General features: G+C 45.2%; 49 protein-coding genes, 11 tRNA genes, 1 pseudogene and 1 other annotated feature (1 of these 62 only partly in view). Of the genes and pseudogenes, 45 read left to right on the forward strand and 16 right to left on the reverse strand.

Annotated elements, in window-relative coordinates; translation table 11 throughout:
• Window positions 1-922 carry the 3' portion of an L-cystine transporter gene (locus D3H55_RS12620; RefSeq protein ID WP_119547276.1) on the forward strand. 461 nt of this gene lie to the left of the window's left edge, so only the last 922 of its 1,383 coding nucleotides appear in the window; its start codon lies beyond the left edge, outside the window; it ends in the stop codon at window positions 920-922.
• A 359-nt stretch (window positions 923-1,281) separates the two neighbouring features.
• Here D3H55_RS12620 and D3H55_RS12630 read toward each other — a convergent pair whose 3' ends face one another.
• Window positions 1,282-2,484 (reverse strand): DUF819 family protein, encoded by a 1,203-nt coding sequence (locus D3H55_RS12630; RefSeq protein ID WP_119547278.1) that lies wholly within the window; start codon window positions 2,482-2,484, stop codon window positions 1,282-1,284.
• A 215-nt stretch (window positions 2,485-2,699) separates the two neighbouring features.
• On the opposite strand from D3H55_RS12630, the gene D3H55_RS12635 reads away from it, so the two are divergent.
• A complete protein-coding gene (locus D3H55_RS12635; protein WP_119547279.1) occupies window positions 2,700-3,287 on the forward strand; it encodes a histidine phosphatase family protein in 588 nt (195 codons plus the stop codon).
• Window positions 3,284-3,790, forward strand: a complete 507-nt coding sequence (locus tag D3H55_RS12640; RefSeq protein ID WP_119547280.1) for an NUDIX hydrolase — start codon at window positions 3,284-3,286, stop codon at window positions 3,788-3,790. Before D3H55_RS12635 ends, D3H55_RS12640 begins: the two co-directional genes overlap by 4 nt.
• Here the strand turns inward: D3H55_RS12640 and D3H55_RS24290 are convergent.
• The 4 genes and pseudogenes from D3H55_RS24290 to safA all read right to left on the reverse strand — a co-directional run bounded on the left by D3H55_RS24290 (window position 3,773) and on the right by safA (window position 5,800).
• Entirely contained in the window at window positions 3,773-3,931 is a 159-nt protein-coding gene (locus D3H55_RS24290) for a hypothetical protein (RefSeq protein WP_168413064.1), read from the reverse strand. The genes D3H55_RS12640 and D3H55_RS24290 overlap by 18 nt on opposite strands.
• 131 nt (window positions 3,932-4,062) lie before the next feature.
• On the reverse strand, window positions 4,063-4,482 hold the full coding sequence (locus D3H55_RS12645) for a CBS domain-containing protein (protein WP_168413065.1): 420 nt from the start codon (window positions 4,480-4,482) through the stop codon (window positions 4,063-4,065).
• Between the two features lie 96 nt (window positions 4,483-4,578).
• Window positions 4,579-5,106 carry a hypothetical protein gene (locus tag D3H55_RS12650; RefSeq protein WP_119547281.1) on the reverse strand — a complete coding sequence of 176 codons (528 nt, stop codon included), beginning with the start codon at window positions 5,104-5,106 and terminating at the stop codon, window positions 4,579-4,581.
• Between the two features lie 107 nt (window positions 5,107-5,213).
• Window positions 5,214-5,800: pseudogene (gene safA / locus D3H55_RS12655) on the reverse strand (SafA/ExsA family spore coat assembly protein).
• Window positions 5,801-6,251: 451 nt separating this feature from the next.
• On the opposite strand from safA, the gene D3H55_RS24295 reads away from it, so the two are divergent.
• The 4 genes from D3H55_RS24295 (at window position 6,252) to D3H55_RS12670 (ending at window position 9,191) form a co-directional block, all read left to right on the forward strand.
• Window positions 6,252-6,401 carry an Lmo0850 family protein gene (locus tag D3H55_RS24295; RefSeq protein ID WP_168413066.1) on the forward strand — a complete coding sequence of 50 codons (150 nt, stop codon included), beginning with the start codon at window positions 6,252-6,254 and terminating at the stop codon, window positions 6,399-6,401.
• Window positions 6,402-6,472: 71 nt separating this feature from the next.
• On the forward strand, window positions 6,473-6,757 hold the full coding sequence (locus D3H55_RS12660; protein ID WP_240628565.1) for a hypothetical protein: 285 nt from the start codon (window positions 6,473-6,475) through the stop codon (window positions 6,755-6,757).
• Window positions 6,758-6,846: 89 nt separating this feature from the next.
• The gene (locus D3H55_RS12665) at window positions 6,847-7,767 is read left to right on the forward strand and encodes a diacylglycerol/lipid kinase family protein (RefSeq protein ID WP_240628566.1); all 921 of its coding nucleotides are present in this window, start codon (window positions 6,847-6,849) and stop codon (window positions 7,765-7,767) included.
• Between the two features lie 608 nt (window positions 7,768-8,375).
• Window positions 8,376-9,191 carry a DUF368 domain-containing protein gene (locus tag D3H55_RS12670; protein ID WP_168413067.1) on the forward strand — a complete coding sequence of 272 codons (816 nt, stop codon included), beginning with the start codon at window positions 8,376-8,378 and terminating at the stop codon, window positions 9,189-9,191.
• 93 nt (window positions 9,192-9,284) lie between these two features.
• On the opposite strand, the gene argS is transcribed toward D3H55_RS12670, so the two are convergent.
• The 5 genes from argS to mgtE form a co-directional block, all read right to left on the reverse strand.
• Window positions 9,285-10,973: an arginine--tRNA ligase gene (gene argS, locus D3H55_RS12675; protein WP_119547282.1), complete on the reverse strand. Its 1,689-nt coding sequence runs from the start codon at window positions 10,971-10,973 to the stop codon at window positions 9,285-9,287.
• Between the two features lie 73 nt (window positions 10,974-11,046).
• Window positions 11,047-11,254: a binding site (T-box leader), on the reverse strand.
• A gap of 61 nt (window positions 11,255-11,315) precedes the next feature.
• Window positions 11,316-12,494, reverse strand: a complete 1,179-nt coding sequence (locus D3H55_RS12680) for an FtsW/RodA/SpoVE family cell cycle protein (RefSeq protein WP_168413068.1) — start codon at window positions 12,492-12,494, stop codon at window positions 11,316-11,318.
• A gap of 621 nt (window positions 12,495-13,115) precedes the next feature.
• Window positions 13,116-14,417: a hemolysin family protein gene (locus tag D3H55_RS12685; RefSeq protein ID WP_119547284.1), complete on the reverse strand. Its 1,302-nt coding sequence runs from the start codon at window positions 14,415-14,417 to the stop codon at window positions 13,116-13,118.
• Window positions 14,414-14,686: a hypothetical protein gene (locus D3H55_RS12690; protein WP_119547285.1), complete on the reverse strand. Its 273-nt coding sequence runs from the start codon at window positions 14,684-14,686 to the stop codon at window positions 14,414-14,416. Before D3H55_RS12690 ends, D3H55_RS12685 begins: the two co-directional genes overlap by 4 nt.
• A gap of 143 nt (window positions 14,687-14,829) precedes the next feature.
• Window positions 14,830-16,188, reverse strand: a complete 1,359-nt coding sequence (gene mgtE, locus D3H55_RS12695) for a magnesium transporter (protein ID WP_119547286.1) — start codon at window positions 16,186-16,188, stop codon at window positions 14,830-14,832.
• Window positions 16,189-16,328: 140 nt separating this feature from the next.
• Here mgtE and D3H55_RS12700 point away from each other — a divergent pair, with 140 nt between their 5' ends.
• The gene (locus tag D3H55_RS12700; RefSeq protein WP_338067941.1) at window positions 16,329-17,120 is read left to right on the forward strand and encodes a hypothetical protein; all 792 of its coding nucleotides are present in this window, start codon (window positions 16,329-16,331) and stop codon (window positions 17,118-17,120) included.
• Between the two features lie 138 nt (window positions 17,121-17,258).
• Here the strand turns inward: D3H55_RS12700 and D3H55_RS12705 are convergent, their stop codons facing one another.
• The gene (locus tag D3H55_RS12705) at window positions 17,259-17,828 is read right to left on the reverse strand and encodes a GNAT family N-acetyltransferase (protein WP_119547288.1); all 570 of its coding nucleotides are present in this window, start codon (window positions 17,826-17,828) and stop codon (window positions 17,259-17,261) included.
• 295 nt (window positions 17,829-18,123) lie between these two features.
• Between D3H55_RS12705 and D3H55_RS12710 the strand changes: the two genes are divergently transcribed.
• Both D3H55_RS12710 and D3H55_RS12715 read left to right on the forward strand, forming a co-directional pair.
• The gene (locus D3H55_RS12710) at window positions 18,124-18,969 is read left to right on the forward strand and encodes a protein-glutamine gamma-glutamyltransferase (protein ID WP_240628567.1); all 846 of its coding nucleotides are present in this window, start codon (window positions 18,124-18,126) and stop codon (window positions 18,967-18,969) included.
• Between the two features lie 191 nt (window positions 18,970-19,160).
• Window positions 19,161-19,256, forward strand: a complete 96-nt coding sequence (locus tag D3H55_RS12715; RefSeq protein ID WP_113927699.1) for a YjcZ family sporulation protein — start codon at window positions 19,161-19,163, stop codon at window positions 19,254-19,256.
• A gap of 85 nt (window positions 19,257-19,341) precedes the next feature.
• Here the strand turns inward: D3H55_RS12715 and D3H55_RS12720 are convergent, their stop codons facing one another.
• Window positions 19,342-20,595 (reverse strand): MFS transporter, encoded by a 1,254-nt coding sequence (locus D3H55_RS12720; RefSeq protein ID WP_119547290.1) that lies wholly within the window; start codon window positions 20,593-20,595, stop codon window positions 19,342-19,344.
• Window positions 20,596-20,882: 287 nt separating this feature from the next.
• On the opposite strand from D3H55_RS12720, the gene D3H55_RS12725 reads away from it, so the two are divergent.
• The 4 genes from D3H55_RS12725 to D3H55_RS12740 all read left to right on the forward strand — a co-directional run bounded on the left by D3H55_RS12725 (window position 20,883) and on the right by D3H55_RS12740 (window position 26,312).
• Window positions 20,883-22,352: a SulP family inorganic anion transporter gene (locus D3H55_RS12725; protein WP_119547291.1), complete on the forward strand. Its 1,470-nt coding sequence runs from the start codon at window positions 20,883-20,885 to the stop codon at window positions 22,350-22,352.
• A gap of 562 nt (window positions 22,353-22,914) precedes the next feature.
• Window positions 22,915-23,331 carry a universal stress protein gene (locus tag D3H55_RS12730; RefSeq protein ID WP_168413069.1) on the forward strand — a complete coding sequence of 139 codons (417 nt, stop codon included), beginning with the start codon at window positions 22,915-22,917 and terminating at the stop codon, window positions 23,329-23,331.
• Window positions 23,332-23,737: 406 nt separating this feature from the next.
• Window positions 23,738-24,814 (forward strand): D-alanine--D-alanine ligase, encoded by a 1,077-nt coding sequence (locus D3H55_RS12735; RefSeq protein ID WP_119547293.1) that lies wholly within the window; start codon window positions 23,738-23,740, stop codon window positions 24,812-24,814.
• A gap of 124 nt (window positions 24,815-24,938) precedes the next feature.
• On the forward strand, window positions 24,939-26,312 hold the full coding sequence (locus tag D3H55_RS12740; protein ID WP_119547294.1) for a UDP-N-acetylmuramoyl-tripeptide--D-alanyl-D-alanine ligase: 1,374 nt from the start codon (window positions 24,939-24,941) through the stop codon (window positions 26,310-26,312).
• A gap of 82 nt (window positions 26,313-26,394) precedes the next feature.
• On the opposite strand, the gene D3H55_RS12745 is transcribed toward D3H55_RS12740, so the two are convergent.
• Complete coding sequence (locus D3H55_RS12745; protein ID WP_119547295.1) at window positions 26,395-27,039, reverse strand: HAD family hydrolase; 645 nt, start codon at window positions 27,037-27,039, stop codon at window positions 26,395-26,397.
• An 84-nt stretch (window positions 27,040-27,123) separates the two neighbouring features.
• On the opposite strand from D3H55_RS12745, the gene D3H55_RS12750 reads away from it, so the two are divergent.
• Both D3H55_RS12750 and cshA read left to right on the forward strand, forming a co-directional pair.
• A complete protein-coding gene (locus D3H55_RS12750) occupies window positions 27,124-27,816 on the forward strand; it encodes an alpha/beta hydrolase (protein ID WP_119547296.1) in 693 nt (230 codons plus the stop codon).
• Window positions 27,817-28,117: 301 nt separating this feature from the next.
• Window positions 28,118-29,590 carry a degradosome RNA helicase CshA gene (cshA, locus tag D3H55_RS12755; protein WP_276310236.1) on the forward strand — a complete coding sequence of 491 codons (1,473 nt, stop codon included), beginning with the start codon at window positions 28,118-28,120 and terminating at the stop codon, window positions 29,588-29,590.
• 8 nt (window positions 29,591-29,598) lie between these two features.
• Here the strand turns inward: cshA and D3H55_RS24300 are convergent, their stop codons facing one another.
• Complete coding sequence (locus D3H55_RS24300) at window positions 29,599-29,856, reverse strand: hypothetical protein (protein ID WP_168413070.1); 258 nt, start codon at window positions 29,854-29,856, stop codon at window positions 29,599-29,601.
• 62 nt (window positions 29,857-29,918) lie between these two features.
• Here D3H55_RS24300 and uvsE point away from each other — a divergent pair, with 62 nt between their 5' ends.
• The 3 genes from uvsE (at window position 29,919) to D3H55_RS12770 (ending at window position 32,882) form a co-directional block, all read left to right on the forward strand.
• Window positions 29,919-30,881, forward strand: coding sequence for a UV DNA damage repair endonuclease UvsE (uvsE, locus tag D3H55_RS12760; protein WP_119547297.1), 963 nt, complete (start codon window positions 29,919-29,921; stop codon window positions 30,879-30,881).
• A 65-nt stretch (window positions 30,882-30,946) separates the two neighbouring features.
• On the forward strand, window positions 30,947-31,426 hold the full coding sequence (locus D3H55_RS12765) for a PH domain-containing protein (protein WP_119547298.1): 480 nt from the start codon (window positions 30,947-30,949) through the stop codon (window positions 31,424-31,426).
• Window positions 31,419-32,882, forward strand: coding sequence for a PH domain-containing protein (locus D3H55_RS12770; RefSeq protein ID WP_119547323.1), 1,464 nt, complete (start codon window positions 31,419-31,421; stop codon window positions 32,880-32,882). Before D3H55_RS12765 ends, D3H55_RS12770 begins: the two co-directional genes overlap by 8 nt.
• 210 nt (window positions 32,883-33,092) lie before the next feature.
• Here D3H55_RS12770 and D3H55_RS12775 read toward each other — a convergent pair whose 3' ends face one another.
• A complete protein-coding gene (locus D3H55_RS12775) occupies window positions 33,093-33,698 on the reverse strand; it encodes a rhomboid family intramembrane serine protease (RefSeq protein ID WP_119547299.1) in 606 nt (201 codons plus the stop codon).
• Window positions 33,699-33,872: 174 nt separating this feature from the next.
• On the opposite strand from D3H55_RS12775, the gene acpS reads away from it, so the two are divergent.
• The 14 genes from acpS (at window position 33,873) to D3H55_RS12850 (ending at window position 45,947) form a co-directional block, all read left to right on the forward strand.
• Complete coding sequence (gene acpS, locus D3H55_RS12780; protein ID WP_119547300.1) at window positions 33,873-34,229, forward strand: holo-ACP synthase; 357 nt, start codon at window positions 33,873-33,875, stop codon at window positions 34,227-34,229.
• Window positions 34,230-34,703: 474 nt separating this feature from the next.
• Entirely contained in the window at window positions 34,704-35,720 is a 1,017-nt protein-coding gene (locus D3H55_RS12785; protein WP_119547301.1) for a LolA family protein, read from the forward strand.
• 621 nt (window positions 35,721-36,341) lie between these two features.
• Window positions 36,342-37,526, forward strand: a complete 1,185-nt coding sequence (gene alr / locus D3H55_RS12795) for an alanine racemase (protein WP_119547303.1) — start codon at window positions 36,342-36,344, stop codon at window positions 37,524-37,526.
• Between the two features lie 212 nt (window positions 37,527-37,738).
• Complete coding sequence (locus D3H55_RS12800) at window positions 37,739-38,020, forward strand: CopG family ribbon-helix-helix protein (protein ID WP_006838213.1); 282 nt, start codon at window positions 37,739-37,741, stop codon at window positions 38,018-38,020.
• Window positions 38,021-38,024: 4 nt separating this feature from the next.
• On the forward strand, window positions 38,025-38,375 hold the full coding sequence (ndoA, locus tag D3H55_RS12805) for a type II toxin-antitoxin system endoribonuclease NdoA (protein ID WP_006838214.1): 351 nt from the start codon (window positions 38,025-38,027) through the stop codon (window positions 38,373-38,375).
• A 390-nt stretch (window positions 38,376-38,765) separates the two neighbouring features.
• Window positions 38,766-39,596, forward strand: coding sequence for an RsbT co-antagonist protein RsbRA (gene rsbRA / locus D3H55_RS12810; protein WP_119547304.1), 831 nt, complete (start codon window positions 38,766-38,768; stop codon window positions 39,594-39,596).
• Complete coding sequence (locus D3H55_RS12815; RefSeq protein ID WP_119547305.1) at window positions 39,593-39,949, forward strand: STAS domain-containing protein; 357 nt, start codon at window positions 39,593-39,595, stop codon at window positions 39,947-39,949. The genes rsbRA and D3H55_RS12815 overlap by 4 nt, the downstream gene beginning before the upstream one ends.
• 3 nt (window positions 39,950-39,952) lie before the next feature.
• Entirely contained in the window at window positions 39,953-40,354 is a 402-nt protein-coding gene (locus D3H55_RS12820; RefSeq protein WP_119547306.1) for an anti-sigma regulatory factor, read from the forward strand.
• A gap of 10 nt (window positions 40,355-40,364) precedes the next feature.
• Window positions 40,365-41,375: a PP2C family protein-serine/threonine phosphatase gene (locus D3H55_RS12825; protein WP_119547307.1), complete on the forward strand. Its 1,011-nt coding sequence runs from the start codon at window positions 40,365-40,367 to the stop codon at window positions 41,373-41,375.
• 68 nt (window positions 41,376-41,443) lie between these two features.
• The gene (locus tag D3H55_RS12830) at window positions 41,444-41,776 is read left to right on the forward strand and encodes an anti-sigma factor antagonist (protein WP_119547308.1); all 333 of its coding nucleotides are present in this window, start codon (window positions 41,444-41,446) and stop codon (window positions 41,774-41,776) included.
• Entirely contained in the window at window positions 41,776-42,243 is a 468-nt protein-coding gene (gene rsbW, locus D3H55_RS12835; protein ID WP_276310237.1) for an anti-sigma B factor RsbW, read from the forward strand. The genes D3H55_RS12830 and rsbW overlap by 1 nt, the downstream gene beginning before the upstream one ends.
• Window positions 42,221-43,015 (forward strand): RNA polymerase sigma factor SigB, encoded by a 795-nt coding sequence (gene sigB / locus D3H55_RS12840; RefSeq protein WP_119547310.1) that lies wholly within the window; start codon window positions 42,221-42,223, stop codon window positions 43,013-43,015. Before rsbW ends, sigB begins: the two co-directional genes overlap by 23 nt.
• On the forward strand, window positions 43,012-43,608 hold the full coding sequence (locus D3H55_RS12845) for a PP2C family serine/threonine-protein phosphatase (RefSeq protein WP_119547311.1): 597 nt from the start codon (window positions 43,012-43,014) through the stop codon (window positions 43,606-43,608). The genes sigB and D3H55_RS12845 overlap by 4 nt, the downstream gene beginning before the upstream one ends.
• A gap of 152 nt (window positions 43,609-43,760) precedes the next feature.
• A complete protein-coding gene (locus tag D3H55_RS12850; RefSeq protein WP_205685480.1) occupies window positions 43,761-45,947 on the forward strand; it encodes a Tex family protein in 2,187 nt (728 codons plus the stop codon).
• A gap of 21 nt (window positions 45,948-45,968) precedes the next feature.
• Here D3H55_RS12850 and cmpA read toward each other — a convergent pair whose 3' ends face one another.
• Window positions 45,969-46,082 carry a cortex morphogenetic protein CmpA gene (gene cmpA / locus D3H55_RS12855; RefSeq protein ID WP_006838640.1) on the reverse strand — a complete coding sequence of 38 codons (114 nt, stop codon included), beginning with the start codon at window positions 46,080-46,082 and terminating at the stop codon, window positions 45,969-45,971.
• A gap of 422 nt (window positions 46,083-46,504) precedes the next feature.
• On the opposite strand from cmpA, the gene D3H55_RS12860 reads away from it, so the two are divergent.
• From D3H55_RS12860 to D3H55_RS12915, 12 genes are all read left to right on the forward strand, one after another.
• The gene (locus D3H55_RS12860; RefSeq protein WP_119547312.1) at window positions 46,505-46,969 is read left to right on the forward strand and encodes a SprT family protein; all 465 of its coding nucleotides are present in this window, start codon (window positions 46,505-46,507) and stop codon (window positions 46,967-46,969) included.
• A 79-nt stretch (window positions 46,970-47,048) separates the two neighbouring features.
• Window positions 47,049-47,123, forward strand: a tRNA-Asn gene (locus D3H55_RS12865).
• A gap of 15 nt (window positions 47,124-47,138) precedes the next feature.
• Window positions 47,139-47,229: transfer RNA gene (locus tag D3H55_RS12870), tRNA-Ser, on the forward strand.
• Window positions 47,230-47,238: 9 nt separating this feature from the next.
• Window positions 47,239-47,313 (forward strand) — tRNA-Glu (locus D3H55_RS12875).
• Window positions 47,314-47,453: 140 nt separating this feature from the next.
• A tRNA-Asp gene (locus D3H55_RS12880) sits at window positions 47,454-47,530 on the forward strand.
• Window positions 47,531-47,617: 87 nt separating this feature from the next.
• Window positions 47,618-47,692: transfer RNA gene (locus tag D3H55_RS12885), tRNA-Gln, on the forward strand.
• A 4-nt stretch (window positions 47,693-47,696) separates the two neighbouring features.
• A tRNA-Lys gene (locus D3H55_RS12890) sits at window positions 47,697-47,772 on the forward strand.
• 26 nt (window positions 47,773-47,798) lie between these two features.
• Window positions 47,799-47,880: transfer RNA gene (locus tag D3H55_RS12895), tRNA-Leu, on the forward strand.
• A 71-nt stretch (window positions 47,881-47,951) separates the two neighbouring features.
• A tRNA-Leu gene (locus tag D3H55_RS12900) sits at window positions 47,952-48,037 on the forward strand.
• 12 nt (window positions 48,038-48,049) lie between these two features.
• Window positions 48,050-48,126, forward strand: a tRNA-Arg gene (locus D3H55_RS12905).
• Between the two features lie 38 nt (window positions 48,127-48,164).
• Window positions 48,165-48,241 (forward strand) — tRNA-Pro (locus tag D3H55_RS12910).
• A 16-nt stretch (window positions 48,242-48,257) separates the two neighbouring features.
• Window positions 48,258-48,331: transfer RNA gene (locus D3H55_RS12915), tRNA-Gly, on the forward strand.
• Window positions 48,332-48,338 lie beyond the last annotated feature (7 nt).

The following is a 48,338-nucleotide window of genomic DNA, read 5'->3' on the forward strand; positions in this document are numbered from 1 at the left end:
TTCAGCCGCGATGGAGGACCAAAGTTATCCGCAGCGGATCCTCGAGCTCCTGCCAGCCAATCCATTTCTTGACTTTACAGGGGAGCGCGCCACTTCCACAATTGCCGTAGTGATATTTGCTGCTTTCTTGGGTGTCGCCTATCTGGGGGTCTACCGTAAAGAACAGGAAACAGCGGAGTTCTTTAAGAAAATCATCGATGCTGTATATGCTGTTATCATGCGCGTGGTGAAATTGGTGCTCCGTCTTACGCCATATGGTGTCTTTGCCATTATGGCGAAAACGGTCGCGACAAGTGACTTTGACGCGATATTGAAGCTCGGGAAATTTGTGGCTGCATCATATGCCGCATTGATTGTTATGCTGGCCATTCACTTGATTCTGCTTACACGGGCCGGATTGAATCCGATCACTTATTTGAAAAAAGCATTCCCGGTCCTCACCTTTGCTTTTACTTCCCGTTCAAGTGCCGGTACCTTGCCTTTAACGATTAATGCTCAAACAAAACATATGGGAGTGTCCGAAGGGATTGCCAATTTCTCCGGTTCATTTGGATTATCCATCGGGCAAAATGGCTGTGCAGGTGTCTACCCGGCGATGCTGGCCGTCATGATTGCACCGACAGTGGGCATCAACCCGATGACGCCATCGTTTATTTTTACCCTCATCGTTATTGTCGCCATCAGTTCGTTTGGGGTTGCCGGTGTCGGTGGCGGGGCAACCTTTGCCGCAATCCTTGTGCTCTCAGCCATGGATTTGCCGATTGCGCTTGCGGGTCTGCTGATATCGATCGAGCCGCTGATCGACATGGGGCGGACAGCTGTCAATGTCAGCGGTGCCATGACCTCAGGGTTGATTACAAGTAAAGTGACCAAAGAGTTAGATACTGCTGTGTATGATGATCCGAATGCAGTAGAGGGATGAGGTATCAATGAAGACCTGCCCGGGGCTGCCGGGCGGGTCTTTGCTGCGTTTGAGGGCTTGGCTCCTGTTTATAAAGGCCGGGATGACCAATAGAGGTTCTTATAATACAAAAATCAGAGAGATGGCTCAGGTGTTCTCATGGCTGCTTCATAAGGCTGAAACCGGAGAGAACCTCAGTGCATGGTGCCTCGTAACACACCCATACAACTGACAATACAAATAAAATCACCCCAGCCCCACTCATAATATTGAGTAAGAAAAACCATCTTTCAAGAAGCCGGATTATTGGCATTCACCCCCCCAAAAAAATAAAAAAACGAAACCCCAAAAGGAGTTTCGTTCATGAAAAGCCAGCATTACTAAAAATAAAAACTGCTGACCCACTCAGCGAGCATGGCACAGGCGACGGCGGCATATGTTCCGACGACATTGCCCATGATACCCATCAGCAATCCTACAGGCGCAAGGGAAGGCTGGAATACAGAGGCGACGACCGGTGCTGAGCTTGTACCGCCGATATTTCCTTGAGAACCAACCGCCACAAAGAACAAAGGAGCGCGAAGCAACCTTGCAGCAAGGAAAATAATAAAGACGTGAATCGCAAGCCATACGATGCCCATCAATACATATTGAGGAGCTTCAACAACATAGGCAAGGTCTGCCTTTGCCCCGATGGTAGCCAGCAGGATATAAATCCCCGCGTAACCAACTTTGCTGGCTCCGTAGTTTTCCAATTTGCTTACTTTGGTGAAGGAAAGCAGGATTCCGACAGCCGAGATGATCATGATGGTCCAGGTGCCGGCAGAAAGGACTGAAGTTTCAGGCAGTGTTTCTGCGAAAATCCGGACTACGTATGCCACACCGAATCCAAGACCGAGAATGGCCGCCAGCTGCGGCACATCGATTGGACGGGAGTTTTTACGCTGCAGCTCGCCCATATCTTCGTTCACTTTTTGGATGATGGAATTGTCCGCTTTATTCCATTTGTTGAATTTATGCTGGAAGCTCGCAAGGAAAATCATGATACCCATCCAGCCGTAACCGACTACCGTGTCTACGACAATGATCGGAGACAGGACAAAATCCGGTGTGCCTGTCGCTTCTATAAGGGCCGCCATGTTGGCACTTCCGCCGATCCAGCTTCCGGCAAGTGCAGCGACTCCGGTCCATGCTTCCTCAGGAAGGAAGGGCTGGAAAATGGCCAGGGCAATAGGTCCGCCGATGATGACGCCGACTGTCCCGGCCAGGAACATCATAATTGCTTTGGGCCCCAGCTTGAGCGTTGCCGGCACATTTGCCGAAAGCAGCAGCAAAAGCAGTCCCACTGGCAATATGTAAGTGGACACAAAGCTGTATAAGTCAGAGCTGTCCGGAATAATGCCGACCGTAGTCGAAAGCATTGGGATGAAATACGTCCATATCAAAGGAGGAGCATAATGAAAAAACTTTTGCAGAAAAGGATTTTTCGATTCTCCTAAGACGAAAATCAGGCCGACCACGGCTGCCAGATATGCAAAGATGGCCATGGGGTCCTGAATCAATGGTGTAGAGAAAAATACCATTCTTGTTACCTCCTATTCTTTAAGTACGATGCCATCATAACATGGAAGCGCTTAAACCAATTGAATTTTAAAAAGGAGAAATAATCCGAAGATTGTTTTATTTGAAAAGCTTTAAAGCAGCCAAGTTCCGAATGACATAAAATTGACATGAAAAAAGAGCAGGATTCTTTTGGGTAATGCCGAATTCAGATTGGTAAAGGATAGGTGATTAGGAAATGACGGTAATATATATGGTCAGGCATGCACATTCCGTCTTTAACCTGGAAGAGGAAGAGACAAGAAGTTTATCGGTCCGGGGAATGGCTGATGCAGAACGGGTGAAGGAAGTCCTTATGAAAGAGAAAATCGATGCGATTTACTCCAGTTCATATACACGGGCCATCCAAACCGTTCAGCCCCTGGCAGATGGTCTCCGCCTGAATATCCAGGCAGATGAGCGTTTCCGGGAAAGGGACCTGGCAGCAAAGGATTTTGTTCTGGAAGATCCCGAGCACGCCATGCAGAGAGTGTTTGCCGAACCGGATCACACTTTTCCAGGCGGCGAAAGCAACAATGAGGTGAAGGCAAGAGGGACTGCTGCTTTGAAGGAGATACTGATGAAGCATAAGGGTAAGAATGTTGCTGTCGGTATCCATGGACACGCCATGACCATTATCATGGGTGCATTTGATCCTGCTTATGGTTCTCTTGAGTTTTGGCGGGGAACGACGAAACCGGACATATATAAGCTGAACTTTGAAGGGGAAAAGCTTGTGGATGTCAGCCGGTTGTGGGAAGCCTCCCTTTTGGAAGAAAGGGTATGAGCAGGACAGTGAAGGTACAGTGGGGAAGCGGCCGCGTGGAATTGACTTGGAGTGATGCCGCGCAACTCCCTCCGCTTGAAAAGATCACCAGTGTGCATGGCTGCTGTTTTCATCAGGGCAAAGTCCTGCTTGTGAATATTAAGGGCAGGGGATTTAACTTTCCAGGTGGTCATGTTGAAGGAGGGGAGACCCCGGAGCAAGCGTTTCACCGGGAAGTGCTTGAAGAAGGATGGGTTAAAGGGAGGGTCCGCCATGTTGGCATGATCAAGGTCAGCCACAGGAACAACCCTCAATTTGATCCCAAAGGAAAGTACCCATTGATTGGGTACCAGGTTTTTTACCGGATGGATATTGAAGAGATGCTGCCATTTCAAAGGAACAATGAGTCGTCATGCCGGATTTGGGCAGAACCTTCCGAGGTCCCGTATGTAATCAATGACCATGAATTAGCGTTGGAAGCGTTGAATGAAGCGGTAAAAGGTGGTTTAAATACCGTAATTTAATACAAGCAGCAAGACACAAGTGATCATTGTTATTCCAATCATCATGTATAGGAAATCGACCAAGTTATCAAGCATGGCTGTCTTTTGTTTCTCGCGCCGGTAGCCTTTTGGTGCGCGGCGGGAAGGTTTTGCAGAGCGCATTGGTATTCCCCCTTAATGTCTTCTTTTATTATTACACAAGGTTCGACAAAAAGGCGCAAAATCCTTCCTGATCATGAAAAAATAACCATAATTATAAAGAAAAACGCCCGTATAAACGGACGTTTCCCTGATTATTGAAGGTGATTTCGTTCGGAAATCTGGGTTAGTGCAGCCCCTGCCTTCTCATCAGACTGCTGCTGTACTGCCAAGTCACCAAGTGCAAGCATACCGACCAGGTTTCCATTTTCGACAACCGGAAGGCGGCGTACTTGGTGCTGGGACATTAAAGCTGCGGCTTCTTCGACCGAAGCTTCAGGAGAAACGGTGACGACACGGCCTGACATAACACTTTGAATTGTACCAGCTTGGTTGTTATGGGATAGCCCTCTGACAACAAGGTCACGGTCCGTTACCATGCCAACCACTTGTCCATTCTGCATGACCGGTAAAGCCCCTACACCTAAAGAACTCATTTTGCCTGCAGCAGATTGGTAAGTATCCTGTGCTGAACACGCCTCAACATCAGCTGTCATAACGTCACGTACTCTCATTCTGATTCCCCCTTGTAAGTAGTGGACAGTACATAGATAGTATGGGAAATCGATGCTGCTTTATTCTGCCTTTCGCCTTCTAATTCCATCCAGCAGTTATACTTGATAAGGATAGGATTCGTCAGAAGGAGCATTTTTTTGAAGGATGAGAACAACCAATGGAAATACCAGAATCGCGGAAAAGATGAAAGTAAGGATCAATGCTAAAGACAAGGGAGTGATTTGTTTCCGGTAATCATCCTGATGGTCATTGATGAACGCTTTGGATTGCTCATTCCCAATAACCATATCGTTTTCCAGCAGGGCATCCTGGTCAAGGCTGTAGTAGAAAATTTCCTGCTTATTGAAATGAAAAATGGTGTCGCGGTCGATTTGATACCTAACAAAGACCACTTTTACTTTCTGCTCTTCGATATCTTCTTCATTAATGGCAACATCCATTGTAAGGTCCGCAAAGTCTTTTACGTGGACAGATCCCTTCTGATAGTAGGGGTCGATTGCTTCAAGTTTTTCATTGATGCTGTCAATGATAGGATCTTTTGCAGAAGCCGGGGCAAAAGTAAAAGCCAGAGAAAATGCAAGTAAGGGTAGTGTAAAACACACAAAGACCAAAATTTTTTTCAAGAAACCGCCTCCCTAAGCGTTTGTACATGTATATGCCCGGGAGGAAAGAGTTAGGACAAAAACAGCAGAGCCGTCGTGATGACAGCTCTGCAGTGGAATCCATCTCCTTATTTTTGGATGAACATCTGTGTCCAGTAGGCCCCATAGGAGCCGCCTTTGACATATCCCACTCCGATATGGGTGTAATTCGGAGTCAGGATGTTCTTTCGGTGGCCAGGGCTGTCCATCCAGGCCTGAACGACAGCCTGTGCGCTTGGCTGTCCTGCTGCGATGTTTTCAGCAGCGGAACGGTAGTTGATGTTAAAGTTTTTCATATGGTAAAGGGAGATCCATACGTTGGGCTCGTATGTGAAAAGTATCCTTTATCTCTCATGTCTGCTGACTTGTATCGTGCTACTCTTGAAAGCTGCCAATCGGCACGAAGAGGAGACAGGCCTTTTTTGGCACGTTCCTGATTCGTCAGCCTGATGACTTCACCTTCGACCCCTTTTACAACGTCTTTATTAGGGATTGAGATTTTTTGCCCTGGATAAATCAGGTCTGGGTTCGGAATCTGTGTATTGGCATTGATGATTTCAGAAAGCCCGATTTGATACCTTTTGGAAATTTTCCAAAGCGTATCTCCTTTTTTGACATAGTACACATCAGCGGCGTGAGTAAGAGTCGGAAGAAATAACCCAAAAGCTAAGGACAACGTGACAACAATTGAAAGGATTTTTCATGGTACTTAGGATGTCTTATACATGATTTTTTATGTAAGTTTTTTTGTAAAAAAATGTTTCTGTTTGACAGAAAAATGATATGGATGAGTTAGCAGCGGATTAGGAAGTGCCAACGGGTATAAAGATGAGAGGACGGAAAAGCCGTTAAGTACATTAAGTAATGAAGACTGCTGGAACGCTGGAACGGAACTCCGGCCAGGCGGCTAACCGAGTGTCCCCCCGGCTCGGCCAGGGGAATATCTGGAGCGGAAAGCATCGGGCACTTGCGGAACATATCAAAAAGTTAAAAAATTTTCAAAATAAGGTTAAAAGGAAAATTAAGTGGTAATATAAAATGGACTTATGAAATTCGGAAAAAAGTGAAACCATATGTGGATTCATTCGTATTACGGGAAGAGACAATTTTATGAGAGGGTGTGCACAGTGACAAATGAGAATGAACGGTTGAAGAAAGTCGTTACCAAGCTCTCGAAAGTCGGCGTCAATATTACAAAGACCAAATCCAGGATGGAAGTTTTTCAAGCGCTGAAGACCCTGCAGCCTTTACCGAAAACATTGTCACATGATTCATAAAAATGAAATATGGGACAGACATAATCATTCCTTTCCTTCGATATAATTTAGTAGAAAGGGGAGGGGATAGTATGCCTGAATCCATGTTCGACGTAGAAACGCTTATAGCGATCAGACGCAGGGCCGATGAACTTTCCTATCAATGCATGAACAGGAAGCTGGCCAATGATCCGCAGGAGCTGAAGATGGCTTTGGATAACATATGCCGGGCACTTGGAACCTTTGCAGAAGTGGAAATCCACAGGATTAGAAATGAAAACATCGCTTATGACCCGCAGTCTTATATTAAAGGAAGGCTGGCTTTCGCTTACAAGGCGATGAAAACGGTTCCCCGAGATGACTCGCATACAGCCTGACCCGCATCTAACATCTTGTTAGGTGTTTTTTTTCGGCGTGGAAGTGGTATGAATAAGAGTAGCAGTAGTGAAAAGTTAGGGGTTGAAGGATGATGAACCGATATAGCAATGCTCTACTTATTTATAATGGAAAAGCAGGCCAGGAGGATATGGATTCCACACTGGGGGACTGCATAGGTGAACTGACATCATGCTGTGATGAATTGACATTGTACGGAACAAAAAGCAAGTCAGATGCAGAGCGGATATGCAGGGAAAAAGGCGGAAACTATGAGCTCGTCATCATCCTTGGCGGTGATGGGACCGTCCATGAATGTGTGAATGGTTTAGCCGGACTCCCGGTGAGGCCGAAGACGGCGATCCTGCCGGCTGGGACCTGTAATGACTTCAGCCGTTCCTTAATGATTCCGCAGAATATTAAACAGGCAGCAAGGCTGATTAAATATGGGAGGACCGAAGAAATCGATATCGTGAGGGAAAATGATCGTTATTTCTCAAATTTCTGGGGAATCGGGATCATTGCTGACGCATCCCAAAATGTCAATGAAGCGGTTAAAGGGGTATTCGGAAAGATAAGCTATTATCTCAGTGCATTCCAGACATTGCAGGAAGCTGAAACCTTTACCTTCAAAGCTGATATAGATGGCAAGTCGGTAGAGGAAAAAGCCGTCATGGTATTCGTAGCGAATGGCAGGTTCATCGGCACAAGCGAACTGCCACTCCCTCCGCAGAAATATAACGATGGTGTAGTGGATATCTTCATCATAAAAGAAGCTGGATTCAAGCTTTTAAAAGAAGTGCTTGCTGCCAAAGGGACGGGCAAGCTTAATGAAAAAAGCGGGGAAATCCTTCACTTTCAGGCTAAGAATGCTTCAATTGAGACAACTCCCGTCCAGAGCACCGACATGGATGGAGAAGTATATACAGATACCCCGGTACAAATGGATGTGCTTAACCGCCATATCCCGTTTATCGTCGGTGAGGAAGAAAGAAAAGAAGCAGCAGAGTAGCTTTGCCAATAGCAGTTCGATTCAGTGGCGGACAAACTGGTTTCAAGCCCTGGATCAAGCTGCTTTTTTTGTTTGGTACATTCTCTGGATAAAATTCTCATTGTGTAAACTATGCTGCTTTACTTATGATATCCGGGTGTTTTCTGTAATAACCCGGTTAATTACAGCAGAAAAGAGGTGCTCTTTCATTTCGGGATTATACTTTGGAATAGAGGAGGAAATCCGGCACTTAAGATTTTCCCGAGAGCAACAATTATTGTGCAAGCACTTTGTTAAGTAAAATATGCTGCACTTTAATCAACTCAAATACTGATTCTGAAAATCTTAGAAACATTCAAAGAAGGGCTGATAGATTTCCTCGTCGAAGGAACAGGCTCCGTTATGCAGGGGTCTGATAGGTATGATAGCAGCAGTTTGAGCATGGCCGGCCATTATAAAGAAGCAGCAGGCAGATTGCCCTTTCAGGCATGATAATCTATAGCAAATATTGTCTGATGATGGTAAACTGATGTAGCGGTTAATTCGTAGTACATAGGAGAAGAAGAGATCGCAGAAATTATCCAATACACTAATGAAGAATGCTAGAATAAGTAAAAGGAGATCATCAAATGTGGGAATGGAAAAATATATATAGAGGTATGATTATGGGCGCAAGTGATGTGATTCCAGGAGTAAGCGGCGGAACGATCGCTGTCATGCTCGGAATTTACGATCGGTTGATTGCAGCCATCAATGGAATTTTCAGCAAAGAGTGGAAAAAGCACTTAAGGTTTCTAATCCCGCTTGGGATCGGAGTGGTCACATCCATCCTGATATTGGCCAGGCTGATTGAGTGGCTTTTTGAACACTATCCTGAGCCGACACAGTTTTTGTTCATGGGCTTGATCATCGGCATCATTCCGTACCTGGCCAAAAAATCAGAAATGAAGTCAACGTTCAAGGCTAATCATTATCTGTTGCTTCTGATAGGTGCTGTCATCGTTGCTTCCATGATCTTCTTCAAATCTGAAGAGTCGGCAGTGATAGAGAACATTACTGCAGGAACATATGTATTATTGTTTTTTTCTGGTTTCATCGCGAGTGCAGCCATGATTCTCCCTGGTATCAGCGGATCTTTCATCCTGCTGATCATCGGTATCTATTCAACTGTCATCAGCAGTATTTCCAACTTTCAGCTTGATGTCATTTTCGTTGTGGGAATCGGAATCATACTCGGTATTATCGTGATGAGTAAGCTGATTAAATTCTTTCTCGAGAACTATTCATCAGGAACATATGCCCTGATTATAGGACTTGTTATAGGTTCGATTGTGGTTATATATCCAGGAATACCGGAAAGCACGTCCCTTATTATTGCGAGTATCATTACATTCCTGGCCGGCCTCTTTTTTGCGAGAGTGCTGGGACGAATTGAATATTCTTAAAGAAGAAAAACAGTCCAGGATTTGGACTGTTTTTTATTGGATCCGAAATTGTACCAGGTGCCGAAATAAAATTTCTCGGGAAATATCGACACTCTACATTTGTTTCGGTGCCTGGATTCCGAGAAGCCCCAACCCGTCACTAAGAGTATTTGTGACGGTTTTTACTAATAACAGGCGTGATGGTAATTCTTCATTTTCCTCCAATATTCTTGTTTTTCCATAGTATTTATTAAACGCTTTGCTCACCGCAAGTAAATATTTCGCAATGATAGATGGAGAATAATTCAAATAAGCATCTTGAACCGCTTCAGGATATTTGTTCAAAATCTTAATCAATTCCCAGCTTTCGGGGTCCTTCAGGCCGGAAAACTCAGTCTGTTGCGATGATGCGGCTTTTCTCAGGATGGAATGGGCCCTTGCATGAGTATATTGGACATACGGACCGGTTTCACCTTCGAAAGTGAGCATGTCATGAAGGGAAAACTCAATGTCATTCATTCTGTCATTTTTTAAATCATGGAATATGACAGCTCCCGTTCCTACCCAGCGTGCGGTTTCTTCCGCATTTTCGAGGTTCGGATTTTTCTGTTTGATATTCGTATGCGCAATGGCGATTGCTTCCTTCAATACTTCCTCAAGCAGGACGACCCTGCCTTTCCGTGTCGACATTTTCTTGCCGTGCTGAAGGAAAAGCCCAAATGGGATATGGATCATTTGGCCAGCCCAGCTCATCCCCAGTTTTTCCAATACCCCGATGACCTGGCGGAAGTGAATGGTCTGCTCCTGGCCGACGACATAGAGGGCTTGCGAGAAATCGTACGTCTTTTTTCTGTAAAGGGCAGCAGCGATATCCCGGGTTGCATAAAGCGTTGCTCCATCCGATTTTTTGATGAGGGAAGGAGGAAGGCCTTTGTCATCGAGCCAGACCACCTCTGCTCCATCCGACGTTTCAAGAAGGCCTTTTTCTTTGATCAGCTCTACGGCAGCTTCCATTTTGTCGTTATAGAAAGATTCGCCATGGTAAGAGTCAAAAGAAACACCAAGCAGTTCATAAATCTCCTCGAAGGCTGAAAGGGATTCTTTCTTAAACCAGGTCCAGAGTTCAACCATTTCCGGATCACCGTCTTCCAGAAGCTTAAATGCTCTTCTGCCTTCATCATTCAGGGCTGGGCTTGACTCAGCTTCTTCATGGAATTTCTTATACAGGCTGAAGAGCTCAGGAATCGGATTGGCTTTCACCTTCTCTTCATCTCCCCACTTTTTGTAGGCAGTGATAAGTTTTCCAAACTGAGTTCCCCAGTCCCCGATATAATTGATTTTGACGGTTTCAAAACCGCACTTCTCTGCCAGGAGGGCGATGGAATTCCCGATCACAGTAGAGCGGAGATGTCCCATTGAAAAAGGTTTGGCGATATTAGGGGAAGACATGTCGATAGTGATGACTTTTCCGTCCCCGAAAGAGTGTGTTCCAAATTCATCTCCTTTTGACAAGATATCCGCCATGATTTCTTTTCCGGTTTCGTTTCCTTTAAAGAAGATATTAACATAGGGACCTGCGGCTTCTGCCTTCAGCAAGTAAGGGCTGTCAAGTGAGCCGGCTAATTCATTTGCAATGGCAGCAGGTGACTGTTTCTTCTTTTTCGCTAACTGAAAACAGGGAAAGGAAAGGTCCCCCTGGTGGGAAAACTTCGGTGTTTCAATGGTCCTCAATATTTCTTCTTTGCTCATAAGGATATTGAGCGGGCCATCAAGCAGATCTGCATAAAGTTCATGTAAATTCATGGTTCCACCTCCAAAATAATTTAGTGTTGAATGACAAAGAGCTGTTTTTTGGATACAAAAAAACCCGCCTCAAAATAGAGACGGGTTTCCCGCGGTACCACTCTTCTTCCCCAAACAGGGCAGCTCATCAGATAACGGGATGGACCCGGCATATCCTACTGCATGGTTTCGGATATGCTTCTCCAAAGTGCGGTTCATTTCAAGGGGAACACCGGGCTTCCACCATCCCCGGCTCTCTATTGTCCTGGCCTTGAAACTACTCTCTTTGTCATCGAACTTGATATTATTAGAAAGTATTATACACACATCCCATATAAATGGATACCTTTTTTGTGGAAAAATTTACGAATCGTCCGACGAAAACATGTAATTTTTATGGTAAAACCTCATGCTGAAGACCAATCCCAGTGCGAGCATATTCCCCATCAGTGCACTTCCCCCGTAGCTGATAAATGGAAGGGGGATGCCGGTGATCGGCAGAAGCTGGATTGTCATGCCGATATTCTGAAATACGTGGAAGGTGATCATACTGATGACCCCAGCACACACATAGGCACTGAAAGGCTCTTTAATATCAAGAGCGGTCTTGGTCAAATGATAGATAAGCAGGAAGAACAAACTGATCACAATACTGGCGCCGATGAATCCAAATTCTTCACCGATGACACTGAAGATGAAATCAGTATGGTTTTCCGGGATATAAACCTGTTTGTCTTGATAACCTTTCCCTATTACCTGTCCGGATCCGATGGCCTTCAGGGAGTTGACCAAGTGATAGCCTTCCTCTTTTTGATAGTTGTAAGGATCAAGCCATGAATAAATACGGCCGAACTGATACTGCTTGACACCCAAATATTTTTCCAAAAGCTGAGGAGCGTACACGACCAATGCAAGGATTGAAGTGCCGATGGCAGCCACCCCGGTAAAAATAGGGACGATCAATTTCCAGGTGATCCCTGAAACAAGGATCAACCCGGAGACGATTGCTATGATGACAAGTGATGTACCAAGGTCTGGCTGCAGCATGATCAATCCCAGAGGAATCATTGTGACGACACCGATCTTCACAAGCAGCATGAAATCGGTCTTAAGAGTCTTCTTTGGGTTGTTCTCATGGTGACTGCTGATGACCCTGGCGATGGCGAGGATCAAAAACGTCTTCATAAATTCTGATGGCTGTATCGACCCGATGCCGGGCAGTTCAAACCAGCTCTTCGCCCCATTCCGCTCTGGTGCAATGCTTGCAGGTGCAACAGCCAACACTCCGAGCAGAAATATCCCAAAGCCATATGCATACCAGGCAAGTCTTTTATATTGATCAGGATCGAACAAAAGAGCGAATCCGATCAGAATAAATCCCACAACATACCAGAAAGCCTGCCTCAATACGAAGTTATATCCGGCATATTGCCCTGTCTGCTGGGCGCTGCTGATGGCAATTGTGCTGACAATGAAGAAGAGGAACAGTAAAAATATTAATCCCCAATCGATTTTATCTGAAAAACGCTGGCGAGTTTCCATTTGCATTCACCTTAATTTCTAATTGAATTCTATAGTACAGTTTAATGGAAGTCCGTGAAATATGAAAATGTTTTTATTAGTAAATTTTTGGCTGAAGAGCGCAAGGGCTGTTCAGCGACGTACGGATGGGCGGGCTCTCGCACGAGACATAGAAAACATGGCAAGTGCAACAGCCGATCAAGTTCATAAAAATGAGATATGTATGTAATTGTGATTAAATTTCTGAGATCACATACAAAATAAACTGTGATTGGTATTTAACCAGATGAAAGCAACGAGATTCACATACGAAAATCGATTTAATTGGTGTGTAAATCAGGCTAATCACTGAGGTCGACTGCCAAAGTACGAAAGAATAGTACGTGACCAGGCTGAAATTCAAACTTCAGATACAAAAAGTGCTGTTCACCGATAAACCAACCAAACCAATGACCTGGGGTGCAACTAACGGATTATAGCGGCAGTATGGGGCCAAACCGAACAAACAAGTACACTCCAAATCCAGGACCAATCATCTTTAACTCTATCAAAGAAAGGATTCTTGGACAATCATTCTATTACCCCAAAAATGACAAATTAATGCTTCCAGGAAAACAAGAAGGACTGCCCGGTGCACCCAGGTCAGTCCTCATCCACTTTCTTTACTTCAATATAAAAGATATGATGTCCTTCCATTTCTTTTGCGGTGATTCGATATCCGCCTTCCATCAGGGAGTCCCCTTGTTTCAGGTCATATTTCTGAGTGAGCATCCAGCCCCCGATTGTATCGACCTCTTCATCCGAAAGGGTGGTGCCGAGCAGGTCGTTGAATTCATGAATCAAAAATTTTGCATCGAAGAGGTAGTGTGTGTCCCCCAGCTTTTGTACAAGCGGCCGTTCGTCGATATCGAACTCATCCTGTATTTCCCCGACGATTTCTTCTATAATATCTTCCGCTGTTACCAGTCCCGCCGTTCCTCCATATTCATCGATAAGGATGGCCATATGTGACCGCTCCTTTTGCATTTTCAACAAAAGATCATGGATCGGAATGGTTTCAATGACCCGTATGATTGGTTTAATGTAATTCGGGACCGGCTGATCCTTAGGACAGTCATTGGTCAGGCAGTCGGTAAGGATTTCTTTGATATTGATGAGGCCGAGAATGGAATCCTTATCTCCCTCGGTAACCGGATAACGGGTATAGCCTTCTTCCTTAACGATTCGGACGATTTCCTTTAGCGGGGTATCTTTTTCAAGGCTGACGATTTCCGTTCTGGGTACCATCACTTCTTTAGCTACACGGTTATCAAATTCGAAAATTTTATTTACATACTCCAGCTCGGACTTATTTATCTCGCCGCTTTCATAGCTTTCAGACAGAATGATCCGAAGTTCCTCTTCAGAGTGTGCCACTTCATGTTCTGAGGCTGCACCCAGGCCGAACAATCTGGTGATGAAGCGGGCAGATCCATTGAGAGTGAAGATGAACGGATACATGACCTTATAGAACAGGATTAACGGTTTTGCTGTCAGAAGGCTCAGTTGTTCGGCTTTTTGAATCGCCCATGTCTTTGGGGCCAGTTCCCCTATGACGACATGCAGGAACGTAATCACGCTGAAAGCTATAATGAAGGAAACGATATGAGCCGCAGATTCAGGAATGGCGAAGCTTTCAAATAAAGGATTCAGCAAGACGACAATTGTCGGTTCGCCGAGCCACCCAAGACCTAACGCTGTGATCGTAATACCGAGCTGGCAGGCTGACAGGTAACTGTCCAGATTGGAAATCACTTTCTTCGCGGCCTCAGCTTTTGTACTCCCTTCAGCCACAAGCTGGTCGATGCGGCTTGACCTCACCTTGACGATTGCGAATTCCGAAGCAACGAAAAATGCTGTCAACCCAATCAAGACAGCTACCAGAAACAGATTTAAAGCAATCATATTATAGGGCATCCCCTTTGTGTAAAGCTCTTTTCGTAAACTTTGTTGCTTTTCAATATGAAATTTAAATAATATCCAGGTAAATCGCCGTAAAAACCCTGGTGAGCAGGAAAGAAAAGGGCTGCTCGTTCTTTTTCGAGAGTAAAACCTTTGAATACAGGGGGAAAATCCGGCACCTGGGATTTTACCGAAAGCAACAATATATGCGAAAACAGCCTTGTGTTAAGAGGAATGGCCACTGCACCTCCCGAAAAAAAGACTATTACCATTACATTTCCCCATTCGGATGTAAATAGTCTTAATATATAGGGCTGTTTTGGAATCCATTGCTGGTTTCAGGATTCTGGCATTCAGCTTTTTTGTTTCTATTGGAAAAACCGGGAATCTTATCAATTGGGGACAGAGGTCCCACTTATATAATTGAATGAATGAAAAATGAAGCAATCCCGAAATAGATGAGCAGCGACAGGATGTCATTGATGGTTGTGATCAATGGGCCGGATGCTACAGCCGGATCGATGTTCAGCTTATACAGAATCAACGGAATCACAGTTCCGGCCATTGTGCCGATAATCAACGTAAGCAGCAGGGAAGCGCCAACGACAAACCCAAGTATTAAACTGCCCTGCCAGACATAGGCAATCATCGCAATCAGGATGGCGCATGTAATTCCGATGATTAATGCAACGCCGAATTCGCGCGCTATCAATCTCAGGACCGTTTTCATATCAATGTCACGGGAAGCCAGTCCGCGGACAACAACGGCTAGGGATTGTGTCCCTGTATTCCCGGTCATCCCCGCAATCATCGGCATGAAAAAGGCAAGTGCCACCGCTTGGGATAATGTTTCTTCAAAGGAAGCGATGATGCTCCCCGAAACAAGTCCAATGAAGAGAAGCAGAATCAGCCAAGGCAGCCTTCTGTAAGCAGCGACATGGGATTTCGTATCAAAATCGATCGCTTTACCGGAAGCGGATAACTTCTCAATATCTTCATTGGCTTCCTGGATGACAACGTCGATGATGTCATCGAATGTGATGATGCCTTTCAGAATACCTTCATCATCAACGACGGGGATGGCCAGGAAATCATATCGTTCAATCAGCCTTGCCGCTTCCTCCTGGTCTGTTTCCACTCCTATGGAGATGACGCGGGTATACATGATGTCCTTGATCATTTGATTCATATCGGCAAGAAGGAGGTCCCGATAAGAGACGACTCCAGCCACCTTGCGCTTATCATCCACTACATATAAGTAATTGATGGTTTCGGCAAATTCAGCAAATGTTTTCAGTTTGTCGACTGCTTCCCTGACAGAATAGGAATCCCTGATCCACACAAAGCGGTTGGTCATCAGCCGCCCTGCCGTTTCCGGAGGGTAATTCATCATGTCCTGGACAATGGAAGACTCTTCTTTTGTCATTCCGGACAGGAACTGTTGAATCCTTTCATGCGACATGTTTTCCAGCAGTGAAGCGATATCATCATTATCCATATCGTCCAGGACCTTGCCGGACCGCTCTTTCCCTATCTTTTGCAGGGTGGAAATTTGATCTTCCTGGTCAAGCTCCTGAATCATATCGGCCAGAACGGGTATAGTTAATTGAAGGAGAAATCGGGATTGGTGCTTCTCCGGCAAATCCTTATAAATCAACGCCATATCATATGGCTGCAATTCTTCCATGATCTGCTGCAGTTCTTTTTTCTTTCCTTCTTTTAGTGCTTTGATGGTAAGCAGTGTCAGTTGGTCTTGCGGCAATGTCTTGTACATGCTCCGACCTCCTTTGGTGGAGATTTCTTCTTTTATTATAAACACAATCGGAATTAAAAAAATGTAATCATAATAAAATATTATTTTCGTCAAAATTTGATAAAATTAACGTTATGAATTCGGATTCCAGAATAAGGGATGTGGTACAACTGAAACAGAACGGCAATTTCAAGGACGTCATCTATGTACATCAAAACGAGACACAGAAATACGTGATGTCTTACGGATTGGAGTTCCGTGATTTCTCACAAAACCTGCCGCAGCCTCTCAATCATCTGTTGATGATCAAGCATCAATTCGATCATGGCTCCTTCAATATGAACACCATGATGGAGTATACCAGCAAGAAAGAGGTCAGCAAATTAGCAGGGGATAATATACACAGTTATGGAGACTTCTGCTGGATTGATTTCGAAGAAGTGGACGGCCTCGACCAGCTGAGCGGACAGGAGCTGGCTGAAATCCTCTATCTTGGCCATACCAAGCAAAGCCTGAACTCTCCTTTTTATTCTAAATTGAACAACAGGTTCGTTTACCTTTCCCATGATGACGGTTGGTTCAACAAAACTTATTACCGCTATCAAGATGACTTCTACAGCATGCTGGGCAGTGCAATTTCTGCGAAGCTGCTGCAGCAAAAAGGGGACAAGCCCTTAAAGCGCCTCATTCCGGGCCAAAGAGTTTCCAGCCTTCCGCCGATTCCCAAAAATGTCATGTACTCTTTGAAGGAGAAGATCAAAGAAGGTGCAGCCATTTCAATCGAAAAGGCAGTGAGAGGCAGAGGGAATATCAAGATTCCGATCTGGGTCATGGGTGATTACATGCATATGGACACCATGTACGAAGACTACAGGCGCCGTTCCGCCAATCAGCCATACGCCCACCTCGTCTTCGACCGGAAGACAAGAGAATGGGGACTTTATATCAACTAAAAGAACCAGACCAAGCCCGGTGCTTAGTCTGGTTCTTTTTTGCTGTAACGCTTTAAAGCAACGGGGGACAGTCCCCGGCTGCTTTAAAGCGTTAAAGGATTCGGACGAAGAAAAACAGGATAAGCGGCGCTCATCCTGTCATAGTACAAATTCCGGTTTCTTCTCTTCCCATTCTTCACGCAGGATCCCCATCCGGATGGAATCATAATATTCGCCGTTATAATAACGGCACTTCCTCATCCGTCCTTCAAGGATCATTCCGATTTTCTCCGCGGCCTTCATCATGCGCTCATTCCCTGACCACGTGGTGATGCCGACACGCGGGATATCCAGTGTTCTAAACAAATGCTCAACCCACAAAGCCAAAGCCTCTGTCCCATAACCGCCATTCCAATACTCCGGGCGGTAGATTCCGATTCCCGCTTCCAGCCACTTGGTGTCCTGGTTTTCCCAGTAATAAGTAACAGTACCGATGAGGATGCCATCTGCTACAATCGCCAGCCTTTGATTGTCCCGGCCCTCTTTTATTTTTTTCTCGGTCCCTTTTATGTAGGCTTTATAGTTTGGTTTAGGGTGCGGAAAGTATGGGGCGTCCCAGTTCTTCCATTCCGGAAGAGTGTCGTCTTCTCCATAAATGAGATTGAATAGCTCCGGAACGTCTTTCGCTTCGACCGCCCTCAGCTGCACTTTCGGTCCTTTGATTGTCATGATATCTCTCCTATGTCTAATTCAGAAAATTACATCTTTATTTTATTTAAACATACTTCGCTGTTTCTCAAAAGGAAAATACTTACTGGTTCTTTCTTACTGCACCGCTTTAAAGCGGCGGGGGACAGTCCCCGGTTGCTTTAAAGCGTTAAAGGATCAATCCCTAAGAAAACCAGGATAAGCGGCGCTCATATGAAAATATATCAGATTCCTGTTTTTTGTCCATATTCACATTTTCACTCCCTGTATCGAATAGGAATGGTAGTAACAATTATCCAAGGGGATGGGAAATGAAATGATACAAATAGCCGGAAGACCTTATCAAAATCTGAATTCACTGAACCTGGACAATCTTGAGAACGGCATTGCAAACAAAATGGCTGATGCCAATACTGTCTATTCATATCCATCGCAAAAAGATTTTCTCTTTGAGTTGAGATACAGGAAACATATGATTGAAAGTTCAAAGCAAATGAGTGAAGGGAAAGCGGTGTTTACAACCTTTGCTTATGCTGCATGCAATCCTGCCTGCTGGAACTTGACAGGTGCGGGAGGATTCATGCTGAAAGACGGGGTAAACCCGTCAGATGCAATCACAGATATTTTCACCAATAGTCAGCAGTATGCCTTTGAATGTGCAACAGCCTGCGTCATCCTTTTTTATCATGCTGTCCTGAAGACCATTTCCCGGCCTGACTTCAACAGGCTCTTTCAAAATCTTTATTTATACAGCTGGCATACCGATCCGGATCTAGGGCTACACACTTTTTATGGAGATCATATCCTTCCTGGCGATGTTGTTTACTTTAGTAACCCTGACTACAGCCAGGAAAACCCTTGGTATAGGGGAGAGAACGCAGTCTTGATGGAAGACGGGCGGTATTTTGGACATGGGCTTGGCATCATGACGGGGGACGAGATCATTGATTTCCTTAATGAAATGAGGAGGGAAGGGAGCTCACAGCCTGCGTACCTGACCAACTTGATAACCAGGCTTTCATTTAACAGCACAGCAGGTTACGGTGTTTCACAATGGAGCAGGCAGAAGAAACACCATTGGGTTGCACACCATAATAAGGATTCGATCTCCCGCATGAGGTACCAGCGCTATCTGTACAAGGGCCATAGTTCCCAAAGGTAGACTTTTACCCAATTTCAGGGTTGACGGGCTCACATCACGCATATCCGGAGTACTATAGTTAGTGATAAATATGCCCTAAAAGGAAGTGACTAGAAATGTATGGAAATGTAAATGCAGCCCCTAATGTGAACATGGCACCAACTGCCGTGTCTCCTGCTTACACTGCGCCAGCTTATGGATATTGTGCTCCGATGGCTCCTGCCCGCGGTTACGGAGACTTTGTATTGATCGTCGTGTTGTTCATCTTGCTGATTATCGTCGGAGCTTCTTTCATCCCTAAGTGTTAATATACAATTCCGTAAAAAAATCCTGTGCAGCACAGCCTGCACAGGATTTTCTCTATTAGCGGGCCTCACATTGCATCATGGAGTGTCATGCAGTTCCTCTAGAAGGCTTTGTGGCCAGGAGTGAAGCCGCGATGCCCAAAGCAGGAAGGATCAAAGTCAGCAGCAGAATTTCTGTATAGCCATCGAAGGTATCGTAAGCAAAACCAAATGGCAGGGGCCCGAATGCAGAGCCCAAAACCATTACGGTAGTGGCGGTCCCTTTGATCCGTCCAAGGGATGCCCGCCCGAAATAACTTGGCCAGATATAGGTCAGGGCAATCCTTTCAAATCCTCCACTGATGCCCCAAAGGAGTCCGAATACGATTGCCAGCCACGGTGATTTGGTGACGAACAAAAATAAGAGAAAAATAATTTCGCCGAGAAAAATTCCGGCTAGTACATAGTTGACCTTCACCTTGTCCAGCACCCTTCCTGCAAGAAGGGTCACAGGAAACCCGACAAGCGCCATCAGACTCAATACCAGAGCGGCAGACCCCGCGGACAAGTCATTCCATTTAAAAATCGAGATGAGGTGGAATGTAATGCCTGTGTTGACCAATGCAGGAATGCTGACACAGAACAGGAGCAGCCAAAAGGCCTTGGTCCTCACGGCTTCCTTGAAAGTCCAGTTATCCTCGAATTCGATTTCCTCCTCTTCAGGGAGGTCAGGTCTTACCTGCCGGCCGTCGGGAAGCAGGCCGATGTCTTCAGGCTTGTTGCGGACAAATAAGAGAGCGAGTGGTGTGAAAATCACGAGAAGAAGCACAGCCCATACCTGCCATGTGAAACTCCACCCGTATTGAGCGACGAGCCATGCATTGACCGGCGGAAGTGCCGCAGAGCTGGCGAATCCTCCGATCGCCATAAAACTCAATGCTTTGCCCCGTTTCAAGATGAACCATTGAGGTACAAGCGTATTCGGGATAAGGGTAAGTGAACCTTGACCGAACAAACGGATAAGGAAAAAGCCGATAAAGAGCATGGCTATGTTTGCAACCATGCTGTTCAGAAAGCAGGCAAAAGCAAGGCCGATGGAAACAAAAACGAACATGCGCCTCTGTCCGAACCGGTCGATGAACCAGCCGACGAAGAACATACATAAACCGGAAAGAAGAGTTGCGGCAGAATAAATCGAAGAAACCTGAGAGCGGCTCCACCCGAACTCTTCGATGTATCTGTCGATGAATACCGAAACTGAATACGTTTGGCCGGGGCCTGAAAAAAACACAGCCAGTGCTGCAACAGCAACCACTACCCAGCCGTAATAAAATTTCGTATGTATAGGTGCATTTGAATGCATTGTCAAAACCTCCTTTTTCTAGGATAGCAAAAAGCCAGCCAGGAATTGTAAAGATATGACTTACAAAAAAGATTTTTTCAGAATAGTTAAACTTTAGAGGGGCGAAATTTTTATAACTGATGAAGGTAGGATTAGAAAGACAAAGTATTTAGGAGAAAACATAGGAAATCAGCGCTTACATACCCTCTTGTTAAGTTTATCTATAGAAGGTATGATTACTGATGTTTTAGTCGGAGTCTTTTCTATGGGAAAAGAAATACTATTTTACTAGAAAGAGGTGCACGTTTTTGTTCAAAAACTATAAAACTGAATGGTTTCACAATGTACGCGGGGATATCCTCTCAGGCATCGTGGTTGCCTTGGCTTTGATTCCAGAAGCGATTGCGTTTTCCATCATTGCGGGTGTCGACCCGATGGTTGGGTTATATGCTTCTTTTTGTATCGCGGTTGTGATTGCGTTTGTGGGTGGACGTCCTGCAATGATTTCTGCCGCTACAGGTGCAATGGCACTTGTCATGGTCACATTGGTGAAGGATCACGGACTTCAATATTTGTTTGCTGCCACGATTTTGACAGGTGTCCTGCAGATATTATTCGGAGTGTTCAAGTTGTCCAGGTTCATGAAATTCATTCCCCGCTCAGTTATGGTGGGATTCGTAAACGCTTTGGCCATCTTGATATTCATGGCACAGGTTCCTCATTTCCTTGGTGAAGGCATGATGGTTTATGCCTTGATTGCCGGTGCACTTGCTATCATTTATATTCTTCCAAGGTTTACGAAAGCTGTACCATCCCCATTGATTGCTATCATAGTCATTTCCATGATTGTTATTTTTGGCGGACTGGGTGTCAAAACGGTTGGAGACATGGGTGAACTGACACGATCACTTCCGATGTTCCTGGTGCCGGAAATCCCATTTAACATGGAAACCCTGGCTATCATCTTCCCTTATTCCATCGCCCTCGCTATGGTGGGGCTGCTGGAGTCTTTATTAACAGCATCCATAGTCGATGATATGACAGATACGGCAAGTGACAAGAACCAGGAAAGCAAAGGACAAGGGATTGCAAACATTGTTGCCGGGTTCTTCGGCGGAATGGCAGGCTGTGCGATGATCGGCCAATCGGTCATCAACGTCAAGTCTGGCGGGCGCGGACGCTTGTCTGCTTTCGTCGCTGGTGTATTCCTGATGTTCCTTATCCTTGTGCTTGGTGATCTGGTTGTCCAAATTCCGATGGCGGCGCTTGTGGGCGTCATGATAATGGTCTCTATTGGTACATTTGACTGGGGTTCTTTAAAATCGCTGAAAAAAGCGCCTATTACAGATTCACTGGTTATGGTAGTGACGGTGGCAGTGGTCGTCTATACCCATGATCTCTCAAAAGGAGTATTTGCGGGTATCATATTAAGTGCCCTTTTCTTTGCTGCAAAAATTTCTGAAGTGCATGTCCGCTCTTTCGTTGAGGAGCAGACAGGGAAACGGATTTATCAGGTTACAGGCCAGATCTTCTTCGCGTCTGTTACTGACTTCATTGCAGCGTTTGATTATAACGAAAATGCAGATAAAGTGGAGATTGATCTATCCAAAGCCCATATTTGGGATGACTCAGGTGTCAATGCCATCGACCGTATTGTCCTGAAGCTCAGGGAATCCGGTGCCTCGGTGACACTTATAGGCATGAATGACGCAAGCTCAAACTTAATAGATAAATTGGCCGTGCACGATAAAGAAGGCGCCAAGCTTTCAGGCCATTAAGATTAAGAGACTGTTCTTCTACGGAAGAGCAGTTTTTTTGTTTTGAAGGATCTTTTCGGAGTGAGAATTTCAAATAATATTGCTGGAATTGACTGGGGAATTCCCGTTAAGTTACTCTCCCTTTTCGAGAGAAAAGCGTTGAGATGAAGGAGGGAAACCAGCATTTGTGATTTTTCCAAAAGAAGTGGTTTTCGTGAGGTTGTAGGGTCCATTTCCATGGCAGAAGGGAGAGAAAAGGCTTCTAGAGAGGTTATAGAGTCCATTTCCGTGGCGGATGAGAGAAGAAAAGGTCCCAACAGAGTTCCTGGAGCCTTTTTGCAAAGCGGAAGAGAAGAAAAAAAGCCGCAAGATGTTTCACAATCCTCAACAAGGGAAATAGTAAATAAAAGACGTCGAGGCAGCTCCCGGGGATTACGTTGATTGATCCACCCTCCTCTTGGGACTCCTTCAGGACCAAAGTCATGCTCTTCAACAAATTCTCCGGCAATTAGACAAATGGTTCAAAAGAAGGCTTCAATACAAGGGGGCATTTGATAAAATAAAATCAAAAGAGGTGTAAATGATGAGATCAATACTATTGGCGTCTGATGGATCACCGCATTCAAGCAAAGCGGCTGAACATGTAGTGACCCTGCTGAAGGGTGATGAAGAATACAGATTGATGGTGGTGCATGTGATTGATCATGAAGCCTCCAAGCATGATGCCTGGCTTGGAATGAACCCCGGGGCAAGGCATAGGGAGCGGGAGGAAAAACTGAAGCCGATCTCAACCGTGCTTGAACAAGCGTGCCTCTCTTATTCAGTCAACTTGACAAAAGGAGATCCTGCAGAAGAAATCATTGAATGTGCACAAAAAGAAAATATGGATATGATCGTAATCGGAAGCAGAGGCTTAAACGCCATACAAGAGCTTATGCTCGGCAGTGTCAGCCATAAAGTCGTACAAAAATCGGACAGGCCGGTGCTGGTAGTGAAATGACCGGTGACAGGCACCACCCGGAATTTGTCTGGTTATGTCGAGTGAAAGATCAAAGCTTTAACGCATGAACGCACTGAGAGGGACAGTCCCTCTCGGTGCGTTCATTGCGTTCAAGGGAATAGCTTCAGCACCGTTCCTTCATAAATAAGCATGTTTGATAATGGCGTGGCTGAGGGTATATTTTACAGCGAAAGAAAAAGCGGAGGTACATAGACTTTTTTGTTGCTTTACATCAGTGTCTGCATAGGCTGATAACATAGGTTAAGGATACTCATATGTTTAGCCCGCTCAGCACAACTTATGATAGTAAGATATAATTTATTTTTCCTGCATAATCCTTCTTCCGCTTTTAGGCGAAAGTGATAAAATAGAAACATCTATTCACATTTTTGGAGGCTATATATTTATGAAAACGAAAATCTGTTTACTATACGGCGGCAAATCAGCGGAGCATCAGGTCTCTTTGCAGACGGCAAAAGCTGTTATCGGCGCACTTGATAATGATAAATATGATATACACCCGATTTACATCTCAGAAGAAGGGCAGTGGATCAAGGGGCCGCAGTTGGAAGGTCCTGTCGAAAATGCGAAGCAGCTGGCATACTCGGAAGGGGAAGCCATTGCGCCGAATGCATTGAGCACGACGTTGGATGCATCCGATTCAGAAGAAGGCACATTCGATGTGATTCTCCCGCTGCTTCATGGACCGAACGGTGAAGACGGAACGGTGCAGGGGATGCTGGAACTCCTGAATCTTCCTTATGTCGGTAACGGTGTCCTTGCCTCAGCGGCCGGAATGGATAAAGTCATCATGAAAAACCTATATGCGCAGGCGGGAATACCGCAGGTGGATTATGTATGGTTCCTGAAGAAAACATGGGAAAGCGACCATGAAGCGGCATATTTGAAAGTGGAAAAAGAATTGGGCTATCCATGTTTCGTCAAACCAGCCAACCTGGGATCCTCTGTAGGGATCAGCAAAGCGACTTCCCGTGAAGAGCTTGTCCTCGCGTTTAAGGAAGCATTTCAATTCGACCGCAAGATCATCATCGAGCAGGGTGTCAAGGCGCGTGAAATCGAGCTTGGTGTCCTTGGAAATGACGAACCGGAGTGCTCTGTAGCAGGAGAAATTTTACCGAAAAAAGATTTCTATGATTATAAAGCGAAATACGAAGATGGAGATACGGCCCTGATCATCCCGGCTGAAATTCCGGAAGACGTGTATGAAGAGATGAAACGTATCGCAGTCGATTCTTTCAAAGCTTTGGATTGTTCAGGGCTTGTGCGTGCCGATTTCTTTTTGACTGAGGACGGCAGCATCTATATGAATGAAGTGAATACGATGCCTGGATTCACTCCTTTCAGTATGTTCCCGCTCCTTTGGAAGCATACAGGGGTCGAGTATCCTGAATTGATCGAACGCCTTGTCCAATTGGCACAAGAACGCCATGCCGAAAAGCAGAATATCAAACATACTATGTAAGACTCTGAGGGGCTGACGGAAGAAACTGGTCAGCTCTCTTCTTTTATACATACTAGAGAGTAACAAAGTTAGAAAAAGAGCCTATAATAAAAGGAAATGGGCGAACTGAGAGGGAGCTGTCGGAATGATAAAGAAGACGTTAGGCGAAATAGCCAGGATGATACAGGTAGAAAATGATTTATCGGCATTTCAGGATGTCACCATCCAAGGAGTCTCCATTGATTCCAGAAAGATTGAGAAAGGCAATTTGTTCATTCCTTTCAAAGGGGAAAATGTCGACGGCCATAAGTATGTGGAAGGGGCAATCGAAAGCGGGGCGGCTGCGTCCCTGTGGGAAAAAGATGTTCCCAACCCTCCTGAAGGCCTGCCGATCATTATAGTGAAGGATAGTCTGAAGGCCTTGCAGAACCTGTCCACTGCCTACCGCCATGAACTCGGCATCAAAGTTGTCGGAATTACAGGGAGCAATGGGAAGACAACCACAAAGGATATGGCTGCAAACCTGTTGAGCCTGAAATATAAAGTTCAGAAGACGCAAGGAAACTATAACAGCCATATCGGACTGCCGCTGACCATCCTTGATTTAGAAAAAGATACAGAAGTCGCTGTGCTGGAAATGGGTATGAGCGGTTTCGGCGAAATTGAACAGTTATCAAATATTGCCCGTCCGGATGCAGCCATCATCACCAATATCGGGGAATCCCATCTTCAAGACCTGGGTTCACGAGAAGGCATCGCAAAAGCAAAGCTGGAGATCATCAGCGGGTTAAAGGAAGACGGCTTGTTTGTGTATTACGGAGATGAACCTTTGCTGCAAGAAAGAATCGGAAAAGAGTGGCCGTTCAAAGTGGAAACCTTCGGAAATGGCGAGGGCAGCACATTGTATCCGTTAGAGGTGAAAACCACGGAATCCGGGAGCTTGTTCAGGGTGAACGCAGCGGAGGATACAGAAATTGAACTGCCGGTCCTTGGCGGCCATAACGTCATGAACGCTCTCGCTTCCATGCTTATTGCCAAAGAAATGGGTATAGATTATAAAGAAATGCCGCAAGCGTTCCAACAGTTGAAGCTGACGCAGATGAGGATGGAGATGCTGGAAGGGAAGCGCGGAGAAAAACTCCTCAATGATGCCTATAATGCCAGTCCGACTTCCATGAGAGCAGCCATCAATCTGTTGTCAGAGCTTCGGGGCTACAGCAAAAAAATCCTTGTAGCGGGCGATATGCTCGAATTGGGGCCGAATGAAGAGGCTTACCATTATGAAGTCGGCCAGGAAGTGAAAAAAGGGAAGATAGATCTTGTCTTCACTTATGGAACTCTTGCCAAGCAGACAGCTAAAGGCGCTGCAGAAAATATCGGCGAAGAGAATGTCTTCAGCTTCGATGACAAACAGGTACTGGGCAAAAAGCTCGAAAGTATCCTTGAAGGTGATGAAATCCTTCTTTTCAAAGCTTCCCGGGGAATGAAGCTGGAAGAAGTCATCGAGCAGCTGAGATAACTGGTTAGGGATGGGCGCCTTCATGGCCGGTGCCGGCTCCAAATCCACTTGGACCCGGCACCAATCTAAGGGCCAACTCTGATCAGAGATGCTTCCGCAGTTCAGCCAAAGAGCCGACCTTTATATCTGCTTTGGTTTCAGGGGAATCTCCATCTGCCAGCCAGGCGGCTTTCATTCCGGCACTCATGGCCGCGGCAGCATCGTTCTCATAATGGTCGCCAACATAAAGACATTCCGAAGGCGAAACATTGAGCGCTTCCGCAGCCATTTCAAAGATTTTCACATCAGGCTTTTTCACCCCGGCTTCTTCGGAAATCAAGATCATATCAAAATAGTCACGAAGCCCGAGGGCGTCGATGGTTCCGTTTTGCACATCTGTCCTGCCATTTGTGATCATTCCCAATTTATATCCCTTTGCCTTGATTAAGTGCAGGGTCTCGGCAGCTCCGTCCATCTCCAGGCAGTGCGAGTGAAAATTGGTCCGGTAATCATGGAGCAGGTCTTCAGCGGACAGGGGAAGGCTGTACTCCTCTGCCAATGAGCTGTACACCTTATCCTTCCAAACATACCCCTTGCATTCGAGTTCGATGAACCGGTCGATATATGCCCGGGGAATGGATGTGTGATGAAGGGCGTTCAATTTCTGATGCTGCATCTCCAAAAATGCCAGAACCGAAGCATCCCTGTCATGCAGAGTCCTGTCCAAATCAAATAAAATGGCTTTCATGATAAGACCTCCTTAAGAAAAATTCAAGAATCATTAAAAAATAGGATCCACAGTAAATATAATACCTCGAAAACGGTGATAATGATGAATGGATGTTTGCTTATACATGGTTTTACAGGCGGCCCTTACGAAGTAGATCCTCTCGCCCGCTATCTCCGACAGCATACAGACTGGAAAATCGTTGTCCCCACCTTGCCGGGACATGGGGAAACCCTTGATTTGAAAGGGAAAAAGGCAGATGAATGGGTGAAACACGCAGAGGAAGAATTGAAGGCTTTGCTGGAAGAATGTGAAGAAGTATATGTTATAGGCTTTTCCATGGGGGGCTTGATAGCGAGTTATCTTTCTGTGGAATACCCAGTAGGAAAACTTGTGTTATTGAGTGCGGCAGCTTACTATGTCAATCCAAAGCAGCTCCTGGTCGACATCAGGGAAGTTTTCAGGGATGTGTTCAAAGGGGAACTCGCCAATAATGAACTGTATCTGAGGTACAAGAAAAAAATCAAGGATACGCCCATCTCGGCCACCTATCAGTTCAGGAAAGTGGTGATGATGGCCAAGCCCCTGCTGAAGGATATCAAGATCCCTGTGTTTATCGCTCAAGGGAAAAAGGATGGAATCGTTCCCCCGAAAAGCGCAGATTTCTTATATGAGGAAATTACGTATGAAGAAAAGGTAAGGCATTTTTCGGAAGAAGCAAAACATCTGATCTGCCACAGCGATGACAGTGAAGAGCTGTTCCAGAAGGTAAAAGATTTCCTTGTGAAAGAAAAGTGAATAGCAAGATATTTTTACTTTAATTGAAATCTTTTTCTATTAGTGGTAACATAGCCATAACATTGTTCACATTTTTTTGTGCAAACTCTTCTTTAAGAAGAGTAATTTTTTTTGTAGGGTAGAAATTGTCCCAAACACGTTGCCGATAAGGAAAACACGGCTTTCTTAATAAATATATTCTCGGTAAATTCCATCCCCCCTTACTTTGAGGGGTGCTTAGACTATGGCCGGGTTCTCTTTAGGAAAATGTAGACCATGTCAATAAAATAAAAGTATCACAAACAAAAAGGAGAATGAGAAATTGACGAATTTTTCAGATTTAAATTTAAGCTCTAGTACATTAAAAGCGGTCAATCGCATGGGCTTTGAAGAAGCTACACCGATCCAGGCAGGTGCGATTCCGCTTGCGCTTGAAGGCAAGGACGTTATCGGCCAGGCACAGACAGGTACTGGTAAAACTACTGCTTTCGGTATCCCGATGGTGGAAAAGATCGACGTGAAAAACCCGAACGTTCAAGGGCTTATCATTGCCCCGACACGTGAATTGGCCATCCAGGTCTCAGAAGAATTATACAAGATCGGCCAGGACAAAAGAGTCAACGTATTGGCTGTATACGGCGGGCAGGATATCCAGCGCCAGATCCGCGCGATGAAGAAGAACCCTCATATCATCGTCGGTACGCCTGGACGTATGCTTGACCATATCAACCGCAGAACGTTGAAGCTTGGCAACGTAAGCACGCTTGTATTGGATGAAGCGGATGAAATGCTGAACATGGGATTCATCGAAGATATCGAATCCATCTTGAAGAATGTACCGGATGAGCGCCAAACATTATTGTTCTCAGCAACAATGCCTGGACCGATCCGCAAGATTGCGAATAACTTCATGACGGACCCTGAAACAGTAAGTGTAAAATCAAAAGAAATGACGGTTCCCCACATTGAGCAGTATTTCGTAAAAGCTCATGAAAAAGAAAAATTCGATGTGCTTTCCCGTCTTCTTGATGTTCAATCACCTGAACTTGCCATCATCTTTGGACGCACAAAGCGCCGTGTAGATGAACTTGCCCGTGCATTGACACTTAGAGGCTACTCTGCAGAAGGAATCCATGGTGACCTGAGCCAGGCGAAACGTATGACCGTTCTCCGCCAGTTCAAGGAAGGCCGTATCGATGTCCTTGTTGCTACTGACGTAGCAGCTCGCGGACTGGATATCTCAGGCGTTACTCACGTATATAACTTCGATATCCCTCAGGATCCTGAAAGCTACGTCCACCGTATCGGACGTACAGGACGTGCAGGTAAAGAAGGTATGGCGATGACGTTTGTCACACCAAGAGAAATGGGTTACCTCCGCATCGTTGAGAAAACAACGAAGAAGAGCATGACTCAAATGAAGCCGCCAAGTTCTGTCGAGGCGCTTGAAGGACAGCAGCGCCTGGCAATGGAGAAGCTTGTTGAAACTGTGAAGTCCAACGAACTTCAAAATTACCGCGGAATGGCTAAAGAGCTTCTTGATGAAAATGACAGTGTTGATATCGTAGCCGCAGCTATCCGTCTCATGACAAAAGAGCCGGATGATACTCCAGTTCAAATCTCGGAAGAAAGGCCTCTTCCAAACAAAGGCAACGGAGGACGCGGTGGCGGAAAGCGCGACTTCAAAAAAGGATCTAACCGCGGAGGCAAAGGCGGAGGAAGACAAGGTTACTCTTCTTCACGAGGCCGTTCTTCTTCAAGGAACCCTCGCCGCAAACAGCAGCGCGAATCTTAATAAATGACTCAAAGCCATTCCCTCAGCCGGGAATGGCTTTTTTTACAGGGAAACCACCCGCGAGAGTGGATCAGTTTGCGAGTGGAACCGCACAATGGAAAATTATTAGAAAAGGCAAGGCTGAAATTCGACACGCAGCGATCGTTATTAGACACGGATTGGCTGATATTCGACATGCAACCATTGATATCGAACACAAATTGACTGATATCCGGCACGCAGTTCTCGTCATTCGCCTCAGCAGCAGGCAGCAATAACCAATCCAAGAAGCTTTCCTGATAGAACCCTCTCCAATCGCAGATACTACTACAAAAAAGGCGGGAAAGATATGACGATAGTTCGATTGGGATATGTGGCGATGAGTGTACATTTAGAGAATGCCTCGCCGTCCCAGACAATGACGTATAAGCAGTTTTTTCAGCTGAAAGACAGGGAGGCGGGACTGCGCAAACTGGAACGGATTGCGGTGTCGAACCTGCAAAACTGCCTCAGGCTCCTCAAACATAATCTGGCAAATGATATCCGTTTCTTCCGCTTCAGCTCAAAGCTGGTTCCCCTTGCCAACCATCCCGAGTTGAAGGATTGGAAATTCATGAGGGCACTCAAAGAACCTTTACGTGAGATAGGGGATTTCATCGAAAGCCATCCCCAGAGGATCGGTTTTCATCCGGATCACTTTGTTCTTCTCAATACAACTAATAAAGATACTTTAAAGAACACTTTGCAAACATTGAAGATTCACGAGGCTATGCTGAAAGGAATGGCAGTGGATCCGAAACACCGCTGTGTCCTTCATGTCGGGGGAGCTTATGAGGATAAAGAAAAGGCCCTGGAACAGTTTATCCATAACTGGGGCCTGACCCCTGTCTCATTGCAGGATCTGATCATCCTTGAGAATGATGATACGGTTTTCACCATGCATGATACGCTGTATCTGTGTGAAAAACTTGGAGTCCCGATGGTATTCGACTACCATCATCACCTTGCAAATCATGAAAAAGATTGGGAAGAGGATTGGGGGAGGGTGGCTGGAACATGGACGAATTCACCACTTCCTGTGAAAATGCATATCTCCAGTCCACGTTCTGATAAAGAATATAAAGCTCACGCTGAATACATTGATCCAAATATGTTCATGGACTTCCTAAATGAAATAAAAGGATCGGTAAAGCAGATCGACTGCATGATTGAAGCGAAGAAAAAGGACGACGCCTTGTTCCGGTTAGTGGAGGAGCTTGGAGAAAATAAACAGCTTCGCTGGGTGGACAAGGCATCTTTTGAAATATTATAGGGAAATGAAACTAAAAAGTGCCTGCAATCGTATACAATGGAAAGGGAAGGATTGGAGGCAGAATAATGGTGAACGAACCCAACACGAGAATATCGGAGAAAGCGCTCCCGGTTTGGAGATGGACAGGGCTGATTCATTCAGCCGGCGTAATCATCCTCGCTGCCGCTGCGCTGGTTTTGGCAATTATTTTTGAATGGCCGTTGTGGATACCAGTGGCGGCGGTTGCCCTGGCGGCTATCTATACATACTTTTTTGCAGTGCTGTTTCCGGTTATACGATGGAAGAGATGGCGGTATGAAGTGAGGGAACAGGAAATCGAGCTTCAACGCGGCGTGTTTTTTGTGAAAAGGACTCTTGTGCCCATGGTCAGGGTGCAGCACGTTGATACCGTGCAAGGGCCGCTGCTCCGAAAATATGATTTAGCCACAATAACGATATCGACGGCAGCGACGACTCACGATATCCCTGCACTTGATATGCACGAAGCCGATGAGCTGCGCAATTCAATTTCTGCTCTGGCAAGGGTGGCTGAAGATGATGTCTGAGAAAAAGAAGCTTCACCCCATCTCGGCAGTTGCCAATTTTTTAAAGCAATTAAAGGAACTTATTATCCCATTTGTCTTTTTAGTTTTCTTGAACAGAGGAGAGAAAGTCGAGGGATTCCTGGAATGGCTTCCGTTTATTATCGGTGGTGCCATCATGATCTTTCTCCTTGCTTCGGGGATCATCAAGTGGCTGCGATTCTCATATTGGCTCGAAGATGGCGAACTCAGAATTGAATACGGCCTTTTCGTTAAGAAGAAAAGATATATCCCTTTCGACCGAATTCAAAGCCTGAATCTCACGGAAGGCATCCTGCAGCGTCCATTCGGCCTTGTCAGGGTGAAAGTGGAAACAGCGGGCTCTTCTGATTCCAAGCAGGCGGAGGCGGAACTGACTGCCATCAGCAAAGAGGAAGCCCGTGAACTTCAGAGGATCATCAATGAAGCGAAAACGGCAAAGCGAAATAAGGTTGCAGAAGAGGAGCAGGCTGTCTCCGGGGAAAATGGGGACGTCGTGTTCAAAATGAACTTTAAAGACTTGCTGCTGATGGCTACAACTTCCGGAGGCGCCGGCGTCGTCATCTCAGGAGTGTTGTTCTTTCTATCTCAGTTTGATGAACTCATACCGTATGAAGCTGTCTTCAATGAATTGGAGCAAATTGTGCGGAGCGGCGTTGTTTTTGTGACAGTGGTAGTCATACTGGGCCTCCTGGCAGCATGGATATTAGCGATCATCGGAACATTGCTGGTTTACGCAGATTTCACTGTCAGAAAACAGGGAGATGATTTGGTCATCACCCGGGGGCTTCTGGAAAAGAAGCAAATGACCGTGCCGTTGAATCGAATCCAGGGAGTCAGGATCTCAGAAAACATCCTTCGGCAGCCTTTGGGTTTTGCTGCAGTCCAGATTGAAAGTGCGGGAGGTTCTGTGCTGGAGAAGGAAAGCAGCACGATTAAAATCCTTCCGATGATCAAAAAACAAAAAATTGCTGCAATCATCAAGGATATCCTGCCTGAATACAAGGTTTCCGTCGACTTCAAACCTGTTCCCAAAAGGTCACTGAGGCGTTATTTATTCAGGGAAAGCCTGCTTGTCACAGCAATTGCTGCCGGCTTGTCCATTACCTTTTGGCCGTTGGGATTGTGGTCGCTGCTTCTCTATATCCCCTTTTGGCTTTTGGGCTATTCAAAGTTCCGGAGTGCAGGATGGAGTATCGAAGGCAGCCAGCTGGGACTGAAATACCGAATGCTGCAGAAACATACATTATTGATGAAAAAACACAGGATTCAATCACTTGAGACAGAGCAGAACTTCTTTCAGCTTAAAAGAGAACTGGCTAACCTGAGGGCGACGGTTAAATCAGGGGAAACCGGGGCAGCTGGCAGGATCATCGACCTCGATGATCAAAGTGTAAAAAGCATATATGAATGGTATTATCCTGAGAAACAGGGTGTCTAAGCGTATAAGCATGGATTGTGTAAGCAGCGGTTGGAGCGGTAACAATAAGAAGGAAGATTACTGGAAGTAATGCAGGCTTTCTGAGGAGTAAGAAACATCAATTATGAGAAGTTAACCTGATGTCCCTGTATAACAGGAAAGTTGTGAAAAAATGTAAAAACGAAACGGCGTGCAATGGGGTGTGAAGCCCCCTTGCATGCCGTTGTTTGTTTAATAACGCGTTTTTTTAACCATAATGGGAAGCAGCAGCCACGAAATGACGATGCCGGACAGCAGCCCGAAAAGGTGGGCGGTGATATTGATATTGGATTGAAAGAATGTCATGACCAAACCTATCACCACTATAGGGATGATCACTTGCTTATTTTGAGTGGAAATCAGATGTTTATGAAACAGGGCCATGCCGACATAAATTCCAAACAGACCGAAAATGGCACCCGACGCACCTACATGATTGTAGGTGAGCGGCTTCAAAAAGTATGTTGCGATATTGGCAATGATGCCGCAGCTGAGATAAACAGCTGTAAATGTAAACTTGCCCAGCATCCTTTCGAGCGGCGGTGCAAAAAGAATGAGAGAAAACGAATTGAACAGAAGGTGGGAAAATCCCAAATGAACAAAAATAGGAGTGACAAGCCTCCACCACTCACCGTTGAATATATATAGGTTGATTCCGGCAAAATGTTCATAGACCCAGATTTCGGGAAGGAACGGAATCCACGTGACGCTGAATAACAGCAGATGAATGAATACGATAATTGATACTACTGGATAGAGTCGCAGAAATTGAGAAAAACTTTCAGTTCGGACGAACATTATTTGCATAACCTCCTATAATAGCGGTATGTCCGGATAAGCGGCGATCCATACTTCTAATATTCTACCTGTATACACGCCAAGTGGACAGCGGGAAGTATGGTAATATCAGATTGGGATATCTTGTACTAATACTATGTAAACATAGATAGAAATAGAATGAGGAGGATTTAAATGATCAGAGGAATCGGCCTGGACATTGTAGAGATCGAAAGAATAGACAAGCTTGCGGAAAGGCAGCCAAAATTCATCAAGAGAGTACTGACTGCAGCGGAAGCAGATCATTACTTATCTTTAAGCGGCACCCGCCGTAGCGAATTCCTTGCAGGCAGGTTTGCTGCGAAGGAGGCATTTGCCAAAGCCTGCGGAACGGGAATCGGGGCTGAGCTCTCTTTTAATGATATTGAAATCAGAAAAGATCCATCCGGAAAGCCTTATGTTGCTGCTCCGGTTGAAAAAGGTGTTCACCTTTCCATCACGCACAGCCGGGATTTTGCTGCTGCACAGGTGATTATAGAAGAGCTGGATTAGTTTGAGGGTTGGGGGCTATGGGTGGGGACCTTTCAAGGACAAGAAACAAAAGAAATAGGTCGGGAACTGTCTTGAAGAAGAGTTTCAAATACACCAAGCCGGTAAAAGGCCCTCAAAACGGCCTGGAAGTGGCGTAGTGATCCGTCTTGAATAGAGAGGCTAGTACACCGAATATCACCTTAAAGAAACCTCAAGAACATTCACAAAAAAACTATGGGTCCCGTCCCTTTTAACCAGCCATATCATCAATTAATTTTTTCCGGCTTGTCATCTTTCCTAGCATAAACCTTGAGGTTGTCTCATATATTCGTAGTGCAATAGGAGAGACAAGACCAGCCGGCAGCAGGATTGCTGTTTTTCCATAGGATTGCGGACGGCAGATGTTGAGCGGGCTTGATTGGATGACAGTTCATTCGTGCTGGCTGGTTTTCCCCTCTCTCTAATACGTTAACTGAGATAAAAGGGGTTGAAAGGATGAAGAAGAAGTTAGTGGTGTTGGCTGCGGCAATGTTGGCGATAGTAATGCTTGCTGCCTGCGGAGCGAAATCCCAAGAGGATGTTCTGAAGGATTTGAGTGCAAAAGCGGAAGATATGAAGGGATATAAAGCGAAAGCAAAGATGACTCTTCAGGTGGGTGATGAACCGCAGACGTATGATGTGGATATTTGGCATAATGACCCCAATTACTACCGGGTGAACTTATCAAATCCTGCAAAAGAGCAAAGCCAGATGATTTTGCGGAATGACGAGGGAGTTTTTGTTTTGACACCTGCGTTGAACAAGAGCTTCAAGTTTGAAAGTGACTGGCCGAACAACAGCAGCCAGGCGTATCTTTTTGAGTCGCTCGTAGAAGATATTAAAGCCGACAAGGATGCCAAATTCACGGCGACGGATAAGCACTATGTCTTTGAAACAGCAACCAGATACCAAAACAGCCAAATGCTCCCTTCCCAGGAAATCAGTTTCAACAAGAAGGATTTGACACCGGCCTCTGTCAAAGTGATGGATGCTGACCGGAACGCGCTTGTGACCGTTGAGTTTTCCAAGATGGATACAAAAGCGGCATTCGATAAGAACGATTTTGATATGAAGAAGAACATGACTGGTGCCCAGCTTGAAATGCCTGTGACCGCAGCTGTTGATGATGGAGAGTTCACTGTGAATTATCCTTTGGCGGCAGCTGAAAACGGAGCTGAACTGGTAGAGGAAAAAGAAGTGAAGACAGATGATGGAAAACGTGTTGTCCTTACTTACGATGGAGAGAAGTCGTTCACGCTAGTTCAGGAAAAATCAACTGACGTACCTGCCGTAACGGTATCCACATCCGTAAACGGTGAGATTCAGGACCTTGGCTTTACGATTGCGGCAATGACCGACCGTACGATTGCATGGACGTATGATGGGGTCGATTATATGCTTGCCTCCAATGACCTGACTCCTGATGAAATGACAGAAATCGCCCGGTCAGTCCAGGGATCGATGGTGAAATAAAGACTTTACCGACGGAGCTGCTCTATATAGGGCAGCTCCTATTTTAGCTTCTGTTAGATAAACAAGGAGAAGATTTGGTATAATTCTTAAACAGGCATCATACACTCCGGAAAGTGCCAGCTTTTTGAAAAGGTTTGAAGATCTGGCGGTTTTCGGAGTAAATAGGAAATATAGGGTTTGACAGCGGGAGGCCCTAAGAGAATAATCGATTTTATCAAGTTTTCATCGGTTCATAATGCTCTATTTAGGAGAGTATTGAATAACCGGAAAGAAAAGAGCGGCTCTGGAGAGAAAAACCTGGATCATGGGAGGAACCGGCTTTTGGAATTATTACGAAAGCGGTGATTTATTTGAAAAGGCTGTTTTCGCATATATGGGTGCTTTCGGAAAAATCCCAGATGCCGGATTTTTCCCCTGTATTCAGAGGTTCTTCTCTCGAAAAAGAACGAGCAGCTCTTTTCTTTCCTGCTCACAGGGGTTTTTCCGGTGATTTACCAGGATATTGTTTGAAATTTATATTGAATAGCAACAAAGTTTACGAAAAGAGCCTTTGGAAAACTCTAATGCGGCGGGGTTTGCCGCCTATATATCAGCTGCTCAGAAAGAGGAAGTGAATTCATTTTGATTACTCAAACCCGATTTTTCAGGGATACCTGGGTGGAAATCAATCTTGATCATCTATACAAAAATGTTCAAAATATTAAACAGCATTTGCCGAAGGACGTTACCATGTTTGCGGTAGTGAAGGCAAATGCATATGGCCATGGCGATGTCCAGACTGCCCGCACGGCGCTCGAAGCCGGAGCCGGCGGACTGGCTGTTGCATTCCTGGATGAAGCCATTTCGCTCAGGGAAAATGGGATCGATGCGCCGATTCTGGTGCTGGGAGCTACGAGGGCAGAAGATGCTTTTCTTGCTATGGACCATGATATCTCGCTTACTGTATTCGATTATGGTTGGCTTGAAAGCGCAAAGGGATTCCTTCAGCAGAAAAGTGGAAAGTTGAACCTCCATATTAAATGTGACACAGGGATGGGGCGTATCGGAATCAGGAACTCAGCCGATCTGCAAAAGGTGGAGGCGTTCATTAGAAATGAAGATAAGTTCCTCCTGGAAGGGATCTTTACTCACTTTGCCACGGCAGATGAACTGGATACGGAGTATTTTGATAAGCAATTATCGGCATTTGAAGAAATGTTATCTGCATTATCCGAACGTCCGAGATATATTCACAGCTCCAATAGTGCAGCGACACTCTCACATCCTGAGTCCCATTTCAATGCGGTAAGGGCAGGAATTGCGATGTACGGGCTTTCGCCTTCGCTGGAAATGAAGAGTGTTCTTCCGTTCCAGCTGGAACAGGCCTTCTCCCTTCACTCCAGGCTGGTCCAGGTGAAGGAGCTAGAGGCAGGGGAAAAGGTAAGTTATGGGGCGACTTACGAAACGAAAAAGGATGAATGGATTGGCACATTGCCGATTGGCTATGCCGACGGCTGGCTAAGGAGGCTGCAGGGCCAGGAAGTCCTGGTGGAAGGAAAACGGGCCCCGATTGTCGGCAGGATCTGCATGGATCAATGCATGATCAGCCTTCCGGGTGAAATTGCACCGGGCGCGAAGGTAACATTGATCGGAAGCCAGGGGGATGATTTCATTTCAATGGATGAAATTGCCGGGAAGCTGGATACCATCAACTATGAGATCCCGTGCATCATCTCCAACAGGGTGCCGCGGATTTATATAAAGGCCGGGGAACCGGTTGAAGTATCCAATCAGCTGCTTGCTACAAGTGGATTTTATAAAAAATGAATCGCGGCTGCCGCACATCGGGCTGGGAGATATTAAGGCTTCTTCAATAATGGGAAATTTACATGCCTTAGGTAAAAGATGCATAATTCTCCAGTGGATAGGCCGATAATAGAGAATGATTTCATTTTAGCCTTTTATCTTGCGGCAATTGATGGTATGATAGGTATGGTAGTAAACGAAACGGTATATAGTGATTGGTGGAGGTGTGGTTTGTGTCTGAATCCAGCACAACAACAGAAATCTTAATTCGCTTACCGCAACAGCTCGTTACAGAACTTGACGGCTTTGCAGAACAAGAAAACGTAAATCGCAATGAGTATATCTATCGTGCGACTAAGATGTATCTTCGGGAACGTAAGAAGCGCCAAATCCGTGAAACAATGAGACGTGGATATATGGAAATGGCAAAGATCAATCTTGCTATCGCTTCTGAAGCCATTCAGGCGGAATATGAGGCAGAGCATACAGTCGAACGTTTAGTGAGTGGAGGCTAATCCTTTGATTGTCAAGCGTGGTGACGTCTATTTTGCGGACCTTTCCCCGGTAGTCGGATCCGAGCAGGGAGGCGTAAGGCCTGTTCTTGTTATTCAGAACGATATCGGCAATCGGTTCAGTCCCACAGTGATCGTGGCTGCCATCACAGCCCAGATTCAAAAAGCAAAACTGCCTACTCATGTTGAGATTGATGCAAAGCGTTATGGCTTTGAAAGAGATTCCGTTATCTTGCTCGAACAGATTCGAACCATCGATAAACAGCGTTTAACGGATAAGATTACGCATTTAGATGATGAAATGATGGAAAAAGTGGATGATGCCCTGCAGATCAGCGTAGGACTCATACAATTTTGACAAAAGAACGCTCTCTGGTTTGGAGTGTTCTTTTTTTATATGTACAAAGGATAGACTGAAAAGTTCAGCGGTGTTTAAATGCTTGCTGGGCTTTTTTGTTTATAATTTTATCTTTTCGGCCTTTGCAAGCGGTTGGATAAAGCAGCCTTTCAGGTGTATAGTGGAGAATATATGACAAATAATCAAATAATACTTATAATATAAAGGAGATTAGGGGAAATCCAATCATTCAATTGAAAAATTCTGTTTTTTCCTGGTGTGTTTGTCAGGGGTGGTATGTTACCATTTCCGGAGTGCTATCATATATTTTTTACTTATTTTAAATCGAAGTTACAACTGGCACCTCTAAGAGGGAACAGAAAATCTTTATGATAATATGGGGAGGACTAGATGTTTAACGACCTTATAGGAACAATCAAGGAAAATAAAACAGAGTTTGTCTCAAGATGGATGGAAATAATGAAGGATGAGTCAGATGATATTGTCACTGAAGTCGTATCCGATCAAATATTTACGAAAACCAGCCATGAGTTCGTTGATCTGCTTGTCTCGAATCTGGAAGACTCCAAGGAGTATTCCGCGAGACTTGATGATTTTGCCGAGAGGGTGGTCCGGCTCGGCTGGCCGCTGACATTTGTTACATCTGGGCTCCGTATGTTTGGCCGGATTGTTTATGACAATCTGACTGAAGCAGGCAAGATCAATGATGAAAATCATAAGCAGGCAGTGGAGGACTTTGATAAGTGGCTTTCACCTATGTACAACGAAATTGTACAGGCTTATGCGAAAACCTGGGAAAAAACAGTTTCCCTGCAAAAGATTGCCCTTCAGGAACTATCTGCTCCATTGATTCCGGTGTTTGAGAAAATTTCTGTCATGCCGCTTGTCGGCACGATCGATACCGAACGTGCAAGGCTGATTATGGAGAATCTGCTGACAGGGGTTGTGAAGCACCGTGCCGAAGTCGTGCTGATTGATATTACCGGGGTACCGGTGGTGGATACAATGGTGGCCCACCATATCATACAGGCATCAGAGGCTGTCCGGCTCGTCGGTGCCCAATGCATGCTTGTGGGGATCCGGCCGGAAATTGCGCAGACGATCGTCAATCTCGGAATCGACCTGAACCAATTCAGCACAAACAGTACTTTAAGAAAAGGTATTGAAAAAGCCTTGGAAATGACTAATAGAAAAATTGTTTCAACGGAGGGAACAGTGTGAGAATACCAATATTAAAGCTGCATGACTGTCTGTTAATATCCATTCAATGGGAATTGGATGACCAAACCGCACTTCAATTCCAGGAAGACCTGCTTCATAAGATTCATGAGACGAGCGCCAAGGGCGTGGTGATCGATATTACTTCCATCGACTTCATTGACTCTTTCATTGCAAAGGTGCTTGGCGACGTAATCAATATGTCCAGGCTGATGGGGGCGAAAGTCGTCATTACAGGGATACAGCCGGCTGTTGCCATTACACTTATCGAGCTTGGCATTCATCTGGATGATGTATTGACAGCCTTGGATCTAGAAAAAGGTTTGGAGAAATTACAACAGGAATTGGGGGACTAGTGAATGGAAATCCAATCCTGCGTTAAGATTACTAATGAGTGGGATATCGTTGCAGCCCGACAGCTGGGTCGTAATGTAGCGAAGGATTTGGGATTTGGCACAGTCGACCAAGCCCGGATAACCACTGCAATCTCTGAACTGGCAAGAAATATATACCTATATGCCGGACAGGGCCAGATATGTATTGAGAAATTAAGCGAGAACGGAAAGAACGGTGTCCGTATCATCGCTTTGGATGAAGGGCCTGGAATTAAGGACATCCGAAAAGTGATGGAAGACGGATTTTCAACTTCAGGAGGACTGGGTGCCGGACTGCCGGGTGTAAAGCGGTTGATGGATGAATTCAATGTGGAATCTACCCCGGGAGAAGGTACTGATATAAGAGCTACAAAGTGGCTCCGCTAGGGGGAGTGACATGGACTTTAGAGAATTGATGGATGTCAAATATAAAGAAATCATCGAGAACTATCTGAAGGAGCAGGATGAACAGGCGCTGTATCTGGGCCAGAAGTTCAGCCGCAAATCGATAGAACATAATATATCCCCGGAAGAAATCATCAGTCTCCATAAGAGCATCATGCTTGAAATGGAGCCGGGATTATCTGAGAGAGTGCTTGATTCTTTTGATATTTTACTAGAAGTCATGATAGGGTATGGATTTGCTTATCGTGAACACCAAAGCCTGCGTTCGAAACAGCAGGAACTGAATAATGAAATCGAAATCGCTTCGAATATGCAGCAGACCCTGCTCGGTACAACGATACCTGAGATCGATGCGCTGGATATCGGGGCGATCAGCGTACCTGCCAAAAGGATGAATGGCGATTACCATCACTTTGTCCAGGATGACAATGATTATATAAGTGTGGCCATTGCCGATGTAATCGGTAAAGGGATACCTGCGGCACTTTGCATGTCCATGATTAAATATGCGATGGACAGCCTTCCTGAGCACCGCCATTATCCAAGTGCCGTTTTGGAAAGCCTCAATAGAGTAGTAGAAATGAACGTTGATCCAAGCATGTTCATAACCATGTTTTATGGTATGTATGATCCATATAAACATAACTTCTATTATTCTTCAGCCGGGCATGAACCTGGCTTTTTTTATAACTACAAAAGCGGCGAGTTTGAAGACCTTGATGCGAAGGGTCTCCTGCTGGGAGTAGATAAAAGGGCGAAGTACAGACAGTATGAACGTCAAGTCAACGTTGGCGATTTGATCATCCTTCTTTCTGACGGCGTCACAGAGTGCAGGACAGAAGAAGGGTTCATCGAAAGGGAGGACCTGATTGGATTCATAGAAAAGTATATCCATCTTCCAGCCCCGGAGATTGTGACCAATGTATATAAAGAGCTGGAAAGGCTCCAGCATTTTCAGCTCAGGGATGACTTCACCCTCATCATATTGAAAAGAATTTGTTGATCATGTTTATTATCCGGAAGTTAGGGTAAACAAATATAGCGATGGATTTATAGAAGAGGTGAAAATTGATGAATTTGACGATAGATTTGAACGAAAATGATAAAGTGATCGATGTAAAAGTGAACGGAGAAATAGATGCCTATACGGCTCCTAAATTGAAAGATGCCCTTTCTTCTTCAGCTGAAGAAGAAAATGTGGTAATGAATGTTGATTTATCCGAGGTTTCCTATATGGACAGTACAGGCTTAGGGGTTTTTGTTGGCTTATTCAAGACCATTAATGCAAATGGCGGCCAGCTTTATTTAAATGGTTTGTCAGAACGCTTAAAACGCCTGTTTGAGATTACAGGACTTGGGGATATTATGAATATTAATTCCGAGGTAAAAGGTGGCGTAGAATAATGCAAGATTTTGACTACATCGAGATGAAAATCCCTGCTAAGCCAGAATTCGTGGGGGTAATCCGGCTGACTCTTTCCGGCATCGCCAGCAGAATGGGTTTTACCTATGATGCTATCGAAGATTTGAAGATAGCAGCAAGTGAAGCCATCACCAATGCGGTACAGCATGCTTATAAGGATGATACCGGAGAGATTACAGTCGGATTCGCTTTATATGAAGAACGGTTGGAAGTAATGGTAGCGGATAATGGTGAGAGCTTTGATTTCAAGAAGACACGTGAAGAAGTTGGTCCATACGATGCTGAAAACTCTGTGGAATTCCTCAGGGAAGGCGGCCTTGGGCTGTACCTTATTGAAAGCTTGATGGATGAAGTGAAGGTCCATCACCAAGAAGGTGTAACAGTCTTCATGACTAAGTTCCTAGAAGGAGAGCAGGTGGAGAAGGATGCCGAGACTATCTCAACCTAACCAGACAAAAGAAAAAGTAAAAGAATGGATAAAAGCATATCAAGAAGAAAATGACGAGGAAGCGCAGAGTAATCTGGTCCTCCATTATGAAAATCTTGTAATATCCATAGCACGCAAATATTCAAAGGGGAAATCCTTTCATGAGGATATTGTGCAGGTCGGTATGATTGGTTTGTTAGGTGCCATCCGCCGCTACGATGATTCTTTTGGAAAGACTTTTGAAGCTTTTGCGATCCCAACAATCGTGGGTGAGATCAAGCGATTCCTCCGTGATAAGACCTGGAGTGTACACGTGCCACGAAGAATCAAAGAGTTAGGGCCCAAAATCAAATCGACGGTTGAAGAGCTGACCAATACATTGGAACGTTCACCAAAAGTTGAAGAGATTGCGGATTATCTTGAAGTGACTGAAGAAGAAGTCCTGGAAGCAATGGAGATGGGAAAAAGTTATCAGGCTTTGTCTGTGGACCATTCCATCGAAGCTGATTCCGAGGGCAGCACAGTTACGCTTCTAGATATCGTCGGAAGTGTCGACGAAGGATACGAGAGGATTAATCAGAAACTCGTCCTTGAGAAAGTGCTCCATGTTTTATCAGAGAGAGAAAGGCTTATTATTCAATATACATATTTGGATAATCTCAGCCAAAAGGACGCCGGAGAAAAGTTGGGGATTTCACAGATGCATGTTTCCAGACTTCAAAGGCGGGCGATCAAAAAGCTGAAGGAAGCTATAGAGGCAGAAATGAGAAATTCGGAGAGTTATCCTGAATGACTCATTTAGTCCAAGATCAGATTGAGGTTTATGCTAAGCAAGTTGCAAAAGGGAAGAACCCGTATTGTGGAGACAGTTTCTTTTTTACATCCACTGATGATTACTTTATCTGTATACTGGCGGACGGCTTGGGCAGCGGAGAGTTTGCATACGAATCCTCCAATGCTGTAGTTGAGCTGGTAGAAAAGCATCACCATGAGGATGTTTCAACCCTGATAGATTACTGTAATCAGGAATTGATGCATAAAAGAGGCGCAGCTGTTGCTATCATGAAGGCTTATTATGGCAGCAATGAATTCGAATACAGTTGTGTTGGCAATATTCGGTTCTATCTTTATTCCTCCGGAGGGAAAATGACGTACCCCCTCCCGGTAACTGGTTACCTTTCAGGCAGGCCCCAAAAATACAGGACACAAAGATTTACGTACGAACCTCAATCTAAATTCTTACTGCACTCTGATGGATTGAATATCACCAATATTAAGTCCTTGCTCCAAAATAGTAATTCCTTAAGGAAAATCAATGATGAAATCAGCTTGCGTCTGGCAGATCCAACAGACGATACGACGTTTATAGTAGGAAGCTTACTCTGAATATGAGTAGGCTTTTTCTTTTTTAGCTGCTTAATGTATTTGTATCAGGAGTCTCCAAGCTAAGATGACTAAGCAGCGGCCGTCAAGCAGGAATGAAAGAAGCGCAAACAGTATATATAACAGAGGCTATGGTAAACTTGGTATGTAAAGTAATGAATTGGAGGGATATTGCAGTGGCGTTGGTATTGGAAAAGCCTAATCTCATAGAAAAGATTTCTAAAGATCTTTCAATCAATAGTAAACAGATAAAAAGCGTAATCTCCCTGCTGGAAGAAGGAAATACGGTTCCGTTTATTGCCCGGTACCGCAAAGAACAGACCGGCGCATTGGATGAGGTGCAGATCAGGGCAGTGATGGATGCATGGAACTATGTTCAAAACCTGCATAATCGCAAGGAAGAGGTTCTTCGCCTGATTGAGGAGCAAGGGAAGCTGACTGAAGAATTAAAGAAGGAAATTGAAAAAGCGGATAAACTCCAAACAGTGGAAGACCTTTATCGTCCATATAAGCAAAAACGGAGAACCAAAGCAACAGTCGCTAAAGAAAAGGGGCTTGAACCTTTGGCGGAATGGATGTTGTCGTTTCCGACCACCGGGAGCCTGGAAGCAGAAGCGGGAAAGTACATTTCAGACGAGAATGAAGTGGATTCTGCAGAAGCAGCAATTGACGGGGCAAAGGATATTATCGCAGAAATGGTCTCTGATGATGCGAAATTCAGGGAGTGGATCAGAAATGATACTTTTAAAACGGGCACACTGATCACTTCTGTAAAAAAAGATGCAGATGATGAAAAAAATGTTTTCGAAATGTACTACGAGTATAGCGAGCCGGTAAACAAAATTGTTCCGCACCGCGTGCTGGCTGTAAACAGGGGAGAGAAGGAAGGAGTTCTGAAAGCAGCTATCGAGCCTAATGCGGATAGAATACATAACTTCCTTGTGAAGAATGTCATCAAGAAGGAATCTGTTGCATCACAAGCCATCGAACAAGCGATAGAGGACAGTTACAAAAGGTTGATTCAGCCATCCATTGAGAGGGAGATACGAAACGCTCTGACCGAAACGGCAGAGGATCGCGCCATACATATTTTCACGGAGAACTTGCGCAAGCTTCTCCTTCAGCCCCCGTTAAAAGGGAAGATGGTGCTGGGGGTGGATCCGGCCTATCGAACAGGATGTAAATTGGCGGTTGTGGATCAGACAGGGAAGGTGCTGGATATCAATGTAATCTATCCTCATCCTCCGAAAGCTAAAAGAGAAGCCGCTGCTGATCTATTTAAGAAGATGCTCCAAAAATATGATATTGAAATTGTAGCTATCGGAAATGGGACAGCCTCCAGGGAGACCGAGCAGTTTACAGTGGACAATCTTAAGGAATTGGGCAGCGACATCTCGTATATTATCGTCAATGAAGCAGGAGCCAGTGTCTATTCTGCTTCCGACATTGCAAGGGAAGAGTTTCCGGAGTTGCAGGTGGAGGAACGGAGCGCTGTCTCCATAGCACGCAGGCTTCAGGACCCGCTAGCAGAGCTTGTGAAAATAGATCCGAAATCAGTCGGGGTTGGTCAATATCAGCATGACGTATCACAGAAAAAACTGAACGATTCCCTAACCTTTGTAGTGGAAACCGTTGTGAACCAGGTAGGTGTGAACGTCAATACAGCCTCTGCATCGTTGCTGCAATATGTAGCAGGGCTATCAAAAACGGTAGCCAATAATATTGTAAAGAAAAGAGAAGAAGAGGGCAGGATCAATTCGAGAAAACAATTAAAGAAGATCCCTCGTCTCGGAGCTAAGACATATGAACAGTGCATCGGCTTCCTGAGGATCATCGATGGTGAAGAAGTGCTGGACAGAACGCCTATCCATCCTGAAAATTACGAAGAGGTCAGAAAGCTTCTTAAAAAGCTGGACTTGGACGAACGTTCTCTTGGAACGGAAGAACTGAAGAAAAGAGTGGAGAGCATCAATCTTGAAGAACTGTCAGAAGAGCTGGGCATCGGTAAACTGACGCTGAAAGATATTCTGGATGCCCTAGTGCGTCCAGGCCGCGACCCTAGGGATGAATTGTCGGCTCCGCTGCTAAAGAAGGATGTACTCAAGCTGGAAGACTTGAAGCCGGGCATGGAACTGCAGGGAACTGTCAGGAACGTAGTGGATTTTGGTGCGTTCGTGGATATAGGAGTGAAACAGGACGGCCTTGTCCATATCTCCAAACTCCGCAAAGGGTTTGTGAAACACCCTCTGGATGTAGTCTCGGTTGGAGATGTAGTGACAGTATGGGTGGAGAGCGCAGATGTGAAAAAAGGAAGAGTCGCCTTATCGATGGTGAAGGAATAGACAAAGAAGGAACACTGCTTATTATGAGCAGTGTTTTTTTCTATAGAAGTACCAGCATTGATTGAGAAGTTTGATCTGGTACCGGTCCTTTTCAAAATAAGCTTTCCGCATTTGGCTGACAAGCCAGTTAGGCATAACCAAACCTCCTTCTAATTAGATCATTAAATTAGTGAAACCGGAATAGTTCAGACATTATGAAATGGTAGCTGGGCGGATAAGCTCCAGGAGCCCTCCAGCTTTACTAAAGGCTGTTTACGCATATATTGTTTTCAGAAAAACCCCAGGTGCCGGATTTTCCCCCTGTATACCAAGGTTTTACTCTCTAAAAAGAACGAGCAGCTCTTTTCATTCCTGCTCACCGGGATATATTCGATGAATTACCAGTTTATAATTTGAAATTTATATTGAATAGCAGCAGAGTTTGCGAGAAGAGCCTTACTAAATGAGCAAAATCCAGTGTGAACTGTTATGAATAAGGATATATAGGCAGTAGAAAATCTTACTTATTTATATGCTATAATAGTTTGTCAGGTTCACCGAAAAGGAGTTGAATCCAAATGGAAAATGGAGAGCTGCAGAAGCTGGTTGAAGAAATTTCGGCAGTGAGCTTCGGCAAACAGTTCAGGCATAAAGCTTTTTTCAATAAAAGGCTCCGCACGACTGGCGGGCGGTACATGCTGCGGTCCCATAATATTGAAATCAATAGAAAATATTTAGAAGAGCATGGAGTGCAGGAGCTTATCGGCATCATAAAACATGAACTTTGCCATTACCACTTACATATAGAAGGAAAAGGATACAAGCACAGAGATAAAGATTTCCGGGATCTAATGAAAAAAGTGGATGCACCAAGACATTGCAGCCCGCTTCAATCCCAGCCAAGGAAACATCAAAGATCACTTTTGTATATATGTACAGGCTGCAGCCTTGCTTACAAAAGAAGGCGCAGAATCAATACAGAACGGTATGTCTGCGGGAAGTGCAAAGGCAGACTTACATTAGAAAAAGTAAGTTCTGAATAAGTTTGAAATATCCGTTGACAACTATTATTCAGGTGGTTATAATAATAAAAGTCGGACAACGACATTAAATATTTTTTGTTCCGCAGTAGCTCAGTGGTAGAGCTATCGGCTGTTAACCGATCGGTCGCAGGTTCGAGTCCTGCCTGCGGAGCCATTTTTTTGAGGTTGTGGAGAAGTACTCAAGTGGCTGAAGAGGCGCCCCTGCTAAGGGTGTAGGTCGTGTAAGCGGCGCGAGGGTTCAAATCCCTCCTTCTCCGCCATTGCAGAATGGCCCGTTGGTCAAGCGGTTAAGACACCGCCCTTTCACGGCGGTAACACGGGTTCGAATCCCGTACGGGTCACCATCTAAATATCTTATTTCTTACAGTAAGAAAAGATATTTTGGAACTTGTATCTGCTCCTTGCGTTAAGGAGAGATATTTTGATAAGTGATATCCAGCCCTTACATAAAGGAAGGATAGTTTGCTTGTCAGCAAAAATCCCTGGTCCGGTAGTTCAGTTGGTTAGAATGCCTGCCTGTCACGCAGGAGGTCGCGGGTTCGAGTCCCGTCCGGACCGCCATTAAATGTTTCTGAAAAAAGTGCTTGACACTAATTAATGAAACATGGTATATTATAAACCTCGCGTTTGTGAGATTTAAACGAATGATGGGCTATAGCCAAGCGGTAAGGCATCGCACTTTGACTGCGACATGCGTTGGTTCGAATCCAGCTAGCCCAGCCATCGAGAGCCATTAGCTCAGTTGGTAGAGCATCTGACTTTTAATCAGAGGGTCGAAGGTTCGAATCCTTCATGGCTCACCATTTTTTGTGGGAATAATTTAAACTATGCGGGTGTGGCGGAATTGGCAGACGCACCAGACTTAGGATCTGGCGCCGCAAGGCGTGGGGGTTCGACTCCCTTCACCCGCACTTTTATTCTTTAAAAATAATGATTGACATTTAACGCTAGAAATTATATAATAGACTTTGTCGCTTTTAACGCGGTCGTGGCGGAATGGCAGACGCGCTAGGTTGAGGGCCTAGTGGGGGCAACCCCGTGGAGGTTCGACTCCTCTCGGCCGCACCAACCAAAATTTTTGCGCCCGTAGCTCAATTGGATAGAGCGTTTGACTACGGATCAAAAGGTTAGGGGTTCGACTCCTCTCGGGCGCGCCATTTATGACTCAATCCTGTTTTGGGATGAGAGACAAAAACGGGGAGTAGCTCAGCTTGGTAGAGCACTTGGTTTGGGACCAAGGGGTCGCAGGTTCAAATCCTGTCTTCCCGACCAGTGAGCATTTGAATATGCGGGTGTAGTTTAGTGGTAAAACCTCAGCCTTCCAAGCTGATGATGAGGGTTCGATTCCCTTCACCCGCTCCATTATATA

The organism is Bacillus salacetis (genome assembly GCF_003581585.1).
Classification (GTDB): domain Bacteria; phylum Bacillota; class Bacilli; order Bacillales; family Bacillaceae_B; genus Rossellomorea; species Rossellomorea salacetis.

Bases quoted from the DNA above. Each gene is read 5' to 3' on its own strand.
- D3H55_RS12660 (WP_240628565.1), top strand. From the start codon at position 6,473: ATGCCTGAATCCATGTTCGACGTAGAAACGCTTATAGCGATCAGACGC.
- D3H55_RS12635 (WP_119547279.1), top strand. From the start codon at position 2,700: ATGACGGTAATATATATGGTCAGGCATGCACATTCCGTCTTTAACCTG.
- sigB (WP_119547310.1), top strand. From the start codon at position 42,221: ATGCCGAGACTATCTCAACCTAACCAGACAAAAGAAAAAGTAAAAGAA.
- D3H55_RS12710 (WP_240628567.1), top strand. From the start codon at position 18,124: ATGATACAAATAGCCGGAAGACCTTATCAAAATCTGAATTCACTGAAC.
- D3H55_RS12850 (WP_205685480.1), top strand. From the start codon at position 43,761: ATGAATTGGAGGGATATTGCAGTGGCGTTGGTATTGGAAAAGCCTAAT.
- uvsE (WP_119547297.1), top strand. From the start codon at position 29,919: ATGACGATAGTTCGATTGGGATATGTGGCGATGAGTGTACATTTAGAG.
- D3H55_RS12645 (WP_168413065.1), bottom strand. From the start codon at position 4,482: ATGAGAGTACGTGACGTTATGACAGCTGATGTTGAGGCGTGTTCAGCA.
- argS (WP_119547282.1), bottom strand. From the start codon at position 10,973: ATGAATTTACATGAACTTTATGCAGATCTGCTTGATGGCCCGCTCAAT.
- D3H55_RS12775 (WP_119547299.1), bottom strand. From the start codon at position 33,698: ATGTTCGTCCGAACTGAAAGTTTTTCTCAATTTCTGCGACTCTATCCA.
- cmpA (WP_006838640.1), bottom strand. From the start codon at position 46,082: ATGCCTAACTGGCTTGTCAGCCAAATGCGGAAAGCTTATTTTGAAAAG.
- D3H55_RS12735 (WP_119547293.1), top strand. From the start codon at position 23,738: ATGAAAACGAAAATCTGTTTACTATACGGCGGCAAATCAGCGGAGCAT.
- rsbW (WP_276310237.1), top strand. From the start codon at position 41,776: ATGCAAGATTTTGACTACATCGAGATGAAAATCCCTGCTAAGCCAGAA.
- D3H55_RS12770 (WP_119547323.1), top strand. From the start codon at position 31,419: ATGTCTGAGAAAAAGAAGCTTCACCCCATCTCGGCAGTTGCCAATTTT.
- D3H55_RS12670 (WP_168413067.1), top strand. From the start codon at position 8,376: ATGTGGGAATGGAAAAATATATATAGAGGTATGATTATGGGCGCAAGT.
- D3H55_RS12715 (WP_113927699.1), top strand. From the start codon at position 19,161: ATGGCTCCTGCCCGCGGTTACGGAGACTTTGTATTGATCGTCGTGTTG.
- mgtE (WP_119547286.1), bottom strand. From the start codon at position 16,188: ATGTACAAGACATTGCCGCAAGACCAACTGACACTGCTTACCATCAAA.
- acpS (WP_119547300.1), top strand. From the start codon at position 33,873: ATGATCAGAGGAATCGGCCTGGACATTGTAGAGATCGAAAGAATAGAC.
- D3H55_RS12680 (WP_168413068.1), bottom strand. From the start codon at position 12,494: ATGGAAACTCGCCAGCGTTTTTCAGATAAAATCGATTGGGGATTAATA.
- rsbRA (WP_119547304.1), top strand. From the start codon at position 38,766: ATGTTTAACGACCTTATAGGAACAATCAAGGAAAATAAAACAGAGTTT.
- D3H55_RS12665 (WP_240628566.1), top strand. From the start codon at position 6,847: ATGATGAACCGATATAGCAATGCTCTACTTATTTATAATGGAAAAGCA.
- D3H55_RS12845 (WP_119547311.1), top strand. From the start codon at position 43,012: ATGACTCATTTAGTCCAAGATCAGATTGAGGTTTATGCTAAGCAAGTT.
- D3H55_RS12745 (WP_119547295.1), bottom strand. From the start codon at position 27,039: ATGAAAGCCATTTTATTTGATTTGGACAGGACTCTGCATGACAGGGAT.
- D3H55_RS12860 (WP_119547312.1), top strand. From the start codon at position 46,505: ATGGAAAATGGAGAGCTGCAGAAGCTGGTTGAAGAAATTTCGGCAGTG.
- D3H55_RS12785 (WP_119547301.1), top strand. From the start codon at position 34,704: ATGAAGAAGAAGTTAGTGGTGTTGGCTGCGGCAATGTTGGCGATAGTA.
- D3H55_RS12730 (WP_168413069.1), top strand. From the start codon at position 22,915: ATGAGATCAATACTATTGGCGTCTGATGGATCACCGCATTCAAGCAAA.
- D3H55_RS12750 (WP_119547296.1), top strand. From the start codon at position 27,124: ATGAATGGATGTTTGCTTATACATGGTTTTACAGGCGGCCCTTACGAA.
- D3H55_RS12705 (WP_119547288.1), bottom strand. From the start codon at position 17,828: ATGACAATCAAAGGACCGAAAGTGCAGCTGAGGGCGGTCGAAGCGAAA.
- D3H55_RS12685 (WP_119547284.1), bottom strand. From the start codon at position 14,417: ATGATTGCTTTAAATCTGTTTCTGGTAGCTGTCTTGATTGGGTTGACA.
- D3H55_RS12640 (WP_119547280.1), top strand. From the start codon at position 3,284: ATGAGCAGGACAGTGAAGGTACAGTGGGGAAGCGGCCGCGTGGAATTG.
- D3H55_RS12825 (WP_119547307.1), top strand. From the start codon at position 40,365: ATGGACTTTAGAGAATTGATGGATGTCAAATATAAAGAAATCATCGAG.
- D3H55_RS12820 (WP_119547306.1), top strand. From the start codon at position 39,953: ATGGAAATCCAATCCTGCGTTAAGATTACTAATGAGTGGGATATCGTT.
- D3H55_RS12720 (WP_119547290.1), bottom strand. From the start codon at position 20,595: ATGCATTCAAATGCACCTATACATACGAAATTTTATTACGGCTGGGTA.
- D3H55_RS24290 (WP_168413064.1), bottom strand. From the start codon at position 3,931: ATGCGCTCTGCAAAACCTTCCCGCCGCGCACCAAAAGGCTACCGGCGC.
- D3H55_RS12830 (WP_119547308.1), top strand. From the start codon at position 41,444: ATGAATTTGACGATAGATTTGAACGAAAATGATAAAGTGATCGATGTA.
- D3H55_RS12630 (WP_119547278.1), bottom strand. From the start codon at position 2,484: ATGGTATTTTTCTCTACACCATTGATTCAGGACCCCATGGCCATCTTT.
- D3H55_RS12765 (WP_119547298.1), top strand. From the start codon at position 30,947: ATGGTGAACGAACCCAACACGAGAATATCGGAGAAAGCGCTCCCGGTT.
- D3H55_RS12740 (WP_119547294.1), top strand. From the start codon at position 24,939: ATGATAAAGAAGACGTTAGGCGAAATAGCCAGGATGATACAGGTAGAA.
- D3H55_RS12690 (WP_119547285.1), bottom strand. From the start codon at position 14,686: ATGGTAATAGTCTTTTTTTCGGGAGGTGCAGTGGCCATTCCTCTTAAC.